A 55,721-nucleotide genomic window follows, 5' to 3' on the forward strand; every position below is an offset into this window, starting at 1 on the left:
GAGACAGGGCCTGACCCGCTCGCTCATGGCGTTCCTCGTCGAGTCGTACACCGAGGACGAGGCGCCCAACACCAAGGGCGGCGTCGACACCCGTGTCGTGCTCAAGCTCGACCCGCGCCTCGCGCCCGTCAAGGCCGCCGTGCTACCGCTGTCCCGCAATGAGAACCTCTCGCCCAAGGCCCGCGACCTGGCCGCCGAGCTCCGGCAGAGCTGGAACGTCGACTTCGACGACGCCGGCGCGATCGGCCGCCGCTACCGCCGCCAGGACGAGATCGGCACGCCGTTCTGCATCACGGTCGACTTCGACACGCTCGACGACCAGGCCGTGACGATCCGCCACCGCGACGACATGACGCAGGAGCGGGTGTCGCTCGACCAGGTCACCGGCTACCTCGCGCAGCGCCTCGTCGGCGCCTGAGCCGACCGGCACGCGAACGGCCCGGCCCCTCGTGGGGTCGGGCCGTCCGTGCGTTCACGGAGCGGCCCCGTATGACATCCGTCATGCGCACCTGGTGACGACCGGCGGGGGAACGCGCAGGTCACGGCCGCCAGGCTCTAGCCATGACCTTCACCGAGACGCTCCCGACACCGGCCTCCGCCGGGTCCGGCCCGCTGGCGATCGACCTGCGCGGCCTGCACAAGTCCTTCGGCACCGTGCGTGCCGTCGACGGCATCGACCTGGCCGTGCGGCCGGGCGAGGTCGTGGCCTTCCTCGGCCCCAACGGCGCCGGCAAGACGACGACGATCGACATGCTCCTCGGCCTGGCCCGGCCGGACGCCGGAACGGTGGCCCTGCACGGCATGGACCCGGCCCGCGCGATCGCCGAGGGTCGAGTGTCGGCCGTCATGCAGAGCGGCGGGCTCCTCAAGGACCTCACGGTCCTCGAGACGGTGCAGCTCACGGCCTCGTTCTTCCGTGCGACGCGTTCGGTGGCCGAGGTCATGGAGCGCGCCGGCATCGCCGACATCGGCTCGCGTCAGGTCGCGAAGTGCTCGGGTGGCCAGCAGCAACGGCTGCGGTTCGCCCTTGCGCTGCTGCCCGACCCGGACGTGCTGGTGCTCGACGAGCCGACCACGGGCATGGACGTCGAGGGGCGCCGGGACTTCTGGAACGCCCTGCGCGCCGACGCGGCCCGCGGCCGCACGATCCTGTTCGCGACGCACTACCTCGAGGAGGCGGACGCGTACGCGGACCGCATCGTCCTCGTGAGCCACGGCCGCGTGGTCGCGGACGGCTCGGCCGCACAGGTGAAGAACCTCGCGTCCGGCCGGCTGGTCTCAGCCCGGTTGGCGGGGCTCGACGAGCGCGGCGCCGACGCGCTGCGCGCGCTGCCCGGCGTCCAGTCGGTCGAGCTGCGCGGCGACCGCGTGCTCGTGCGGACCCAGGACTCCGACGGCGTCGCCCGTCACCTGCTCACGACGACCGCCGCAAGCGACGTCGAGATCACCGCCCGCGGGCTCGAGGACGCGTTCCTCGCCCTGACCGGCGACGCCACCCGCACCGACGACACCCTCGGGAGCCTGTGATGAGCACCGTCAGCACCTCGACCCGCACGTCCGCCCCGGCCGTCCCGGACGCCTCGCGCGCGCCGCGCACCGGGCTGGTGAACCTGCCGTTCCTCGCGATCGAGCTGCGTCGCCTGCTGCGCAACCGCCGCACGCTCATCTTCACGCTCATCATGCCGCCGGCGTTCTTCCTCATCTTCGGCACCGCGAAGGAGTACAAGACGACGTCGGTGGGCCACGCGAACGTGACCGCCTGGATCATGGTCTCGATGGCCCTGTACGGCGCGATGCTCGCGACGACCGGTGGCGGTGCGAGCGTGTCCGTCGAGCGCGCGCAGGGGTGGACCCGGCAGCTGCGGCTCACGCCGCTGCGGCCCGCCACGTACGTCACGACGAAGGTCGTCGTCGCGATGGTGCTCGGCCTCATCTCCGCCCTCGTCGTCACGGCTGTCGGCCTCGCGTCCGGTGCCGACGGCGAGGCCGGCCGGATCGCGCTGTCGGTCGCGCTCGCGTGGGCAGGGTCGGCGGTGTTCGCCGCGTTCGGCCTGTTCATGGGCTACCTGCTGCCGGCCGAGAACGTCATGCAGATCCTCGGCCCGATCCTCGCGCTCATGGCGTTCGCGGGCGGCCTGTTCGTCCCGCTCGGCGACGGCCTGTTCGCGGACATCGCCAAGGTCGTCCCGACGTACGGGCTCGCGGAGATCGTGCGGGCGCCGCTCACGGGCGACGGCGTCTCGGTGTGGGCCGTCGTCAACGTCGTCGGCTGGGCCGCGGTGTTCGTCTCCGGTGCGGCCTGGCGGTTCAAGCGCGACACGGCCCGCGTGTGACGCACGAGCACGACGTCGGGGCGGGTCGTCGCCCGGTTACGGTGGGCGCCGTGAGGCGCGAACCCGGGACCGGCGGCGGCCGCTCCGGCATGTCCGGCGTCGGCCGCCGGGTCCGTGGCGACTGGGCGGAGGGTGACTCGTCGATGTGGCCGGCGAGGCGTGACGAGACGCTGCTCGCACCCGAGTGGGGCCCGCCGGGACGCGCACGCCGGGTCATGCGCGTGGTCGGTCCGATCATGGGCGTCGTCTGGGCGGTGTTCCTGCTGCAGCCGTGGCAGTCCGCGTGGGCCAGCCCGCCCGGCTGGGAGCGCACCGTCTCGCTGCTCGCCGTCGCCGGGCTCGCGGTGAGCTTCGCGTGGGTCGTGCTCACGCACGCGGGCCCGCACGGCACGCGTATGGAGACGCGGCGGGCGGCGCTGTTCCTCAGTGGCCAGTGCGTGCTCGTCGCGCTGGCGTGCCTGGCCGCCGACCAGGACGGGCTCGTCGGGCTGGTGTTCGTGTGTGTCTCCGCCGTCTTCCTGCTGCGCGACCCGCGTGCGCTGCTGCTCGCCATCGTCGCGTCGGTCGCCGTCGTCGTCGTCCCGCGGCTCGTGGCCGGGTGGGACACGATCGACGACCTCGTCGTCTCCGTGTTCCTCGCGACGTTCGCGGTGTTCGGGTTCACGCAGCTCGTGCTGCGCAACCGGCAGCTGCAGCTCGCGCGCGACGAGGTCGCCGTGCTGGCCGTCGAGCGTGAGCGCGAGCGGATCGCCCGCGACATGCACGACATCCTCGGCCACTCGCTCACCGTGATCTCGGTGAAGGCCGAGCTCGCCAGCCGCATGTTCGAGGTGGACGCCGACCGCGCCCGCGCCGAGATCCTCGAGGTCCAGGCGCTGGCCCGGTCGGCGCTCGCGGACGTGCGCGGCATGGTGACCGCGACCCGCGCCGTGACGCTCGCCGGCGAGCTCGCGGGCGCCCGGCAGGCGTTCGACTCGGCGGCCATCGAGGCGGACGTGCCGGGCACCATCGAGGAGGTCCCGGACCGGCTGCGGGAGCTGTTCGCGTGGGCCATCCGCGAGGGCACGACCAACGTGCTGCGGCACTCGGCCGCCTCCCACGTCCGCGTGACGATGACGCCGGACACCCTGACGATCGACGACGACGGCGCCGGCCCCGACGGCGACACCCCCGGCAACGGCCTGCACGGGCTCACCGAGCGGGCCCGGCAGGTCGGCGCGCGCGTCGAGATGTCCCGCGGCCCGCTCGGCGGCTACCGCCTGCTCGTCACCACCGCCCCGGACGGAGCCCGATGACCGACCAGCCCATCCGCCTGCTCCTCGCGGACGACCAGGCGCTCGTCCGCGGCGCCCTCGCCGCGCTGCTCGACCTCGAGCCCGACCTCACGGTCGTCGCCCAGGTGGGCCGCGGCGACGAGGTGCTGCACGCCGCGCGCGAGCACGAGGCGGACGTCGCGCTGCTCGACGTGGAGATGCCGGGCCTCGACGGGATCGCCGTCGCCGCCGAGCTCAAGCAGCGGTACCCGGCGTGCCGGTCGCTCATCGTCACGACGTTCGGCCGGCCCGGCTACCTGCGGCGCGCGCTCGACGCGGGGGCCAGCGGGTTCGTCGTCAAGGACACGCCCGCCGAGCAGCTCGCCGACGCCGTGCGGCGCGTGCACCGGGGGCTGCGCGTCGTCGACCCCGACCTGGCCGTCGAGTCGCTCGCCGTCGGGACGAGCCCGCTGACCGACCGGGAGCGCGACGTGCTCGTGTGCGCGGCCGCCGGGGGCACGGTCGCGGACATCGCGCGGGACACGTTCCTGTCCGAGGGGACCGTGCGGAACTACCTGTCGTCCGCGATGGGCAAGACGGGTGGCCGGACGCGTGCCGAGGCGGTGCGGATCGCGCAGGAGAACGGCTGGCTGCTCGCCTGACGAGCGCCTGACGCCCTGCCGCTTCGTCGCCGGGCGACCCCGGATGGGACACTGGTCCGATGACCACGACGACTCCGACCGCTGAGGCGCGCCCGGGCGATGCCCCCGCGACCGGCGCCGTGCTGCCGCCGCTGCACATCGGCCCGCTGACGATCGACACGCCCGTGGTGCTCGCGCCCATGGCCGGCGTCACGAACGCGGCCTTCCGCCGCCTGTGCCGCGAGTCTGGCGCGGGCCTGTACGTGGCCGAGATGGTGACGAGCCGGGCCCTCGTGGAGCGCGGCGAGGAGTCGATGCGGATCATCTCCCACGAGCCCGACGAGCGTCCCCGCTCGGTGCAGGTCTACGGCGTGGACCCGGTGACCGTCGCGGCGGCCGTCCGGCTCATCGCGAGCGAGGACCGCGCCGACCACGTCGACCTCAACTTCGGCTGCCCCGTCCCCAAGGTGACCCGTCGCGGCGGGGGAGCGGTGCTGCCCTGGAAGCGAGACCTGTTCCGGTCCATCGTGTCCGCCGCCGTCGATGCCGCCGCACCGTACGGGGTCCCGGTGACGGTGAAGATGCGCAAGGGCATCGACGAGGACCACCTCACGTACCTCGAGGCGGGGCTCGTCGCGCAGGAGGTCGGCGTCGCCGCCGTCGCGCTGCACGCCCGCACCGCGGCCGACTACTACTCCGGCACCGCCGACTGGGAGTCCATCGCGCGGCTCAAGGAGACCGTCACCGACATCCCGGTGCTCGGCAACGGCGACATCTGGTCCGCCGAGGACGCCCTCGAGATGGTCGAGCAGACCGGCTGCGACGGCGTCGTCGTCGGGCGTGGCTGCCAGGGCCGGCCGTGGCTGTTCGCCGACCTCGCCGCCGCGTTCGCCGGCTCGTCCGAGCGGGTCCGCCCCGGGCTGGCTCACGTCGCGCGCGTGGTCCGGCGGCACGCCGAGCTCATGGTCGAGCACTTCGGCGACGAGTCGAAGGCGCTGCGCGAGATGCGCAAGCACATGGCCTGGTACTTCAAGGGCTACGTGGTCGGCGGCGAGACGCGCGCGTCGCTCGGGCTCGTCTCGTCGATGGCGGAGCTCGACGACCGGCTCGCCGGGCTCGACCTCGACCAGCCGTACCCGGGCGCGCCCGCCGAGGGCCAGCGCGGACGGGCCGGCTCGCCGAAGCGGCCGATCCTGCCGTACGGATGGCTCGACTCCCGGGAGCTGTCGGAGGACTTCCGCCGCGAGCTGCACGAGGCCGAGCTGAGCGTCTCCGGCGGCTGAGCGGACCGGGCTGCGCCGGTCGGGCGACCCGTGCTTGAGGTTGCCCCGCGGCAACCCCGTAGGTTCGCCGTGTGGACGAGCTCCTGACGGTCGGGCAGGTGGCGCGGCTCTGCGGTCTGACGACCAAGGCGCTGCGGCACTACGACCGCATCGGGCTGCTCGTCCCCGCCCAGGTCGACCCGGTCAACGGGTACCGGCTGTACGCGCCCGACCAGGTCGCGCTCGCGCGGCTCGTCGGCGTGCTGCGGTCGGTCGACGTGCCGCTCGACGACGTCCGGACCGCCATCGCGGCGCCGCACGACGAGGACGCGCTGCGGGCGCTGCTCGTCGCGCACCGGCGGCGCATGCGCGCGCGGCTCGACCGGGTGCGGGGCGACGTCCACCGGCTCGACCACCTCATCGACGACGGCACGGGAGCGCTCATGACCAGCACGGACACCGCACGGACGACCGCGACGCCGGACGACGAGCGGCGCCTCGCCGTCGACCTGTTCAACGGCGTGTGGCGCCTCCTGGAGAAGGAGGGGCGCTCGGTCGAGGACGACGACCGCATGGTCCACATGGCGCACGCGTCGCGGTACCACTGGGGGCAGGTCGGCAAGCCGGAGAACCTCAGCCGCGGCGAGTGGCAGTGCGCGCGCGTGTACGCGGTGCTCGACCGGGCCGAGCCCGCGCTGCACCACGCTCGACGCGGGCTGGAGATCTGCCGGGAGCACCGGATCGGCGACTGGGACCTCGCGTACGCGTACGAGTCGCTCGCGCGGGCGAGCGCGGTCGCGGGGGACGCCGCGGCGGCGCGGCAGTGGACCGAGCAGGCGCTCGCGGCCGCCGACGACATCGCGGAGGACGACGACCGTGAGCTGCTGCTCACCGACCTTGAGACGATCCCGGGGCAGCCGCGCTTCTGGTGACGGTCACCGCGGCTCAGACCCGGCGGACCTCGACGCGGGCGGCCAGGACATCCGCCGCCGCGGTCGTCGCCGAAGGCGCTCCCAGGCGCGGGTCCGAGACAGCGAGCGCCCCGCACGCCGACGCGCGGGCGAGGGCCGCCGCGGTGGGCAGTCCGTCGAGGACGCCGGAGAGCAGCCCGGCGAGGAACGCGTCCCCGGCGCCGTTGGTGTCGACGACCTCGTCGACCGGGGCCACGGGGACCTCCCACCACCCGCCGGCGTCGCGGGCGATCGCCCCGGCGGCGCCGCGCGTGCACACGACGAGGGTCGCGCCGGCGGCCACGCGCGCGTCGAGGTAGGCCCGGGGGTCGGCGAGCCGGACGTGGCTGACGAGCAGCACGTCGGCGGCGTCGGCGAACTCGCGAGCGTAGGTCGCGTCGCCGTCGTCGTCGTGCACGTCGCACCACACGGGCACGCCCGCAGCCCGCGACCGTGCGAGCAGGGGCCGACTGTGGTCGGCGAGGTCGAGGACGGCGGCATCGATCCCGGCGAGGAGCTCTGGCGAGGCGTCCGCGACTGCCGAGGGGAGCTCGAGGTAGACGGACACGCGGCCGCCGTCGTCGGCCATGAGGTTGACGTGCCGCTCGGTGCGTCCGTCGCGGGCGGGCTCACCGCGCACGTCGATCCGGGGGTGGGTCAGGGCCGCGCGGACGAGTCCGGCCTCGCGGTCGTCGCCCAGGAGGGTCCGCAGCGTGACGTCGACGCCGAGCGCGGCGAGCGTCACGGCCTTGCCGGCGGACGTGCCGCCGAGCCCGTCGGTGTGGCCGCTCGCGAACAGCGTGTGGCTGCGGGGCTCGGGCAGGGCGGGCAGCTGGACCAGCGTGTTCCAGGCGGCGGGACCGTTGACGACGACGCGTGGCATGCGCGCCACCGTACGGCCGTGGTGGCGCTAGTGTCAGGCAGTTCCTGAAAGTTGCTGCAATCGATTGCAGCACCACGCCCGATTGGTGACGATGACGCACCTGTTCCGCACGTCCGCCCGTACCGCCCTCGCGGTGGCCCTGCTGGCCGGCTCGCTCGCCGCGTGCACGCCCGCCGACCCGGGCGCCGAGCCCGCGACCGACGGCTCCGGCCACGACGTCGGTGTGGAGCTGTTCCAGTGGACGTGGGACGCGATCGCGGCCGAGTGCACCGACCACCTCGGCCCGGACGGCTACGCGTGGGTGCTCACGTCGCCGCCCCAGGAGCACATCCTCGGCGACGCGTGGTGGACCGCGTACCAGCCGGTGAGCTACCGCGTGGAGTCGCGGCTCGGCACCCGCGAGCAGTACGCGGCGATGGTCGAGACCTGCCACGACGCGGGAGTCGAGGTCTGGGCCGACGCCGTGGTCAACCACATGACCGGCGAGGACGTGCCTGGCACCGGCTGGGCGGGCTCGGCGTACGAGCACTACGCCCACGCGGGGCTGTATGACGACGCCGACTTCCACCACTGCGCCCTCACGCCTGACGACGACATCCACGACTACGCCGACGCCGCACAGGTGCAGACGTGCGAGCTCGTGAACCTCGCCGACCTCGCGACCGAGACGCCGCACGTCCGCGAGACGGTCACCGCGTACCTCAGCGATCTGCTGACGCTCGGCGTCGACGGCTTCCGTATCGACGCGGCCAAGCACATGCCTCCGGCCGACGTCGCCGCCATCGTCGCGGGCCTCCCGGAGCGCACCGGCATCGTGCAGGAGGTCATCCGGGGTGCCGGGGAGCCGGTCACGCCCGAGCAGTACACCGCGAACGGCAAGGTCTTCGAGTTCGCGTGGGGGCGAGACGTGCAGGGCGTGCTCGCCGGGTCACCCGACCTCGCCCTCGACCTGGGCTCGGGCGGCGGCTACCTCCCGTCCGACGACGCCGTCGTCTTCGTCGACAACCACGACACCGAGCGCAACGGCTCGACGCTGAGCTACCGCGACGGCGCCACGTACGTGCTCGCGAACGTCCTCATGCTCGCCGGCACGTACGGCACGCCCACGGTCTACTCCGGGTACGCGTTCGACGACTCCGACCTCGGACCGGCGCAGGACGCCGACGGCCGGGTGCTCGACGCGACGTGCGCCGACGCTCCCGGCCCCGACGCCGACCTCGCCGACGACGACTGGGTGTGCCAGCACCGCTGGTCCGCGATCGCCGGCATGGTCGGCTGGCGCGGTGTGGTCGGCGACGCGCCGCTCGTCGACCGGTGGTCGGACGGCGACGCGCTCGCGCTCGGGCGAGGGGAGCGCGGGCTCGTCGTCGTGAACGCCGGGGACGACGAGCTCTCGACGACCCTCACGACGCGCCTGCCGGACGGGCGGTACTGCGACGTCCTCGCGTCCGGGTGCGAGGAGGTCACCGTGCGGGACGGCGCCGTCGAGGTGCGGGTCGCGCCGCACAGCGCTCGGGCGTGGGACGTCGCGACCCGTCCCTGACGTGCCGGGTCAGCACGTGCCGCCCTCAGCTCGGCGCGGGCACCCCGAGCAGTGACGGCGACGCGATCCCGGCCGACGGGTGCGCCGCGCGGGCCAGCACGAGCAGCGCGCCCGCGAGCCCGAGGAACAGGCTCGTCCCGCCCGTCACCGGCAGGCCCGCGGGCCAGGTGAGCGGCTCGTCGCCGAGCACGGCGAGCAGCCCGCCGGCGAGCTCCTGCGCCGCCGCGACGTGCTCGGGGACGCTCCACGTCTCGCCGGCGAGGAGCAGCACGTCGAGCGGCCCGCCGAGCCCGTGGCACAGGGTGAGCCCACCGGCGATCGCCGCAGGCCCGTGCTGCTCCGCAAGACGGACCGACGCGGCGAGCTCCTGCCCGCACGCCTGCACGGCGACCTCGGCCTCCGCGGTCAGCGTCTCGACCGGCACCCCGAGGTCGAGCCCCTGACCGGCGAGGCCGAGCAGCCGCAGCCGGACGGTGCCGATGCCCGCCGCGCCGTGGCACCACAGCGCCGGGTGGGTCGGCGGGTCGGCCCGCAGGTCGGGCCAGCGTCCTCGCGCGGTGTCGAACCAGGCGCCCTCCCACCGCAGCGCACCGCGCACGAGCGCGGACGCGGGCTCGACGAGCGACGGGTACCGGGCTGCGACCTCGGCCGCAGCCCAGGCGATCCCCGACGCACCGTGCGCGAGCCCGCACAGCGCGCGACCCGCGCGATCGGCGTCCCGCTCGGGCCAGCTCCACCCCGATGCGTCCCGGTGAGCCAGCCGTTCCAGGTGCGTCAGTGCGTCACGGGCGAGCTGCTCGTCGCCGGCCCGTCCGGCGAGCGCGGCGCCGGCCCACCCCGACGTCACGTCGGCTCCGTGCGAGGCGCCGACTGCGAGAGCCTCGAGGCCGGGGAGACGCTCGCCGGTGCGTGCCTCGATCCGCCGCCCCGCGAGCACGATGCCGCCCGCACCCGCCAGGAGGCCGCCCCCGAGCGCCCGGGCCCGGTCGACCGCGTCGCGCGCGACCCTGAGCGCGAGGTCGGTGAGGTCCGGGCGGTCGAGGGCGGCGCCGAGCTCCCCGCACGCCCACGCGACACCGACGTCGCCGTCGTACAGCGCAGGGTTGCCGGCCCGCATGCCCGCCGGTGTGCCGTCGCCCGACAGCTCCCAGTGCATCCATCCGGCACGGTGCCCGGACCGGAACGCGGTCGAGGTGAGGGCATCGATCCCCCGGTCGAGAGCCGCTCGCAGGCGGGTGATCGTGTCGCTGGTCGCGTCCGCGGCGGGGTCGAGCACGTCGGTCGTCATGGCCGGTCCTGCGGTCGTGCGGCACGGAGGTACGGCTGCGCCGGGTCGATCTCGGCAGCCGCGAACGTGTGAGCGACCCGAGCGATGGGGTCGTCGCCCGCCGGGTCGTGCACGAGGGCGTCGGCCACGAGCGCGCAGCACTGCTCACCGAAGCTGCGGCCGTCGCCCGGGTCCTCCGCGGCGGCGAGCCCGGGTGCGAGCGCGAACGTCAGCGCCGGCGACGCGGCGCGGAGCCGACCCGCCGTGGCGGCGACGACGCGCGCGGCCAGGGCGTCGAGGACCGTCGCGAGGTCCTGGGCCAGGTAGAGCACCATCGCGTCCGGACGGGCGAGCGCCGCGCGGTGCTCCGCGACCTTGAGCATCCACGGCACCGTGAGCGACCGGGTCGCCGTCGTCACCTCGCGGACGAGCGCGGCGACGTGCTCGGGTTCGGGCGCCAGGTAGAGCCGGGTCAGGCCGGTCGGCGGCGTCAGCAGGTTCCAGCCGGGTCCCCAGGTCCGCCACCAGCCCTCGGTCGGGGGCGCGTCGCGCCGCTCCCGCACGCGCACGGCCTCGCCCGGTACGGGTGGCAGGCCACGGCGGTCGGACGTTGGCGGGTGCGTGTGGTCGCCGCGGACCACGGCACGCGGCGGTTCACCCGGTCGCGCGACGAGCAGCAGCCCGGCCGGCCCGGTCCGCAGCACCGTCGCGTCGAGCCACGACTCCGCGCCGACGTGGGCCTGCCGGAGCGCGCCGGCGAGCGGCGGCAGCAAGGGGTCCGGGGCGGGGAGCACGGCGGCGGGCGCGTACCACCGCTCGTACAGCACCGTCGCCAGCGCGGCGGGGTCGGGCGCGAGGCCGGGACGGCTCGCACGCCACTCGTCGGCCACGCGGACCGCGTCCTCGAGCTGCGCCGCGTGCTCGGCGCGCCACGCGCTGCCGGACGAGACGTGCCGGGCGGCGCCGGTGCGCTGCCCGTCGGCTGCCGACGTCGGTGCGTCGGCGGAAGGCGCGGGGACCAGGTCGGCGATCGTCATGCCGGCACCGCCTCTCGATCGAGCTCGGCCGCGTACCTCTGCGCGGCGTCGAGCAGCCGGGTGATCCGCGGGTCCGGGGCGCCGACGGTCCCTCGCGCCCCGCCGCGCTCGCGGTGCACCTGGCCCGCGACCTGCCACGCGGTCATGACCGCGCGGACGGCCTGCAGCGCCGCGTGCGCCCGACCCGGGCCGTCGCCGTCGCGGTAGCCGTCGAGGAAGTGCTCGACGAGCGGCTCGGGCGGCGCCGACCAGCTGGGTGCGAGCCAGCCGATGCTGTCGATCGCGGTCGCGACGTCCCACCCGGGGTCGCCGAGACCTGCGGCCTCGAGGTCGAGCAGCACGACGTGCGGGTCGGGCGACGAGCGTGCGACCAGCACGTTCGACGCGGTGAGGTCGCCGTGCACCCACGCGCCCGCCGTCCAGAGGCGTCGTGCCTCGGCCGCGGCGCGACGCAGCGCGGGGTCGCCGAGGAACGTGTCGAGCACGGCGGCGAACGGCGTGCCCTCGGAGCCTGACATCGACGGCGGGATCGCGTCGGGGTCGAGCGCCCACGGCAGGGGAGCTCGCAGGGTCGGACCCGGGTGCTCCCCGGCGGTCGGTGCGGGCCAGCGGTGCAGCGCCGCCGTCGCCGAGCCCCATGCCCGGCACAGGCGAGCCAGGTCCGGCACCGCGCCGCGGTGCCCCGTGAGCACCGCCCCGTCCACGGCCTGGACCCAGAGGGAGTCGACGTCGAGCGCGAGCGACGCGACGAGCGCCGGCACCAGCGGCCGGCCCGCCGACCCGGTGAGCCCGCGCAGCGCCAGGAGTGCGCGCCGCTCGTCGCCCACCGGGTCGGTGCCGTCCATCTGTGCGGCGACACCGCGCTGCTTGACGTAGGCGGCCGGCCGGCCGGCCACGTCGAGCCGCGCGACGGTGTTGCTCCGGGACTCGTCGACCACCGTGACGGCGCCCGACAGGACGTCGTCGGCCGTCACCAGGCCGGCACGCACGGCTCGGCCGACGAGCTCCGGAGCGGTGAGCATCCCTCAGCCCTCGGACTGCACGGCGTCGTCGACGGCCTCCAGCGCGGCGAGGTAGCCGGCGACGAAGATGCTCTGCACCGCGTCGTCGGGGTCGCCGTACTGGCCGCCGAGACCCCGTCCGCCGGGCTGCTGGATCGGCTGGCCGGGGTCGAAGCCGCCCGGCCCGCACGTGAGTGTGGTCGGACAGGTCTTCGTGATGACGCAGATCGCGCTGGAGGTCTGCAGGTCGAGGCAGAGCTTCGGCTTGGTGATCTGGCTGCAGATGACGGTCTTCGTGATGAAGTTGCAGACCGTCGTGAGGCTGACCAGGTTGCAGACCACGGGCTTGGTCAGGAACGTGTCGCAGATCGGCGGCCTGGTGAACAGCGTGCCGGTGTCGACGAGCAGGTTGACGCCGAGCTCGTCGAGCGCCACCTGGATCGGGTTGGCGAACGTCATGACGCCGTCGTCCGAGCCGGCGAACAGCAGGCCGACCACGTTGCGGCTCATGTCCATGACGACCGACCCGGAGTCGCCGTGGTCCGAGAACCGCGTCGACTGCGTGGTGTCCGTGTCGATGCGGATCTGGTGCCGCAGCGTGCGCGGGCCGACGTCGCTGCCGTAGTCGACCGACAGCGTGAAGTCGGTGGACACCACGTTGCCGAACGTGTGCTCGGTGGTGCGCCCGCGCTTCTGGACGGCCATGCCGACGCTCGCGACACCCTGACCGGCGACGGCCCCGATGCCCTCGACCGAGATGCCGGTCGCGCGGCCGGTGTCGATCGTGATGACCGAGCCGTCCGTGTTCTCGGTGAGCACCGCGCGGGTGAGCGTGCCGAAGTGGCCCGTGGCCGGACCGCCGTCGACGCGCGACGGCTGGACCATGACGTCCCCGACCGACCACGTGTTGTTCACGGCGCCGACGTGGAAGTTCGTGAGCGCCATCCGCGCGTGCGTGGTGCGGTCCTCGACGATCGCACCGAGCGTGCCGACGAACACGTAGTTGCCGGGGGACGGGACGTCGGGCGGCGACAGGAACACCGTCCGTGCCGGTCCGATGCCGATACCGCCGGTGATCGTGGTGTAGGCGCCGGTGTCGACCTGCGCCTTGACCTCGGCGTAGCGGACCGCGTGCTGCAGGACGATCTTCAGCTCCTGCACGTCGGTCTTGACGCCGTCGATCTCCTGCGGGATGACGTCGGCGTCACGCAGCGCGTCCTCGGGCTTCTTCTCCTCGACGAACACGACGATGCTGAGCTCGCCCGTGGGCTCGCCCTGCGACACCTTCTCTGCGATGTCGACGGCGACCACGCCCGGGCGGGCGATGAGGTCGTCCTCGACCCTCTCCTTGACCGGGCGGATCGCCGCCCGGGCCTCGTGCTGTGACTGGGCGGACATGTGCTTCCCTTTCGCCGGCCCCGGAGGTCGGGGCTGTCACCTGACAACGAGGCGGGCGAGGGCAGCGAAGATACGCATAAGGGACAAATCGGAAAGGACGAAGGGTGGGCCCGGACCGGGCCCGCCCTGGACCGTGAGTGCAGAGGTGACTACGCGCGCAGCCAGACGGTCGCGTCGCCGGGCAGCGTGACCGACCCGTCCGCGGCCACAGGCGCGTCGACCGAGGCGTGCAGCACGACGGCCCCGGCCGGCAGCGCGACGGGCGTGCCGCCGAGGTTCGCGACGACCAGCACGTCCCGGTTGACGAACGCGATGACGTCGTCGCCGTACCCGTCGACCCAGGTCAGGCCGCCCGAGCCGAGCACCTCGGCCCGGCGCACCGCGAGCGCGGTCCGGTACGTCTCGTACGTCGATTCCTCGACCCCGCGCTGGGCGTCGAGCGCGTAGGCGGACCAGGCGGACGGCTGGGGGAGCCACGTCACGCCGGTCGGCGAGAACCCGAACCCGGGCTCGGCGGCCGCCCACGGCAGCGGCACGCGGCAGCCGTCGCGACCGCGCTCGGCGCCGCCGGTCCGGAAGAACGCGGGGTCCTGCCGCAGGTCGTCGGGCAGTGCGGTGTGGTCGGGCAGCCCGAGCTCCTCGCCCTGGTAGAGGTAGGCCGAGCCGGGCAGGCCGAGCATGAGCAGCGTGGCCGCGCGGGCGCGGCGCAGGCCGAGCTCCTCGTCGGGCTGCTCGTCGCCGTGCCCGATGCCGTTGGGGCGCGAACCGGGCACGGACAGGCCGAGCCGGGACGCGTGCCGCACGACGTCGTGGTTCGACAGCACCCACGTGGTCGGGGCGCCGACGCCGTCGGCGGTCGCGTACGAGGCCTCGATCACGTCGCGCAGGGCGGGCGCGTCCCAGTGGGTCGCGAGGAAGGCGAAGTTGAATGCCTGCTGCATCTCGTCGGGGCGCACGTAGCGGGCGAGGCGGGACAGCGGCTCGACCCAGGCCTCGGCCACCAGCGCGCGGTCGCCCGGGTACGCCGCGAGGACCCGGTTCCAGGCACGGTAGATCTCGTGCACGCCGTCCTGGTCGAACATCGGGCCCTGGTTTCCGGACCCGGTGACCTCGTCCGCGCGACCGGTCGGCTCGGCGTCGTCGGAGCCCTCGATCATCGAGACGTGGCCGTCCCAGTCCGGCAGCCCCGCCTCCTTGACCATGCCGTGCGCGACGTCGATGCGGAAGCCGTCGACCCCGCGGTCGAGCCAGAACCGCAGCACGTCCTCGAACTCGGCGCGGACCTCGGGGTGCTCCCAGTCGAGGTCGGGCTGCCGCGAGTCGAACAGGTGCAGGTACCACTGGCCGTCGGCGACGCGGGTCCACGCGGGCCCGCCGAAGATCGACTCCCAGTTGTTGGGCGGCAGCTCGCCGTGCTCACCGCGGCCCTCGCGGAACAGGTACCGCGCCCGTTCGGGTGAACCCGGGCCGGCGGCCAGGGCGGCCTGGAACCAGACGTGCTCGTCGGACGTGTGGTTCGGCACGAGGTCGACGATCACGCGCAGGCCGAGCGCGTGGGCGCGGGCGAGCAGCGCGTCGAAGTCGTCGAGCGTGCCGAACAGCGGGTCGACGTCGCGGTAGTCGGACACGTCGTACCCGGCGTCGGCCTGCGGCGAGCGGTAGAACGGCGACAGCCAGACGGCGTCGACACCGAGCTCGGCGAGGTGGTCGAGACGCGAGGTGATGCCGGGCAGGTCGCCGATGCCGTCGCCCGAGGCGTCCGCGAACGAGCGCGGGTACACCTGGTAGATCACGGCGTCCCGCCACCACTCGCCGTCGGGGGAGCCGGGGGCGTGCACGAGGGTGCCCGTGGGCAGGGTGTCGAGGGTCGTCATGCGGGCATGCCTCTTTCGGGGGTACGAGCAGGGGAGGCGGCGTCGCCGAGTCGGAGCGGTGCGGCGGCGGGGGCTCGCGGTGCTCCAGGTCGGTCAGAGTACGGCGGACGCCTGGGTGGTGGTCGAGGGCACCGGTGCGGCACCGGTGGAGCCGCGCACGATGAGCTCCGGGTGGAACTTGAGCTCGGTGCGCGACGCGGGTGTCCCGTTGATCTCGGAGACCAGGGCGGACACGGCCGCGTGGCCCATCGCAGCGACGGGCTGGCGCACGGTCGTGAGCGGCGGGTCGGTGAACGCGATGAGCGGCGAGTCGTCGAACCCGACGATCGACACGTCCTCGGGCACGGACAGCCCGCGCGAGCGGGCGGCCCGGACGGCGCCGAGGGCCATCAGGTCGGACCCGCAGATGATCGCGGTGTGCCCGCTGTCGATGAGCTCGAGCGCGGCGGCCTGCCCGCCCTCGACGGTGAACAGCGTCGAGACGACGTGCCCGTCGAGGTCGGTGATGCCGAGGTGCCGCTCGAGGTTGACCGCGAACTCCTCCTGCTTGCGCAGGGCGGGCACGAACCGGGTGGGGCCGATCGCGAGGCCGATGCTGCGGTGGCCGAGCGAGACGAGGTGCCGAAACGCCTGGTCGAGCGCGGCGGCGTCGTCCGTCGACAGGCTCGGCGCGTCGACGCCCTCGGCGTGGCCGTTGACGAGCACGACGGGCATCCCGCGGCTCCGCAGCCGGTGGTACCGCTCCTTGCTCGCGGTCGTGTCGGCGTGCAGGCCGGAGACGAACACGATGCCGTCGACGGCGTGCTCGAGCAGCATCTCGACGTACTGGTCCTCGGTGGTGCCGCCCGGGGACTGCGTGCACAGCAAGGGCGTGTAGCCGCGTTCGGTGAGCATCGACTCGATGACCTGCGCGAACGCGGGGAACACGGGGTTGGAGAGCTCGGGGACGACGAGCCCCACGAGGCCGGCCGACCGGGTGCGCAGCTTCTCGGGCCGCTCGTAGCCGAGCACGTCGAGGGCCGCCAGCACGGCCTGTCGCGCCTGGGCCGACACGCCGTGCTTGCCGTTGAGGACCCGCGAGACCGTGGCCGTGCTGACGCCGGCCTGCTCGGCCAGGTCGGTCAGACGGGTGCGCACGGTTGGCAGCGTAAAGGACACGGGACCTCCTCGTCCTAAGTCGTCCAGTGGGTCGTGCAGTGGTGGCTGGGGCGGACCGCTGACGAGCCGCTGAAACCGTTGCCTGAAAGTTACCGTAACGACTTGCAAGGCGCGTTGCAACGACGTTACGTTCCTCGCCATCAGGCCAGGGTCGGCGGGGATCGCCGGCACCCGGCAACCCTCGTACCACTGGGAGACACACGATGCGACGGAGCATCCCTGTCGTTGCGGCGACGGTCGGCCTCGCGCTGACGCTCGCCGCGTGCGCCGGCTCGAACGACGAGGCGTCGTCCGACGCGAGCTCGTCCGCCCCCGCCAGCAAGGCCACGCTCACCGTCTGGGTCGACGACACGCGGTCCGGGCCGGTCAAGGAGGTGGCGAAGGTCTTCGAGAAGGAGAAGGGCGTCACCGTCAAGTTCGTCCAGAAGGACTTCGGCGACATCCGCGACGACTTCATCTCGCAGGTCCCCGCCGGTCAGGGCCCCGACGTGATCGTCGGCGCGCACGACTGGCTCGGCAAGCTCGTGCAGAACGGCGTCGTCGCGCCCATCGAGCTCGGCGACAAGGCGTCGGACTTCCTGCCCGTCGCCACGCAGGCGATGAGCTACGACGGCACGCTGTACGGCCTGCCGTACTCGGTCGAGAACATCGCGCTCGTCAAGAACAACGCGCTCGTCAAGGACGCGACCCCCGCCACGTTCGACGACCTCGTCGCGCAGGCGAAGGCGGCCGGCACGGACTACTCGGTGCTCATCCAGCAGGACGAGAAGACCGGCGACCCGTACCACATGTACCCGCTGCAGACGTCGTTCGGCTCGCCCGTCTTCGGCACCGACGCGTCCGGCGCGTACGACGCCAACAAGCTCACGCTCGACTCCGACCAGGGCCGCGCGTTCGCCGCGTACCTGGCGAAGCTCGGCGCCGAGGGCGTCGTGAACACGTCGATCTCGGGCGACGTCGCCAAGGAGGCGTTCCTCGCCGGCAAGGCCCCGTACATGATCACGGGCCCCTGGAACACGGGTGACTTCGTCAAGGCCGGCCTCGACATCTCGATCGAGAAGGTGCCGTCCGCCGGTGGCCAGCCGTCGCAGCCGTTCGTCGGCGTGCAGGGCTTCTTCATCTCGTCGAAGTCGAAGAACGCGCTCCTCGCGAACGAGTTCGTCGTCAACTACCTCGGCACGCCCGACGTGCAGCTCGCGCTGTACAAGGCCGGCGGCCGTGCCCCGGCGCTGATCGACGCCGTCAACGAGATCTCGTCCGACCCGATCGTCGCCGGCTTCGCCGCCGTCGGCCAGGAGGGCGTCCCGATGCCGTCGATCCCCGCCATGGACACGGTGTGGGCTGACTGGGGCGCCACCGAGGTCGCGATCGTCAACCAGCAGGGCGACCCCGCCGCCCTGTGGAACCAGATGACGGCCTCGATCGCGGGCAAGATCGCCGCGGCCTGATCCCTCCGACCGGTGGCCCGGCCGAGCAGCCCTGCGTGGTTGCGAGGCCGGGCCGCCGGGCGCACCGCACGCACGACTGCGTGAGCACCCCCTGATCAGCGTCGATCCCCGCACGGAGTGACCCCCCATGACGGACACGTCAACCCGCCCCACCACCCGAACCCCGTCGGGGTCCGCCCCACCCGCCCGCGCGGCCCGCACGTCGTGGTGGGGCCGGCAGGACATCACCCGCGGCTTCTGGGTGAAGCTCGCCCTCGTCGCCCTTGTCGACGCGCTCGGCGTCTACGGCGTCCTCGCGGCCGGCGCACAGAAGCAGTGGGGCATCGTCGCCTTCCTCGTGGTCGCGCTCGTCGCCGTCAACGTCGTCTACTTCTCGAAGCGGATGCTGCCGGCCAAGTACCTCGTGCCCGGCCTGCTGTTCCTGCTCGTCTACCAGGTGTTCGTGGTGCTCTACACGGGCTACACCGCGTTCACGAACTACGGCGACGGCCACAACTCGACGCAGGCCGACGCGGTCGAGGCGATCCTCGTGCAGAACGAGGCGCGCCTCCCGGACTCGCCCGCGTACCCGCTCACGGTGATCAGTGACGGCGACCAGCTCGGGTTCGCAGTCGTGGACGGCGACGGCGCCGCGCAGATGGGCACCGCCGAGGAGCCGCTGCACCCCGTGGACGCGCCGATCGAGAACGGTCACGTCGCGTCCGTGAACGGCTGGATCACGCTGTCGTTCAACGACATCCTCGAGCAGCAGGCCGAGGTCTTCGCGCTGCGCGTCCCGATCTCGCAGGACCCGAACGACGGCAGCCTGCGCACGCCCGACGGCTCCACCGCCTACGTCTACGGCTCCACGATGGTGTGGGACGAGGAGGCGCAGACGATCACCGACACGTCGCGTGACATCGTCTACACCGCCGACCAGGACAAGGGTGCGTTCGTGTCGCCCATCGGTGCCCAGCTCGGCACCGGGTGGAAGGTCCGCGTCGGGCTCGACAACTTCACGACCGTGTTCACGGACTCCTCGCTGCGCGGCCCGTTCGTCGGCGTGCTCATCTGGACGTTCGCGTTCGCGATCCTGTCCGTGGCCACGACGTTCGCGTTCGGCCTGTTCATGGCGATCGTGCTCAACCACCCGAAGGTGCGCGGCCGCAAGATCTACCGCTCGCTGCTCATCGTGCCGTACGCCTTCCCGGCGTTCCTCACGGCCCTCGTGTGGCAGGGCATGCTCAACCGCGACTTCGGGTTCGTGAACCAGACGCTGCTCGGCGGCGCGCACATCCCGTGGCTGACCGACCCGTGGCTCGCGAAGATCTCCGTGCTCGTGGTCAACCTGTGGCTCGGGTTCCCGTACATGTTCCTCATCTGCACGGGTGCCCTGCAGTCCATCCCGTCCGAGCTCTACGAGGCGGGCAAGATCGACGGCGCCAAGCCGTGGCGGCTGTTCCGGTCGCTGACGATGCCGCTGCTGCTCGTGTCGACCGCGCCGCTGCTCATCGCGTCGTTCGCGTTCAACTTCAACAACTTCAACGTGATCTACCTGCTCACCGAGGGCGGGCCCGACGACCTGTCGGCGCCGGTCGACGTCGGCGCGACGGACATCCTCATCACGTTCGTCTACCGCCTCGCGTTCGGCGGCGTGAACCGGCAGTACGGCCTCGCCTGCGCCGTGTCGATCCTCATCTTCGCCATCGTCGCCTCGATCTCGGCGGCCACCTTCCGCAAGACGCGTGCACTGGAGGACCTGATCTGATGGCTGCCGTCGACACCGCCCTTCCCACGCGGCGGGGCAAGAAGGCCACGGTCGGTCTCCCCGGCCAGAACGACGTCAACCCGCACGGCCTGCGCTGGTGGCGCGAGCTCGGCTGGCGTCACGTCGTCACCTGGGGCGCGCTCGCGTTCGCGTTCATCCCGATCCTGTACGTCGTCTCGTCGTCGCTGAACCCGACCGGGTCGCTCACCGGGTCGAACACGCTGTTCAGCTCGATCTCGTTCGACAACTACGTCGACCTGCTCACCGACCCCGTGCACCCCTACGCGCGGTGGTTCTGGAACACCCTGATGATCGCGAGCGTCACCGCGCTCGGCACGGTCATGATCGGCGCCGCGGCCGCGTACGCGTTCTCGCGGTTCCGGTTCCGTGGCCGGCGCGGTGGGCTCCTGTCGCTCCTGCTCGTGCAGATGTTCCCGCAGATGCTCGCGTACGTCGCGATCTTCCTGCTGCTCGTCACGCTCAAGGACGTGTTCCCGGCGATCGGTCTCGGTACGCGCCTCGGCCTCATCCTCGTGTACCTCGGCGGCGCGCTCGGCGTGAACACGTACCTCATGTACGGGTTCTTCAACACGGTGCCGCGCGAGCTCGACGAGGCCGCCAAGATCGACGGCGCGAGTCACGCGCAGATCTTCTTCACGATCATCCTGCGGCTCGTCGCGCCGATCCTCGCGGTCGTCGGCCTGCTGTCGTTCGTCGGGGTGTTCTCCGACTTCCTCATCGCGTCCGTCGTGCTCGTGGACCCGAACAGCCAGACGCTGCCTGTCGGCCTCTACCAGTTCGTCAGCCAGCGGTTCTCCGAGTACTGGGGCGTGTTCGCGGCCGGTGCCGTGCTCGCGGCGATCCCCGTCGTGCTGCTGTTCCAGTTCCTGCAGCGCTACATCGTGTCGGGCCTCACCGCCGGGTCGGTGAAGGGATGAGTCTGCTGGAGCAGCCGCACCACGACGGCTCCGAGCTCTACGTCCCGGCCGGCACCCCCGCGCTCGGCGACGTGGTCCCGGTCCGGTTCCGGGTCCCCGCGTCCGGCACCGAGCGGGCCGTGTGGGTCCGCACCGTGCGGGACGCCGAGCCGCGCATGGTCGAGGCGCGCCTCGACCGGTCCGACGAGCACGAGCGCTGGTACGTCGCGGAGATCCCGGTGCACAACCCGGTGACGCAGTACCGCGCGCTGCTCGACGAGCCGGGCGGGTACCGCTGGCTCAACGGGCGCGGCACGCACAGCCGGGACGTGGGCGACGCCGCGGACTTCCGGCTCACGGTGCATCCGCCGGCGCCGGAGTGGACGTCGAACGCGGTCGTCTACCAGATCTTCCCGGACCGGTTCGCGCGGTCCGGGGCGTCGGTCGACTTCCCGGACTGGGCCGAGCCGGCGCAGTGGGACGACGAGCCGATCGGCCGTGGCCCGTCGACGCCGGTGCAGCTCTACGGCGGCGACCTGCCCGGCATCGAGCAGCACCTCGACCACCTCGAGCGGCTCGGCGTCGACACCGTGTACCTCACGCCCGTGTTCCCGTCGCGGTCCAACCACCGCTACGACGCGACGAGCTTCGCGCACGTCGACCCGCTGCTCGGCGGCGACAAGGCCCTGGTGTCGCTGAGCGCCGCGCTGCACGCGCGCGGCATGCGGCTCGTCGGCGACTTCACCACGAACCACACGGGCGTCACGCACGAGTGGTTCCAGCACGCGCTGCGCGACCAGAGCTCCGAGGAGGCCGGCTTCTACTACTGGGACAAGGAGACGGACCTCGGCTACGCGGCCTGGCTCGACGTCCCGTCGCTGCCGAAGCTCAACTACGGCGGCGGGTCGCTGGCGAGGCGCATGGTCGACGGGCCGGACTCCGTGATCGGCCGCTGGCTCGAGCCGCCGTTCTCGCTCGACGGGTGGCGCATCGACGTCGCCAACATGACGGGACGGTACGGGCCGGACGACTTCACGCACGAGGTCGCCCGGATGGTGCGCCGGACGATGACGGTCGCGAACCCCGATGCCGTGCTGGTCAGCGAGCACTTCCACGACGCTGGCCCCGACCTGTCCGGCGACGGCTGGCAGGCCAACATGAACTACTCGGCGTTCACCAAGCCGCTGTGGACGTGGCTCGTGGACCCGGCCACGACGCTCGACTTCCTCGGCATCCCGACGACGATCCCGCGCCGCGGAGGGCGCTCGGTCGTCGAGACCATGCGGGAGTTCGACTCGACGGTGCCGTGGAAGGTCACCGCGCGGCAGTGGAACATGCTCGGCTCGCACGACACGCCGCGCCTGCGGACCGTCGTCGGCGACGGGGCGCTCGTCGGCGTGGCCGCCGGGCTGCTGTTCACCTACCCGGGCACGCCCGCGTTGTTCGCGGGCGACGAGGGCGGCGCGACCGGCACCAACGGCGAGCACGGCCGAGTGCCGATGCCGTGGGACCAGATCGCCGCGGGCGGCGGCGACCGGTGGGACGCGTCGACGTTCGAGCTGTACCGCGGGCTCATCGCGCTGCGCCGGTCGAGCCGTGCGCTGCGCGAGGGCGGTCTGCGGTGGGCGGTCGTGGAGGACGACGCGCTCGCGTTCCTGCGCGAGACGGCCGACGAACGCGTGCTCGTCGTCGCAGCCCGGGCACCGTGGGCCGGTGCGCGCCTGCCGCGGCACCTGCTCTCTGGCGAGGTCGCCGAGCGGCTGTACGGCGACGGAGTCCTCGACATCCGCCCCGACGGGCTGCAGGTCGGCGGCGACGGTCCGGGCGTGCAGGTGTGGCGTCTGGCATGACCGAGCTCGTCACGCAGGCGGACCTGGTCCGCGACCTGCGGGCCCTCGGTCTGGCAGCCGGGTCGGTGGTGCTCGTGCACGCGAGCCTGTCTCGGCTCGGGGCCGTCGCCGGGGGCGAGCAGGCCGTGGTGCTGGCCCTCGAGGAGGTGCTCGGCCCGAACGGCACGATCGTCGTGCCCACCCAGTCGTGGCACCTGTGCGACCCCGCGTACCTGGGGGACCCGAGCGTGCCGCCGGACCGGTGGGACGCCGTGCGCGCGGCCCTGCCCGCGTACGACCCGGCCTGGACGCCGACCCGCACGATGGGCGCGGTCGCCGACGCGGTCCGCACCAGGGTGGGCGCGATCCGCTCGGCGCACCCGCACCGGTCGTTCGCCGCCGTCGGGCCGCTCGCGGGCCGGGCCGTGGAGCGGCACGACCTCGCCGACCCGGTCGGGGAGGGCTCGCCGCTCGCGGCGCTGTACGCGCTCGACGCACGCGTGCTGCTGCTCGGCGTCGGGCACGACAAGAACACGTCGCTGCACCTCGCGGAGGCCCGCTCGGGCCTGCCCGTCACGACCGTGCCCAACGGCGCGCCCGTGCTGGTGGACGGGGTGCGCCGCTGGGTCGCCTTCGACGAGCCCGTCGTCGACGACGCGGACTTCGTCGAGGCCGGGGCGGCGTTCGCCGCGGCCCGCCTGGGGGAGCGGCACGGGGTGGTCGGGCACGCCGACGCGCGGCTCATGCCGGTGCGTGCGCTCGTCGACTTCGCCGGCGACTGGTTCCGGCGCACGCGACCGCGGCGGCCGGCACCGGTCGGCTGACCCGTCAGCGCCCCAGAACGCCTCCTCCTGCTCGGGGGTGTACCCGTCCGGCATCCCGGACCGGTCGACACCGATCGCACCGTGCACGGCCGCGCCCACCGACGAGGTCGGGGCGGCGGGGGCCAGCCGCTGCACGGCGGCGGTCTCGTTACGCTGGACCCCGTGACCGCCCTCGAGACCCTCGACATCGACGGCTACGTCGACGCCGACCGGGCACGGTGGGCGCCCGAGGCCCCCAAGTCGCGCGAGCGGACCGCGTTCGAACGCGACCGCGCCCGCCTGGTGCACTCCTCGGCCCTGCGCCGGCTCGGTGCGAAGACGCAGGTGCTCGGCCCGTCGTCCGACGACTTCGTCCGCACGCGCCTCACGCACACGCTCGAGGTCGCCCAGGTGGGCCGTGAGATCGGCAAGGTGCTCGGCTGCGACCCCGACGTCGTCGACACCGCGTGCCTCGCGCACGACCTGGGCCACCCGCCGTTCGGCCACAACGGCGAGCGCGCGCTCGCGGAGCTGTCCAAGGGGATCGGCGGGTTCGAGGGCAACGCGCAGACGTTGCGGCTGCTGACCCGCCTGGAGCCGAAGGTCGTCGGGCCGGACGGCCGGGCCGTGGGGCTCAACCTCACGCGCGCGTCGCTCGACGCGTCGGTCAAGTACCCGTGGCGGCACGGCCAGGGCCCGGTGTCCGCGGCGAGCGGCCGGCCGACGCACAAGTTCGGTGTCTACGAGGACGACCTGCCGGTGTTCACGTGGCTGCGCGAGCAGGCGCCCGACGGCCGCAAGTGCCTCGAGGCGCAGGTCATGGACCTCGCCGACGACATCTCGTACTCGGTGCACGACGTCGAGGACGCCGTGGTCGGCGGCCGTCTCGACCTGTCCGTGCTCGGGCGGCCGGACGAGCGTGCGCGCGTGGTCGACGCGGTGCAGACCTGGTACGGCGACACGGTCGACGACGCGGGACTCCACGCGGCGATGGACCGGCTCGTCGCCGCGCAGCTGTGGAGCACCGGGTTCGACGGGTCGCGCGGCGCGCTCGCGATGCTCAAGGACGCGACGAGCCAGCTCATCGGCCGGTTCGCCAAGGCCGCGCAGCAGGCGACCCGCGCGCAGTACGGACCGGGTCCGCTCACGCGGTACGCCGCGAACCTGGTGGTCCCGCTCGACACGACCGCCGAGATCCTGGTCCTCAAGGGGCTCGCGGTCGCGTACGTCATGGCGCCGCGCGAGCTCGAGCCGCTCTACCACCGGCAGCGTGAGGTCCTCACCGACCTGGTGCGCGTGATGTCCGAGCGAGCCCCGATCGCGCTCGAGCCGCCGTTCGCGGCCGACTGGCGCGAGGCGGCGGACGACGCCGCCCGGCTGCGCGTCGTCATCGACCAGGTGGCCTCGCTCACGGACGTGTCCGCGGCGGACCTGCACGCGCGCCTGGTTCACCCGCCCCGGCACTGACCCGCCTCCGGACCGGTCCGGTCGGCCCCCTGCGGACGCCTAGACTCACGGCGTGGCGGGACGCATCGTGCGCGAAGACGTGGAGGCGGTGCGGGAACGCGTCCGCATCGAGGACGTCGTCGGCCAGCACGTCACGCTGAAGACGGCGGGCGTCGGCTCGCTCAAGGGCCTGTGCCCGTTCCACGACGAGCGCTCCCCGTCGTTCCACGTCCGGCCGCAGGTCGGGCGCTACCACTGCTTCGGCTGTGGCGAGGGCGGCGACGTCATCTCGTTCGTCCAGAAGGTCGACGGGCTCGGCTTCGCGGAGGCCGTCGAGTACCTCGCCGGCCGGGTCGGCATCCAGCTGCGCTACGAGGACGGCGCGGCGCCGCGCACGGGCGAGGAGCCGGGCCGTCGTCGCCGGCTCCTCGACGCGCACCGGGTCGCCGAGGAGTTCTACCGCGAGCAGCTCAGCAGCCCCGGTGCGGCCGCAGGCCGGGCCTTCCTCGCTGAGCGCGGGTTCGACCGCAGCGCCGCCGAGCAGTTCGGCGTCGGGTTCGCGCCGCAGGGCTGGGACGGGCTGCTGCGGCACCTGCGCGGGCGCGGTTTCACCGAGGCGGAGCTCACCGCGTCCGGGCTGGTCAGCCAGGGACAGCGGGGCATCTACGACCGGTTCCGCGGCCGGCTCGTCTGGCCCATCCGCGAGGTGACCGGCGAGACGCTCGGGTTCGGCGCGCGTCGCCTGTTCGACGAGGACCAGGGCCCCAAGTACCTGAACACGCCCGAGACCCCGCTGTACCGCAAGTCGCAGGTGCTCTACGGCATCGACCTCGCGAAGCGGGACATGCAGCGCGACAAGCGCGTGGTGGTCGTCGAGGGCTACACCGACGTCATGGCGATGCACCTGTCGGGTATCGGGACGGCCGTCGCGACGTGCGGCACCGCGTTCGGCTCCGACCACGCACGCATCGTGCGCCGGCTGCTCGGCGACTCCGGCTCGACGAGCGGCGTGCAGCTCGCGTCCGGCACGTCGGTCGGCGGCGAGATCATCTTCACGTTCGACGGGGACGCGGCGGGCCAGAAGGCCGCGCTGCGGGCGTTCGGCGAGGACCAGTCGTTCTCCGCGCAGACGTTCGTCGCGGTCGAGCGGTCCGGCATGGACCCGTGCGAGCTGCGCCAGGCCAAGGGGCCCGACGCGGTGGTCGCACTCGTGAGCTCGCGCACCCCGCTGTTCGAGTTCGTCATCAGGTCCACGCTCGCCGCGCACGACCTGTCGACGGTCGAGGGGCGGATCGGAGCGCTGCGTGCGGCCGCCCCGGTCGTGGCAGGCATCCGGGACGCCGCGCTGCGGCCCGAGTACACGCGCCTGCTCGCGGGGTGGCTCGGCATCGACGACCTCGACACCGTGCGGCGCGCGGTCGCTGGGGCGTCCAGGGCGCCGTCGCGGCCCACTGACCAGCGTCCCACCCGCCGCGACGGCGGACCAGGACGCACCGACGGTCCGCCCGGACGCGGCGACGGACCGCGCCGGGACGGCTCCCCGGGACGCGACGAGCCCGTGCGGGTCCCCGTCTCGCGCATGCCGGTGCCCGACCGCCGGGACCCCGTCGCGCAGATCGAGCGGACCGCCCTCGAGGTCGTCCTGCAGCAGCCCGCGCTCGTCCCTCTCGAGTTCGACGCGCTCGCCGCCGACGCGTTCGCCGCGCTCGCGTACCGCACCGTGCACGAGGCCGTGAGGGCCGCCGGTGGCGTGGCCGCCGCCCGCGAGGTCCAGGCGGCGGCCGGGGGAGCGGCGACCGGGTGGGTCGGGTTCGTCACCGAGCAGGCTGCCGAGCCCGTGAAGGCGCTCGTCACCGAGCTCGCCGTCGCGCCGCTGCCCGAGGACCGCCCCGAGAGCCTGCCGAACTACGTGCGCGGCGTGGTCATGAGCCTCATCGAGATCGGGTACACGCGGCACATCGCCGAGCTGCGCGGCCGCCTGCAGCGCATGGACCCGGCCGCCGACGGGTACCGCGCCGCGTACGCGGAGCTCGTCGAGGTCGAGGGCCGCCGCCGGATGCTGCGCGAGAGCGCCTGAGCCGACCGCGCGACGTCGTCGCCTACCGCAGCCGCGCGCCTCCCTCGACGTGGATCGTCTCCCCGCTGACGAAGCCGGCGCCGAGCAGCCAGACGACGGCGTCCGTGACGTCGTCGTTCGTGCCGGTGCGCCCGACGAGCGTGCCGTCCGCCGCGCCCGCGAGGAAGGCGCCCTTGCCGTCGCCGAGGCGGTCCCAGCTGCCGGAGTCGACGATCCCGGGGGACACGGCGTTGACCCGCACGGGCGCGAGTTCGGCCGCGAGGTGCTGCACCGCGAACGCGACGGCGCCGTTGGTGATCCCCATGACCGTGTAGCCCGGGGCGGGGTTCCACGCCGCCACGCCGGAGAACAGCACGATCGAGCCGTGCGCGGGCAGGCGCGGCGCGGCGTGCTTGGCGACGAGCAGCGGCCCGACGACCTTGGCCTCGAACGCGGCGACCGTCCGTGCGTGGTCGAGCTCGGTCACCGGCACGTTGTGGTGGGCCGACGCCGTCACGACCACGTGGTCCACGGCGCCGACCTGGTCGAGGGCCGCTGCGATGGTCGCCTCGTCGCCGACGTCGATCCGCACGGCTTCGGCCCCGGCGAGCCCGTCGGCCGCGGCGGTGGCACGGGCGGCGTCGCGGGCCCCGATGATCGCGGTGGCCCCGGCCTGCGTCACCGCTCGCGCGATCGCGAGACCGAGGTCGCGCGCGCCTCCGACGACGAGCACGCGCTGACCGTGCAGGTGCTGGTACATGGTGGTCTCCTCTCGGCGGCGCGAGGGGTCGGACATCGGCGGCGGGTGCCGCCGGCGGCGCCGCCACCAGCGACGGTATGGTTTCGATACCGGTTACTTCAACGAAACCGGGACCGCGCGACGAAGGGAGGGGCCGGCATGGGCAAGGCCTACGACGTCATGGCCGCGACGTGCCCCAGCCGGACGGTGCTGCACCGCATCGGCGCACGGTGGACCGTCTTCGTCGTCACCGCGCTCGCCGACGGGCCGATGCGCTTCACCGAGCTCAAGGCCCGGATCGAGGGCATCACGCCGAAGGTCCTCACCGAGACGCTGCGGGCCCTGGAGACCGACGGGCTCGTGCACCGGGCAGCGCTCGGCGGGAGCCCGCCGCGCGTCGAGTACTCGCTCACCCCGTTGGGCCGGTCGCTGTGGGTGCCCCTGCAGGCCGTGCGCGACTGGGCCGAGACGCACGTGCCGGAGATCCTCGACGCGCAGGCCCGCTCGGAGGCGGCCGTCGGCGGCTGAGCGACCTGCCGGTGCGCGTCGTCCCCGTCGGGCCCGGCGTCAGCGCAGCGCGACGGCCCCCGTGCCGTCGTCGACCGGCAGCGTGTGGTGGTACGCCGCGGTGACCGTCATGGCCCGGATCGACAGCGACCCGCCGTAGTAGGACAGGAACGCCGTGTCCGTCGCGTCCCGGCCGGTCGCGATGCGCAGGAACGTCGGCCGCGGCGCGAGCCGGGTCGCGTCGACCACCTGCCACGCACCGTCGACGTACGCCTCGGCGACCGCGTGGAAGTCCATGGGCTTGAGGCCCGGCGCGTACACGGCCGCGAGACGTGCCGACACGTCCTTCGCGCGCAGCAGCGCGACGACGAGGTGCGCGAAGTCCCGGCACACGCCGCGGCGCTTGAGCAGCGTGTCCGTCGCGCCGTCCGTCGGCAGGCTCGAGCCCGACAGGTACGTCACGTGCCCGCTGACCCACGCGACGACCGCGTCGAGCAGCTCGGCGCCGGACAGCCCGCCGAACTGGTCGCGCGCGAACGCGAGCAGCCGGTCGGAGTCGGCGTACCGGCTGGGTCGGCGGTACTCGACGAGGTCGACGTCCTCGATCGCCGGAAGGTCCGCCTGCCCGGTCACGGTCGCCTGGTAGTCGACGACCACCCGACCCGCCGGGGAGAGCACGCGATGGGTGCGGCCGCCGTGCGGGCCCTTGATCTCGACGACGTCGAGCGGGCCGTCCTCGTGACGCACCGACAGCAGCTCGGTGCGGTCGTAGGACCCGTCGGCGACGGCGATCTGCAGGAGCATCTCGAGCGGGGCGCGCACGTCGAGCGAGAGGTGGGAGGTCACGGTGCGCAGCACGGCCGCGGGGTCCTTTCCCGGCCGTCGGTGGCCGGACCATCAGGGGGAGCAGCGCAAGTGTGAGGCCCACCCGGTCATCCGTCCAGTCCGTGGACGGGTCTCACCCTCGACCGGTCCCGCGAGGCGCACGACGGGGCCTCGACGGCTCACCGTCGAGGCCCCGCGCGCATGCTCGTCGCCCCCTTCCGGACGTCTCCGACGACGGGTGGGGCGCTCCGTCCGGCACGGGGTGGAGCCCGTGCCGGACGGCCTCACGTCAGCTGTGCAGCGTCCACCTCTGGGCGCCGGTGCCGTTGCAGTCCCAGATCTGCACCTGGGTGCCCTTGGTCGTCGACGCGCTCGGGTTGTCGAGGCAGCGGCCGGACTGCGGGTTCTTGTACGACCCGTTCGCCTGCGGGAGCCAGACCTGCGCGCCCGTGCCGTTGCAGTCGTACAGCTGGACCTTCGTGCCGTTGCCGGTGCCGCCGCCCGCGATGTCGAGGCACTTGCCCTGGACCCGCAGCGTCGAGCCCGCCTCCTTGAACGTCCACTTCTGCGCGACGGTGCCGTTGCAGTCCCAGATCTGGATCTTGTTGCCGTTGGCCGTGCTCTGCGCGTCGTTGTCGAGGCACATCCCGTTGGCGTTGGTGATGGACCCCGCGGTCCCGCCGCCCGTGTCGCCACCGCCCGTGTCGCCACCGCCTCCACTGCTGCCGGTGAACGGCTGGATCACGAGGCCCGCGGCGGACGGCGAGCCGTCGTTGACGAGGGACTCGAAGTTGCCGACGTCGTCGAACGCGAACGCGTACGCCTTCCCGTCCTTCATGTTCTGGTGCACGATCCGCGCGTACTGGTTGGCGGGGTTGCTCTTGTAGAACTGCGACGCGTCCGTGCTGGGCTGGGTGTCGACCGTGCCGAGCGTGCCGCGGTTGAGCGCGGCGCACAGCGTGCGCGCGATCGGTCCGACCACGGTGTCGTTGGGTGCGAGCAGGGCACCGTCGCAGCCCCACACGTCGGCGCTGCTGGGCCGGTTGAACTGGGCGACCTGCCCACCGGACCCGTTCGTGAACGTCATGACGGTGCCCGACGTCCGGCCGTAGTACCTGGTGCCCGGCTGGTCGGCGAACGGCACGACCGTGAGCGTCTTGCCCGTGTACGCGCTCCACGCGGACGCGATGTACGAGTCGAGGTACGTGGTGCTGAGCAGACCCGCGCCGGCCGCCTTGCCGGGCGCGAGCACACGGAGCACGGTGCCGTCCGACCGGCGCACGACGGTGTTCGCCCAGCCGCTCTGCGCGGCGATCCCGTTGATCGTGCTGTCCCGCCCGTTCGCGACCAGCTCACCGGACTTCCGCGTGCCCGACGCGCCGGTGACGGTGACGGTGTGCGGGACCGCGAACATGTCCACCTGCGAGCTGTTCAGCCACAGGCCGGCGTCGTTGTAGGTGAGCTCGCTCCAGTCGAACAGGATGTTCTTGTTCGCGTCGCCCGACGACCACGGCGCGGGCTGCACGAGCCCGTCGGGCGTCAGGAAGAACTTGAGCTTCTCGCCAAGCGAGAAGTACACGCGGCCAGAGATGCCGCGCGGCAGCTGGATCGTCGTGCTGGCACCGTTCGCGGGCCCCGCGATCGCGACGTCGGGTGCGGCGGTCGGCGGGTTGCCGCCCGCGGGCCACGGCGTGAACGTGCCGCCCGCGGTGACGTAGCCGAGGCGACCCGTGCTCAGGTTCGTGCCGAGCACGTACACGTAGACGGCGTCGGTGCGGCCGCTCGAGTTCGTGATGACGAACGGCAGCCGGTCGGGGCCGACCGCCTCTGCTGCGGGTGCCACGGCGACCGCCGTGGACGCCGCGACGACGAGCGCACCCAGCGCTCCGAGCAACCTGCTCCTCATAGGCCTTGCTCCTTCTTCTCTGCCGGCGGAACCACGCGGCGCCGGGGGACGCCGCGCGCGGGCCGGCGCCGGGGAGCGGACGGTCACGCTCCCCGGCACCGGGTCGGGCGGGTCAGCTGTGCAGCGTCCACTTCTGGGCGCCGGAGCCGTTGCAGTCCCAGATCTGGACCTGGGTGCCCGCGGTCGTCGAGCCGCTCGGGTTGTCGAGGCATCGGTTCGACTGCGGGTTGTAGTAGCCGCCGTTGCGCGGGATCCACACCTGCGCGGCGGTGTTGTTGCAGTCGTAGAGCTGCACCTTGGTGCCGTTGGCGGTGCCGCCGCCGGCGATGTCGAGGCACTTGCCCTGGACGTGCAGGGTCGTGCCGGCCTCGACGAACGTCCACTTCTGGGCGACGGTGCCGTTGCAGCCCCAGATCTGGATCTTGTTGCCGTTCGCGGTGCTCGCCGCGTCGTTGTCGAGGCACAGGCCGTTCGCGTTGGTGATCGAGCCGCCCGTGACGGTCCCGCCGCCACCGCCACCGCCGCCGCCACCACCGCCGCCGCCCGAGCCGCCCGCGGTGTACGCGGCGACGTAGTCGACGACCATGGGCACGCCCGACTGGGTCGCACTCGTCGGGCCGCCGCCGAACGCGGCCGGGAAGCCGCCGCCGATCGCGACGTTGAGGATCATGAAGAACCCGTGGTGCGTCGCGTTGTTCCAGGTGGTCGCGTCGACCTGGTTGGCGTTGATCGTGAAGTAGTTCGCGCCGTCGAGGTAGAACCGCAGCTGCTCGGGCGAGACGCTGCGGTCCTGCTCCACGGCGTACGTGTGGAAGCCGGTCTGGCAGCCGCTGCACGCGCGCTCACCGCTCGTGATGCCGGTGGTCTCGTTGCACGGTCCGCCCGGGTTGGTGCCGCAGTGCAGCGCGGCGAACACCGAGCTGCGGCCGTTGATGTCCTCCATGACGTCGATCTCGCCGATGGACGGCCAACCGGTCGCACCCGTGCCGCGGGCGGCCGCGCCCAGCGCCCAGAACGCGGGCCAGTACCCGGCGGCCCCGGCGCCGCTGACGTTGGGCTGCTGCAGGCGGGCCTCGAGACGCAGCTTGCCGCCGGCGGGGGCGGCGAGGTCGGTGCGCTGGGTCTCGATGCGGCCGCTCGTCCACTGACCGGAGGCGTTGCGGATCGGCTTGATGACGAGGTTGCCGGCGCCGTCCTGGTAGACGTTCGCGGTGCTGCTCGTCATCGTCTCGATCTCGCCGGTGCCCCAGTTCGACGCGCCGCCCGGATAGCCGGTGCCGGTCGCGTACTGCCAGCTCGAGGTGTTCACCCCGGTGTTGGCGGCGCCGTTGAAGTCGTCGAGGAACTGCTGGGTCCAGCCGGACGGCGTGGGCGGCGCGGCGGCCGAGGCGTCGCCCGCGCCCGCGAGGGCCGCGACGGTGAGGCCGACCGCGACGAGCGCGGCGCGGGGCACCAGGCGGCGTGCGCGGGTGCGGAGGGCGGAGGAGGGGACTGGTGTCATGGAGGTGCACCACTTTCTCGGTGGGCTGCATGAACGGTCGGGCGTCGGTCGGCGACGGGCGCGCGGAACCGGCCGGGGGCGCGGGTGCGCTCCGGCGGCGGCACGATGCAGTCAGTCGTCGGTCGACGCGTCGAGAGCGCTCCGGGGGAACGGTCTCAGTCGGCGCTCGTCGGTGAGCGCGGGCGGGGGAGCCGTGTCGACGCACGGGCGAACGCGCTGATCAGGTCGCTTTCGCCGGATGCCACCGTATTGGTCCTGGTGACACGAGTCAACATGGGGTCTGTCGGGTGGGGCGGACTGGGGTCTACTGTCGCGGGGGTGGACGACGCACCCATCACGGTCGACGGCTACCGGATCGCACCCCTCGGTCCGTCGACGTGGGACGCGTACGCGGCCCTGGCCGAGCGGCACAACGGCGTCTGGGGCGGGTGCTGGTGCACCTACTTCCACCTCTACCCCGACCCGAAGGAGGAGCGCCGGGCGATCGGGAACCGCGAGTTCAAGCGCCGGCTCGTCGAGGCGGGCCGCACGCACGCGGCCGTGGTCTTCGACGGCGACGAGGCGGTCGCGTGGGCCCAGTTCGGGCCCGTCGACGAGCTGCCGAACATCCACCACCGCAAGGAGTGGGAGCAGACCGCCACCCGCCGGCCGGACTACCGGATCACGTGCCTGTTCGTCGACCGTCGCTACCGGCGGCAGGGGATGGCCTCCGTCGCGGTCCGTGGGGCGCTCGCGATGATCGCCGCCGCGGGCGGCGGGCTCGTCGAGTCGTACCCGCACGACCTCGAGCCGGGCAAGCGCGTCTCGGCGTCGTTCCTCTACAACGCCACACGCACGATGTACGAGGAGCTGGGCTTCACCTACGACAGACCCAAGGGCCAGGGCAACTGCGTGATGACGGCCGAGGTCGCGGCCGGCTGAGCCCCCGGGCGTCGCCGAGCGCACCCGGCCCGTGGGCGCGTGCGCCGTCCGTCCGGTCGCTGGTTCGGCCGAGCGCGACCACGATGGGTCGCGTCGGCACCGAGCGAGGGGAGCTCAGCATGAGCGTGTACCGCGTGATCGACGTCATCGGCACCAGCGCCACCTCCTGGGAGGAGGCAGCGGCGGAGGCCATCGGCACCGCTGCGGGATCGCTGCACGACCTCCGGGTCGCGGAGGTCACCAAGCAGGACGTCGTCGTCGGCGAGGACGGCGCGCTGCTCTACCGCACCCGGATCCAGCTCTCGTTCAAGTACCAGCCCGAGTAGTCGGGCCGGTCGGTCAGCGGTGCGGCGCGGGCCGCCCCGCAGGTCGCGCGTGCCCGTCCGGCTCAGCGCGCCGGCGGCTGGATCAGGTCCCAGGCGCCGCCGTAGAGGTCCTCGAACACCGCGACGGTTCCGTAGGTCTCGTGCCGCGGCTCCTCCCGGAACCGCACGCCGTGCGCGAGCATGCGCGTGTGCTGGGCGGCGAAGTCGTCCGTCTCGAGGAAGAACGCGACGTCCGGGCCTGCCTGCGCGCCGACCGGCGCGTTCTCGTCGGCGAGGGCCAGCACGAGCCCGGTGCCGCCGTCGGGCGGTCCGACGACGACCCGGCGCCACCCGCCGTCGAACGTCTCGTCCTGCCGGACGGCGAACCCGAGGGCGTCGACGAAGAACGCGAGCGCCTCGTCGCGGTCCCGGACGAGGTAGGTGACGTCGCGCAGCCGGATCATGCTGCGAGCCTAGGCGCGTGGCCGTCGCGCCTGTGGTCGGCCGACCCGGTCGCGGGACGGCCTGTGTCAGGATCTCCCGAGCGCGACGCGCGCGTGACGTGAGGGAGAACTCTGATGGCAGGCGGTCTCGCCGCGCTTCTCGACGACATCGCCGCCCTGGCGAAGCTCGCCGCCGCGTCCGTGGACGACGTGTCCGCGGCCGCCGGCCGTGCGAGCGCGAAGGCCGCGGGCGTCGTCATCGACGACACCGCCGTGACCCCGCGGTACGTGCACGGGTTCACGCCGGACCGCGAGCTGCCGATCATCCGGCGCATCGCGGTCGGCTCGCTGCGCAACAAGCTGCTGTTCATCCTCCCGGCGGCCCTGCTGCTCAGCCAGTTCGTGCCATGGCTGCTCACCCCGATCCTCATGGTCGGTGGCGCGTACCTGTCGTACGAGGGCGCCGAGAAGATCTGGGAGCTCGTCAGCGGGCACGCGAAGGAGCACACCACGACCCCGGTGGCGACGCAGGGGGCCGACACCGAGAAGACGATGGTCGGCGGCGCGATCCGCACCGACTTCATCCTGTCGGCCGAGATCATGGTGATCGCCCTCAACGAGGTCGCCGACGAGCCGTTCGTGTCCCGCGCGCTCATCCTCGCGATCGTCGCGCTCGCGATCACCGCACTCGTCTACGGCGTCGTCGGGCTCATCGTGAAGCTCGACGACATCGGGCTGCACCTCGCGGGTCGCAGCAACGCGGCGGTCGCCGCGACGGGGCGGGTCCTCGTCCGCGCGATGCCGAAGATCCTGTCGGTCCTGTCGTCCGTCGGGATCGTCGCGATGCTGTGGGTCGGCGGGCACATCCTGCTGTCGGGCGTCGACGAGCTCGGCTGGCACGCGCCGTTCGAGGTGCTGCACCACCTCGAGGAGGCCGTGCACGGTGTGCCGGGCGTCGGCGGGCTGCTCGCGTGGCTCGTCGACACGCTCGGGTCCGCGCTCGTCGGTCTCGTGGTGGGTGCCCTGATCGTGGCCGTGATGCACGTGGTCCCGCGTCGGCGGAAGGCCGAGCCGGCGCACTGACGGGAGTCCTCACGCGCCGGCCGCGCGTCCTGCAGGTCGGATGGCTGCCGGGTGCGGGGCGGCCTCGACAAGATCGCAGGTGCCCGGTTTGCGCCGACTGGGCGAAATCGTCCCGGAAAGTTGGTGTTCGGACCGCAGGGCGTCCACCATCGTGCCTCGACAGCGGGGACCGAGCGCCGCGCAGGGCTGCGCCACCTGTCCCGCCCGTGCAGGGGGCTCACATGCGTACGCACATCCGCACCGTCGCCGTCGCCGTCGGACTCGTGGCAGGCCTGGTCGGCGTCGCCGCACCGAGCCAGGCCCGGTCCGACGCGGGCGCCGTCCTGGACCTCGGCATCGACGAGTGCGCGAACGACGTGAACGGGCTCGGCGCCGTCGTCACGACCACACACCTGTACCGGCAGGGGCGCACGTACGCGCTGCCGGGCGGCCTCGACGCCGCCGCGCGGATCAACGACCGTGGCCAGGTCGCCGGCACCGACGGCGACCTCGCCGCGCTGTGGGACGGCCGTCGCCTCGTGCGCATCGGCGTCGCGGACCCCGCGGACACCTACTCGTACGCGACGGGGCTCAACACCCGCGGCGACGTCGTCGGCACGTCGGGCAGCTACGGGGGCCGCACCCGTGCGTTCGTCTGGAGCGGCGGCACCGTGCGCGTCCTGCCTGACCTCGGCGGCAACGCCGGCGCGACCGGCATCAACGCGGCCGGCCAGGTCGTCGGCTACGTGCGCTCCGCCACCGGGCCGCAGCGCGCCGCCCTGTGGGAGCCCGACGGCACCCTCGTCCAGCTGGGTGCGCTCGGCGACGGCGGCGGTCACAGCCTCGCGGCGGCCATCAACGACCGCGGCGACGTCGTCGGCTACAGCTACACCCAGACCGGTGCCGGACCCGTGCGGGCCGTCCGCTGGGGCGCGACGCGTGCCGTCGAGCCGATCGACGGCGGCGGCACCGTGTTCGCCCAGGCCGCCGACGTCAACGGACGCGGCCGGGTCGTCGGGAACCTCCAGCTCGCGGACGGCTACCAGCAGGGCTTCGTGCGCGACGCGCAGGGCGAGGTGCGACCGCTGGCGCCGCAGGCCGACGGTGACACGAGCGTGCTCAACGCGGTCAACGAGTCCGGGACCGCCGTCGGGTGCGTGGTCGCCGCGGACGGCACCGAGCGCGCGGTCATGGTCTACGGGACCCGCTGAGACCTCAGCGACGCCGACCCACGAGCGTCGCGACGCCCGGACCGTCGGCGCGGCGTCCGGGCCTCTCAGAGCACGGCGCGACGTCGCAGCGCCGCGACGCTGGACGCCGCGCGCACCAGCCGACGGCCGCGGTACGGCACGCCCCCGGTGAGCCGCATCGCGAGTGCCACCCACGTGCACACGGCGCGCTCCAGCAGCCACACCGGTGCCAGCGCCACGGCGGACGCAGGGAAGACGCCGGCCCCACCCGCGCGGTGCCGGCCATGCCATGCGACCAGGGTCACGGCCCCGAGGACGCTCACGACGGGTGCGGGTCTGCGCCGGACGAGAGCCGCGAGCAGGACGGGGAGCACGGCTGCCTCGGCGGCGAGCCGGGCGGGCTGGGCGAAGCTGTCGTACGCCTGGCGCACCCGTTGCGACCAGAACGTCCGCGACGACGGAGGCCGGCGCGCCACGCACAGGCCAGGTGCCCGGACCTCCCGCCCACCGGCGGCCACGACTGTCCGGATGAGCTCCAGGTTCTCGAACAGCACGTCCCCGTCGTAGCCCCCCGCATGCAGCAGCCGGGACCGCCGGACGACGAGGGTGCCGGGGAAGTCGTCGCCGAGCCCACGGTTGACGAGGGTGCGGGCGGTGTCCCACCGCGCGTGCCACGGGAGCGGGCGGAAGACGTTTTGCACACGCACGACGTCCGCCCCGTCGAGCAGCGCCAGGGCGGTACGCAGCTCGGCCACGGTCCAGCGGACGTCGTCGTCCGCGATCACCGCCGCCTCGGCCCGCGCCAGGTGCACGCCGGTCATGACACCCGCCACCTTCCCGTTCCGCCCGGGCCACGGTGCGGGCGGCACGTGCCGGACGTTCGGCGGCCAGGCAGCCCGGTGCGCGGCGAACAGGGGCTCGGGTGAGCCGTCGACCACCGTGACCGGCACGTGCGTCACGAGGTCCGTGAGGTAGTCGGTCAGCTCGTCGAGCGCGTCGTCCCGCTGCCAGCGCAGGGGCAGGACGTACTCGGCAGGCAGCAGGTCACCGTCCATCGGCCACCCGGTCAGGTCGACGCGGCGGCCGGTCGGCGGCGAGCGCCTGGCGCGCTGGGCCCTCGTCGTCTCGGCCCGCGTCGGCTGGTCCATCGTCGCTCCCGTGCCCTCGTCGGGGCCGGTGCTGGACCTCCTCCGAGCGTAGGGCGCGTGCGCGACCTCGCACCCGGCCGTCACGCCGGCGGCTCGGCGTCCCCCTTGTCGGCCGGCTGCTCGGTTGTCTCGTCGTTCGGGTCCCAGTCGGCAGCCTCAGCAGCCGACCACGTGTCCGGCGTGGGGGCGGGAGGCAGGTCGCTGCCGGTGCTCTCGGTCATGCCACGGACCTCCTGCGCGCGCCGCTCCCGGCGTCCGCCGTCCCGCGAGGCCGTGCGCTCGCTGTCAGCGCCCGCTCGCGCTGGTGCAGGCGCTCGCACGCGCGGGCAAGTGACGGCACCGGGTGCTCCTTGCCGCACTCGGCGCACACCCACGGGTCGGGACTCTGGTTGCTCATGCGCGTCTCCTCACCGGCCCGCGCGGACCGTGCGAGGCCCCGGCAGGCTGCACGGCCTCTCGCTCGATGGTGTGCCCGCACGGCCGGGCCGGCCACCCGAGGCGGCCCGCGTTCCTCGGGTGGCGCCGCGAGCCGAGCTCGCGGCGGGTCGTCGCCGACCCGGGGCCGTTCACCCCAGCGGCGGGAGCACCTGGTCCGCCGCAAGCACGGTCCGGAAGGGGTCGCCCCGTTCGGCGACCCGCTCCAGGATCGTGCGCACCGTGAACGCGTCGGGCCTGAGCCACGGCTCGTCGAGCTCGTCCCACGTGATCGGTGCCGACACGGGCGCCCCGGCCGCCGCCCGCGGGCTGTACGGGGCGACGAGCGTCTTGTTGATCGCGTTCTGCGTGTAGTCGAGCCTGGCCTGGCCGCCGCGCTCGCGGACCTCCCAGCGCCAGCTCACCAGGTCCGGCACGACCTTGCCGACGGTGCGGGAGACCCGTTCGACCCACGCGCGGGTCTCGTCGAAGGACGGACCGGTCGCGATCGGGACCCACACCTGGATCCCACGGCGACCCGTCAGCTTGGGCTGCGCCCGGACGCCCAGGTGCTCGAACGCGTCGCGGTGCAGCCGGGCCAGCAGCAGCACGTCCTCCCACGACGTCGAGGTGCCCGGGTCGAGGTCGATCAGGGCGTACGTCGGCAGGTGCGGGTGGCTCGTCCGGGACGTCCACGCGTGCCACTCCAGCGCGCCGAAGTTGGCGGCCCAGACGAGCGCCGCGGGCTCGTCCACGACGAGGTAGGTCGTGGTCTCGCCGGGGTCGGCCTCGGGGTTGTCCCACCGGCCGATCCACTCGGGCGCGTGGTCGGGCAGCTGCTTGTGCCAGAACCCCTTGCTCCCGGCGCCCTGCGGGTACCGGTGCATGTTGAGCGCCCGCCCTCGCAGGTAGGGCAGCACGACCGGCCCGATCTGCGCGGCGTACCGGACGAGCTCGCGCTTCGTCACCGGGTCCTCGCCCTCGCGCGCAGGAAACAGCACCTTGTCGAGGTTCGTCAGCTTCAGACGTCGGCCGTGCACCTCCCACGTGCCTGCCGGCCCGAGGTCGTCGAGGGCGGCCAGATCGTCGGCGGTGGGCGCGGGCCAGGTCTCGGGGTGCAGGTCGACCGACGCCTGCGCAGCCGGCAGGTCCGAGCGCCAGAGCCGGTCGGGGTCGGCCTTGACCTCGTCGTTCGTCCTCCCGGACAGGACGGAGCGAGGGTGGTCCTCGGCGTCCCAGCCGGCCACGGCGTGCTCGTCCTTCTTGTGCAGCAGCAGCCACTGCTCCTTGCCGCTGCGCTCGTCCGCCTCGCCGCGCCGCACGAGCACGAAGTGGCCCCGGAGCTTGGACCCGTGCACCTCGGCGTGCAGCTCGCCCGCGGCGATCTCCGCCCGCGGGTCGCCGGTCTTGTACGGCACCCACGTGCCGGTGTCCCACACGATGACGTCCCCGCCGCCGTACTCGCCGGCCGGGATGACGCCCTCGAAGTCGATGTACTCGAGCGGGTGGTCCTCGACGTGCACCGCCATCCGGCGGGCGGCCGGGTCCAGGGTCGGACCCCGAGGCACGGCCCAGCTGACGAGCACGCCGTCGACCTCGAACCGCAGGTCGTAGTGCAGCCGGCGGGCGCGGTGCCGCTGGACGACGAACCGCCGCGCCTGCGGCTCGTCGTCCGTGCGCGGCCGTGCACCGGAGGGCTCCGGCGTGCGGCTGAAGTCCCGCATCGACCGGTACCTCTCGAGGTCGGCGTCCTTCTTCGGCACCATCCGCGTCCGTCCGTCGGGCCTGCGGTCAGCCGTCGAGCCGCGCCGCGACGTCGGCCGGGAAGCCACCGGTCGCGACCGGCCCCCACCGGGTCGGCGTGATCCGGATGAGCGACTTGCCCTGCACCCGCATCGCGGCGCGGTACTCGTCCCAGTCGGGGTGCTCGCCCGCGATGCACCGGTAGTAGTCCACGAGCGCGTCCTCCGCGTCGGGCATGTGCAGCACCTCCGCCGTGCCGTCGACCTGCACCCACGCGCCCCCGAAGTCGTCGGACAGGACGCACACGCTGACCTGCGGGTCGCGCTCGGCGTTGACCGCCTTGGCGCGCCCGGGGTAGGTCGAGACGACGAGGCGGCCCTCCTGGTCGACACCGCCGGTGACGGGGGAGACCTGCGGCCGGCCGTCCTTGCGGGTCGTGACGAGCACGAAGCTGTGCCGGTCGCGGACGAAGTCCAGCAGGCCGGTGCGGTCGACGGTCGTGGTGGTGGCGATGGTGCGCGGCATGGCTCCACCGTAGGAGCGATCGGCACCGGCCGTCCGGTCGGCGTGCGTGGTCAGCGTTCGACGCCCCGCCGCGGCCGTCACCGGGCGAGGTCGTCCAACCATGCGCGTCCCGCGTCGCTGAGCCGGGCCCGCTCGTGAGCGCGCAGACCGGGAACCGCGCTCAGCCTCGCCGACACGGCCGCCGCGTTCGACCGGAGCGCCGCTGCATCGGTCGCCCCGACGTCGACGAGGACCTTCGCGACCTCGACGAGGTGCGAACCCAGCTCCCGCTCGGGGATCGTGAGGACGGCCGCGAAGTCGACCTGCCGGCGTGCCTCTGCGCGTGACACGTGGACCAGGTCGGCCAGCACCCCGGGCGCCGTGGCCGCGACGGTCGCCGCCGAGGTCAGCCCCGCCGCCTTCAACGCGGTCGCGGACGCGGCGAACGGCGGCACCGAGAGCAGGCCCTCGGAGACGGCCGCCTCCCACATCTCGTCGCGCCGGCGCAACGGCTCGAGCGCCGGGTCGTCCAGGCTCCACTCCCGGTTCGGCTTGTCCACGGACACCACGCCGTACAGCGCGAGCGCGCGGTCGATCTCGCGGTCCGCGACGAGCACGCACATCGCGTTGTACGCACGCGGACCGAGGTCGTGCAGGGCGACGGCGCCGATCCGGTTGTGCTCCTCGACCGTCCACGACGCACCGGACGACCCGGCCCCGGTTCCCGTGGTGTGCTTCTCGACGGCCGCTGCCAGCACCACGACCTGCGCGTCGAGCTCGTCGAGGAACATGACCAGCTGCGGCGACGGCCGAGCTGCCCGTGCTGCGGCGATCGCGGACCTCAGCTCCCGCCAGGCCGCGTCGAGCCGGCGCACCGCGACCGTCTCCCGGGGCTTCGTCGCCAGGACGTTGAGCGTCACCGCGACGCACGCGTTGAGCAGGCGCAGCCGGGTCGCCTCGCTCGCGCCGGGCTCGGGCGGGTCGGAGTCCTGCAGACCGCGCCTGGACGGGTCGCCGATCCACGGCAGGTCGGCGGGCGGCTGCGGCAGCACCGAGGCGGCCGCTCGCGCGGCGGCGGTCGCCCCGCGCGCGGCCCGTTCCGCGTCGGTCCGGCTGCGCTCGGCGAGGTCGGCCGCGACGACCGCCCGGGCCGTCATCGTGCTCGCCACGGACGCCTGCGCGTCGCGGGCGGACCCGGCGGACCTGGCACGCGCCGCCCAGGCCGCGGCGGCCCGGGCCAGCACGTCGGTGAGGTCGGCCCAACAGACCGACTCGGCGTCGGACCGCGATGCGGCGTCCCGCTCACCCACCGCGCGTCGCAGAGCCGCCCGGGCCGTGAGCACCTGCGCGCTCGTGGCCGCCCCCGCGGCCTCCGCCTCCACCACGACGTCGAGGGCGGACCGGGCGGCGAGCACCGCCGTCGCGGCAGTGCGGGCAGCCACGGCCGACGCGACCGCGCTGCGTGCCGAGCCCGCCGCCGCCCGGGCTGCCGCCGTCGACGACGGTCCGGGCCCGTACCGCGTCGACTCCTCGTACAGCCACTGCGCGTACCCCTCGGCCACCGCGGCGTCGTCGCGGTCGCGGTAGAGGCTCTCGTGCAGGGCGATCCGGGTGAACGGGTTGTCCTCGAGCAGCGCCGCCGCCGAGAGCATGCGCCGCACCTCGGCCTTGTCCGTCGTGGCCGGCGGTGCGACCTGCGGCTGGGTCGACGCGACCATGCCGATGCTCTTCCAGCTGCGGCTCCCGAGCAGCCCCTCGAAGCCGACCCGTTCCCGGTAGCCGTCGGCCAGGGTCAGGAGCACGAACGACGCGACGAGCACGTCGGACGTGGCCGACGGCATGCCCGTCCCCAGGACGTCCGCGCGCACGATCGTCGAGTCCATCGTGCGCCCGTTGCGCGTCACCACGACGGCGGTCCCGTCCGCCGTCTTGTCGAGGACGACCTTCCACGGCGTGAACCCGAGCACCGCCGACAGGGCGGTGACGATCGACGACAGCCAGCTCGCCTGCGGCACCTTGGTGACCGCGTCGGACAGGACGGACACGTCGGTCCCGACGGGCACCTCCAGTCCTCGCGGTGGGTCGGCGCCGAGCTTGCGCAGGATCGCGAGGATCCGCGACGCCGACGGCGCGTCCTGGTCGTCCGACGACGTGGCGTCGATCGTGATCCGCAGCCGGCTCGCGAGCCCGTACGACAGCGCGAACGCCCCGCACCCGCCGACGACGGCGGCACCGGCGACGACGGCGACCAGCGGCCACCGCTGCAGTGCGGGGGCCCACAGCGTGAACATCAGCCCGGACACCACGGCGGCGACGGCCCCCGCGGCGACCCGCCGGCTCGCCTTCCTGCCGTCGCGGAACGCGAGGCTCGCCGGGTACGCCTGGACGAGCACACGGCCGACCACGAGCCAGCCGAACGTGATCGCGAGCGCCACGGCCGCGGGTGCCCCGAGAGGCTCCAGGCGTGCCTTCGAGAACGCGGTCCACTGCGTGCCGCGGTCCTGCGCCCAGGTGGTGTCGGTCGTCAGCCGCACGACGTCGGGGTCCTTGGCGTCGAGCTTCTTGGCGGCCGCGAGCAGCTCGGGTGCGTTCGCCGGGCGCGGGGAGGCCTCGGCGGCCTTGACGAGCTTGTCGGCCTCCGCCTGGTTGCGTCGCGCGGCGCGGGTCTCGGCGGGGCACAACGTGCCGGTATCGCGGCGCGCGAGGGCGTCGAGCTCCTGCTCGCGCTCGTCCAGCAGCGTCAGTGCCGCGCCGGGGTCGGCCGCGCGCACCAGCTCGGCCGCTCGCGCGCACAGCACGTCCGACGCACCCTGCGAGGCGGCCGGGAGAAGCAGGACCATCGCGGCGGCCGCCGCGACCACGGCCGACCACCTGATGAGCCCCCGCGCTGACACCCGGGCCGCCTCCTTGAGCGCTGATGCCTGCTCGCGGGACCCAGGTTCCTCTTCCGGCCCGTCGCGCGCACGTGGACGGTCGACGGGCCGTTCGACTCCGGGCCGACGTGCGGCGCCTGACCCGTCCAGGCGTCGGACGAGACGGCAGCGCCGTTCGGCCGCGTCGACGTCACGGAGCAGCCGCACGCAGCACGAAGGCCCCTGACTCCCGTCGCCGCGGGTCAGAGGCCTCTGGTGTGGCTCCCTCGACTGGACTCGAACCAGTAACCGTCCGATTAACAGTCGGATGCTCTGCCAATTGAGCTACGAGGGATCGTGCGGGAAGAAACTCTAGCAGCCGTTCAGGGGTGCCTCTGACCATGCCGGAGCCGTCGCGAGCGGCCCCGGAACGGTCACCGGGGGAGCCCGACGGTGTCCCGGACCTCGGCCTCAGCAGCGTCGACGGCGGCCGTGACGGCGGGGTCGGCGAGGTCGACGACCCCGTCGGGGATCACCTGGGTGAAGAGCTCGCCGTCCTCGTCGCGACGCAGCGCGACCCGCACGCGTCGCCCGTCGGGCACGGCCGCGGTGACGACGTGCACCACGGACTGCTGGACCCGTTCGCGGAACGTCTGGCTGAACGTCCGCGCACCGGGCTCCTCGGGGAACACGATCTGGCTGGTCGCCCCCCACACCCACCGCACGCTCAGGGTGCGCGTGGCTGGGTCGAGCGTCCCGCCGTCCACGTCGCACCACGGCGACCGGGCGACCTCGTCGCTGTTGAGCACGTGGAGGGCGCGTCGGGTCGCGACGACCCACTGGCCGTCGGCGAGCTCGGTGCTCGCGAGGACGGTGTCGCCGGACCGCAGGTCGAGCCGGGCGCGTTCGGCGGCGGGGAGGCGGCGCCGTCGGGAGAACAGTGGCACCGCATCACGGTACCGGCGCTCGACGGCGGTCCCGCGCACCCCGCCGCGACCAGATGCCCGTACGGCGACGTCGCGTCACGCTGGGTGGGGCAGGTGGGGCTTGAACCCACGACCCACGGATTATGAGTCCGCTGCTCTGACCGGCTGAGCTACTGCCCCCGAGGACGCCGCTCAGGTTACGGCACCACCCCCAGGTGCCTCCGGTCGCCGACACGCCTCGGGTCTGCCAGCATCGGCGCGTCCGCCGCGGACCCACGAGGACGGAGACGGTCATGACGACGCAGCAGGCGACCGCGCACGCGGCGCGTTCCTGGGAGGTGGCGGCCCGGCTCGGGTACGTCGTGAGCGGTGTGCTGCACGCGCTGATCGGCCTGCTCGCGCTGAGGCTCGCGCTCGGTGACACGTCGCAGGAGGCGGACCAGTCGGGTGCGCTGCAGACGGTCGCACAGACGCCGTTCGGTGCCGTGGTGCTGTGGTTCGCCGTCGTGGCCTTCGCCGCGCTGGGCGCCTGGCAGGCCGCGATCGCGCTCCGGGGCCGGCCCGGCGGGTCGCCAGGGCTGGGCGAACGGTCGACGGGCGACCGGGCCAAGGCGGGCGGGAAGGCCGTCGTCTACCTGGCACTGGCGGCGACGTCGTACGCGTTCGCGACGGGCGGCGGGAAGTCGAGCGACCAGCAGACGACGGACACGACGACGCGGCTGATGCAGGCGCCCGGCGGCCGGGTGCTGGTCGGTGCGGTGGGCGTGGCGGTGGTCGTCGTCGGCGTCTACCACGTGGTCAAGGGTGCGCGGCAGAAGTTCCTCGAGGACCTGCGCGGGCTGCCGGGCGGGCGCGCCGGCACGGCCGTGCGGTGGTCGGGGATGGTCGGGTACGTGGCGAAGGGCGTCGCGCTGGCGATCGTCGGTGTGCTGTTCGTGCTGGCCGCCTGGCATGCGAACCCGCAGGAGGCGGGGGGCATCGACACGGCGTTGCGGACGCTGCAGCGGCAGCCTGCGGGTGATCTCCTGCTGGCGCTCGTGGCGGTGGGCCTCATGGCGTTCGGGGTCTACTCGTTCGTCCGCGCGAGGTTCGGGAAGGTGTGACGGGCCGCTGACCTGCGGCGACACCTGGACGGGCGTCCAGGAGGCGCGCGCACTCATCCGGACCGTCCGGATGCGTCCGATCTGAAATCACCCGTTTGCCGACGAAACAGGTGCTGGACGTACTTGCACAAGTGTCCAGATTCGGTCATAGTTCCTTTGTCAGCGACAACGGCAAACCCGCTGCAAGGCGGGGACGCAAAGCCACGGGGCCCACGAGGCCAGCCGAGCTACCGAACGACAAGGAGAACGACATGGCTCTGTCCACCCCCACCACGGACGCCCCCCTCTCGCAGGGTGCCCTGCTCACGCCCGGTGAGGTGGCTGTGCTGTTCCGCGTGGACCCCAAGACGGTCACCCGCTGGGCCCAGGCCGGCAAGCTGTCGGCCGTCCGCACCCTCGGCGGCCACCGCCGGTTCCACGAGGCCGAGGTGCGCCAGCTCCTCACGGGCGTCCCCACGCAGCGCGCGGGCGAGTGACCGCTTCACAGCTCTGAGTCCCGGCAGCTCCGGGGCACGACGACGCCGGTGGTGACGACGAGTCACCACCGGCGTCGTGCTGTGCGGGGGAGATGCACCAGCGCTCAGTGCACCGCGTCGAGCACCGCGCGGCACACGTCGTCGAGCGAGCGCTCCGGCTGGAACGCCAGCCACTCGAGGCCCGCGAGCAACGTGCCCCCGAAGATGGTGGCCGCGGTGATCGACGGGTCGCGCTCGGGCCACGCGTCGGCGACCACGGCCGCGAACGTGCCGATCGAGTCGTCGCGCAGCTGCCGGATCGAGTCCTGCCAGGACCGTCCGGTGCGGAACGCCTCGGCGACCATCACCTTCGCGAAGTCCGGGTGCTGGTGCACCTGCCGCAGCAGCTCCGCGACGAGCGCCTCGACGGCCTCGCGGCCGTGCAGCCCGTCGGCCGCCGTCCGCAGCGCCGCCGTCAACCGGCTGACGCCTTCGGCGATGATCGCCTCGAAGAGCCCGGTCTTCGACCCGAAGTTGTAGAACACGCTGCCCTTGGCCACGTGCGCGGCGGCGGCGATCTCGTCGACGGAGGTCGCGCTGAACCCTCGTTCGGCGACCAGCGCGAGCGCCGCCTCGACGATGTGCTGCCGGGTGTCCGTCGACCTCATGGCGGTCAGCCTCCCAGACGGTTCAGATCGACAGTGCCGGGTGCAGCCGGCTCAGGGTCCACGTGCGCATCCGGCCCGCACGCCACGACGTCACGGCCAGCGAACCCAGCAGCAGCACGACCATGTAGGCGACGGCGGACCAGAGCCGTGCGTCGGGGTCGCCGGTGAGCAGCGACCGTAGCCCGTCGACGCCGTAGCTCAGCGGCAGCAGCGGGTGGATGGCCCGGAAGAACGCGGGGGAGGTCTCGACCGGGTACGTGCCGCCGGCCGACGCGAGCTGGAGGACGAGCAGCGCGAGCGTCGTCACGCGACCCGCGGCGGTCCCGAGCAGGGACAGGATGGTCTGCTGCAGGGCCAGGAACGCGGCGACCACGAGCAGCAGGAACGCGAGCGCTCCGACGGGGTGGGTGGGGTCGAGCCCGACGAGCCGCATCACGCCGAGCAGCGCCGCGACCTGCACCACGCCGACGAGGGCCGCGGGGAGGTAGCCGGCGAGGGCCGTGCGCCACCCGGGCAGGGGTGTCGCGAGCGCGCGCGGCGGCACGGGCCGCAGGATCATCCACGTGACGACCCCGCCGAGGAACAGGGCGAGCGGCAGGAAGAACGGCGCGATGCCCTCGCCGAACCCCTCGGCGGTCGCGACGTCGTCGGTCGACAGCGTGACCGGTGTGGCCAGGGTCGCGGCGCGGGCCGCGCGCTGGTCGGCCGTGTCGTCCGGCACCTTGTCGGCACCCTGCGCGAGGGAGTCGGCGAGCGTGCCGGTGCCGTCGGTGAGCTGGTCGGTGCCGTCGGCGAGCGTGCCGGCACCCGCGGCCAGCGACCGCGCACCGTCGGCGACCTGCGCGGTCCCGTCCGCCAGCGACGACGCACCCGACGCCAGGCTCGACGACCCGGCGGCGACCTGCGACGTGCCGTCCCGCAGCGCGGCTGCCCCGTCGGCGGTGGCCCGGGCGCCGTCGTCGAGCGCACCGAGGCTGCTGCGTGCCGAGGCGAGCGCCGCGCCGTCGGGGAGCGCCTTCGAGGTCTGCTGGAGCTTGCCGAGCAACGCCGCGGCCGTCGGGTCGCCCGCCTGTGCCTGGGTCGCGAGGTAAGCGCCGACGTCGGTGAGCGTGCCCGACGCTGCGGGGAGCGCGGCGGCGAGCGCGTCGACCTGGCCGACGGCCGCGTGCACACCGGCGGCGACCTGGGCGCTCCCGTCCGCGACCTGCGCCGCCCCGTCGGCGGTCCGGTCCGCGCCCGTCGCGAGCGTGCGGGCACCCGAGTCGAGACGAGCGGCCCCGTCGGCGGCCTTCCGGGCACCCGACGCTAGCGTGCCCGCGCCGTCGGCGACGCTGTGCGCTCCGCCACCGAGCTGCGATGCCGCATCCCGCAGCCGCAGCGCTCCGTCGGACGCCGAGGCGAGCCCGTCGTGCGCCTGCCCGAGACCGACGAGGACGGCGTCGACGGCCTGCTCGCCCGCGGTGGCGGACACCGCGGCGCGGATCCGCTCCATCGCGGACCGGCCGAGCGAGCTCACGAGGAACGAGTTGGCGTCGTCGTACGTGACGTCGATCTGGGCGGCCGTCGGGGTGTCGCCGCCCGCTGAGACCAGGTCGGCCGAGAAGTCGGCCGGCACGGTCACGGCGAAGTAGTACCGCCCGTCGTGCACGCCGTCGGTGGCCTCGGCGGCGTCGGTGACGACCCAGTCGAGGTCCTTCGACGACGTCAGCTGCTCGACGAGGTCGTCGCCCGCGTGCACCGCGGTGCCGTCGCGCTGCGCACCGGTGTCGCTGTTCACGAGCGCGACGGGCAGCCGGTCGAGGTGTCCAGTCGGGTTCCAGAAGGCCCAGAGGTACAGCACGCCGTACAGGAGCGGCACGGCGATCATCGCGACGACGGCGAGGCGCGGCAGGGTGCCGCGGCCGAAGCGGCGCAGCTCGTTGCCTGAGGTGAACGGGAGCACGAGGGGTCCTTCGTGTCGGAGGGTCAGTCGAGGTGGGGGCCGGTCGCGAGCGCGACGACGGTCGGTCTGCGGGTCCACCGCATGCGGTCGACCTCGTCGGACGACGCGCATGACGCGACGACCGTGAGCCCGTCGGCGGCGAGCGCCTCGAGCCGCGACCAGACGAGCTGGCGACGTGCGTCGTCGTGCACCTGGTCGACGTCGTCGACGACGAGCAGGTCGGGCTGCTGGACGAGCGCGAGCCCGATCCGCAGCAGCAGGAGGTCGACCTCGTCGAGGTCCCAGACGAGCGTCCCGGGTGCGGGTACCGCACGGTCGCCGAACGCCCGGGCGAGCCGTGCGGTGGTGACCGTCGAGGTGACGGCGGGCGTGCGCCGGTACCAGGCGGCGAGCCAGCCGAGCCGTTCGCGCAGCAGCGCCCCGACCGTGACGGACTCGTCGAGCTCGTCGATGCCGGTGAACCCGGCCAGCGCGGCGACGCGCTGCACGGATCGGCGCTCGGCCGGGAGCGGGTGCCCCAGCACGGTCAGCCGGGAGTCGCGGTCCGGCACCATCCGGCCGGCGAGCGTGAGCAGCAGGCTCGTGCGTCCGCCGCCCTGGGGCCCGTGCAGGATCGTGAGCGTGCCGGGGTCGATCGTCATGTCGACCGGGCCGTAGACGACGCCGCGGCGGCCGTGCAGCGCGAGATCGCGGGCGTCGACGGCGGGCGGCGGGGTGGCGAGGTCGGTCATGGTGAGCCTCCTTGAACTGACCGGTCAGTACAAAGTCTAGGACGCGTGCCCCCGTGCGACCACGTGCAGCGGGTGTCTCGGTCGTCACACGCGGCCGCCGCACGCCTGACGCGCCACGACGACCGTGCGGTCCGTGAAAGGATCGCCTCATGGCCATGCGAGAGATCCGGACCGTCGGAGACCCCGTCCTGCGCACGCCGTGCGACCCGATCACGACGATCGACGACCGCGTCCGCGCGCTCGTCGAGGACCTCCTCGAGACCGTGGACCACGACGGCCGCGCCGGGCTGGCCGCGAACCAGATCGGCGTGAGCCTGCGCGCGTTCTCGTGGAACATCGACGACGAGATCGGCTACGTGCTCAACCCGCAGATCGTCGAGCTGTCGGAGGACGAGTACCAGGACGGCGACGAGGGCTGCCTGTCGGTCCCCGGCCTCTGGTACCCGACCCACCGCGCCTGGTACGCACGTGTCGTCGGCACCGACCTGGACGGCAAGGAGGTCGTCGTCGAGGGCACCGAGCTCATGGCCCGCTGCCTCCAGCACGAGGTCGACCACCTCGACGGGCTGCTCTACCTCGACCGTCTCGAGCGCTCGGTCCGCAAGAAGGCGATGCGCGCGATCCGCGAGCAGCTCTGATCTCGGACGTCGTGTCGCTGGCGCAGCGGCACGACGTCCGCCATAGTGTCCACTGCACGTGGTCGTCGACCGCGTGCTGCACGCCGCGAGTCCGTGGAGCACTCCCGGGAACGGGTGCGAGGTCGTTGGGGAAGGCGAACCTCGAGCCGTTCAGGAGGACGACATGGCAGGTGCGATCACCCGCGGTGTTCTTTTCGTGCACTCTGCACCGCGTGCACTGTGCCCACACATCGAGTGGGCGGCAGGCAACGTGCTTTCCGCGCGCGTGATCTTCGACTGGACGCCGCAGCCCGCCGGCCCCGGTTTCTACCGCGCCGAGTACTCGTGGCAGGGGCCCCAGGGCACCGGCGCGCGCCTCGCCTCGGCGCTGCGCGGCTGGGCGCACCTGCGCTACGAGATCACCGAGGAGGCCAGCCACGGCGTCGACGGCTCGCGCTGGAGCCACACGCCCGAGCTCGGGATCTTCCACGCGGCCACCGACGTGCACGGCAACGTCGTCGTCCCCGAGGACCGGATCCGCGCCGCCCTGGAGCACGCCGCGGACCCTGTGCGCCTGCGCGCCGAGCTCGACCTCGCCCTCGGACAGGCGTGGGACGACGAGCTCGAGCCCTTCCGGTACGCGGGCGCCGGTGCGCCGGTGCGGTGGCTGCACCGGGTCGGCTGAGATCCCGCCCGACAGCCCGGGCAGGAGGTGTCGTCGCAGGTCACTGAAGCGATTCGGACATGGACAGCCCATGCACGGTCCCCGCCAAGGTGTGATACCTACCGTCTGGCCCACCACGGACCGGGCGGTCGCCCCGGGGACACGAAGGACTTCACCATGACCAGCTCACGCAGGGCGTCGTTCGCGCTCCTGTCCGGCCTCTCCCTCGCGACGGCCCTCACCGCGTGCTCGACGCAGGCCGACGCCGGGACCGGCGACGCCACGAACGACAGTGGCTACGCCGACGGCACCTACGAGGCCACCGGCAACTACGAGTCGCCGGCCGGCAAGGAGACCATCGACGTCTCCGTCACGCTCGACGGTGGCGTGGTGAGCGCCGTGGACGTCACCCCCGAAGCGACCAACCCCACGTCGAAGACGTGGCAGACGGCCTTCGCCTCCGGGGTCTCGGACGAGGTCGTCGGCAAGGCGATCGACGAGGTGGAGCTCGATGCGGTGTCGGGGGCCTCGCTCACCACCGAGGGCTTCACCGCGGCCCTCGACCAGATCGCCGCGGATGCCCGCGGATAGCACCACGTTCGACGCGATCGGCACCCGGTGGACGATCAGTGCCGACGGGCCGCTCGACGCCTCGACGCTCGCGCGCGTCCACGACCGCATCGCCGCGTACGACGAGACCTGGTCGAGGTTCCGCGACGACTCGCTCGTCGCGCGGATGTCGCGTGAGGCCGGGACGTACCGGCTGCCGCCCGAAGGTCCGGCCCTGCTCGACCTGTACGACCGTCTCGACGAGCGGACTGCAGGCGCGATGTCTCCCCTGGTCGGGCGCAGCCTCGTGCGGCTCGGCTACGACGCCGACCTGACGCTGCGACCGTCGGGCGCTCCCGTGCCCGCGCCGCGCGACGCGCTGGTCCACGACGGCGACCTGCTGCACGTCCTCGAACCGGTGCTGCTCGACGTCGGCGCCGCGGGCAAGGGCCAGCTCGTCGACCTCGTGGGCGCGGAGCTGCGCGCGTGCGGCGTCGAGGCGTTCCTCGTCGACGCGGGCGGCGACCTCCTGCATGCGGGCGACCGGCCCGCGCGCGTGGGGCTGAGCCAGCCCGGCGACCCGTCCCGCGTGATCGGCGTCGTCGAGCTGCGCGACGCCGCACTGTGCGGGTCGGGGGTCGACCTGCGCCGGTGGGGGGACGGGTGGCACCACGTGCTCGACGCACGCACCGGCTGGCCGACGCTCGACGTCGTCGCGACCTGGGCCGTCGCGCGGTCGGCCATGGTCGCCGACGGGCTCGCCACCGCGCTGTTCTTCACGGATCCCGACCGGCTCGAGGTCGCGTTCGACCTCACCTACGTGCGCGTGCACGCCGACGGGACCGTGCGCTACTCGCTCGGGCTGCCGGGGGAGGTGTTCCGATGACCGGGCTCGACGCGTGGCTCGGCCGCGTGACGATGTACCGGACGGTGACCCTCGCGCTCGGCGCGGTCGTCGCCGTGGCGGGAGTGCTCGGGGCGGTCGACGTCGTGCACGTCGACCTCGTCGCGCTGCTCGTGTCCGTGCTCGTCGCGGTCGGCGTCGTCGTCGGGGTGAGTCGGCTGTGCGGCGCGGTCTGGCGCGTGAGGGCGCACACCGAGTCGTCCGTCATCACGGGGCTCATCCTCGTGCTGCTGTTCCGGCCGGGGCTCGACGGCCCGTCGCTCGGTGCGCTTGCGTGCGCCGCGGCCGTCGCGGCGGCGTCGAAGTTCGTCGTCTCGGTGCGGGCGCGGCACGTCGTCAACCCCGCCGCGGCCGGTGCACTCGTCGTCGGGCTCCTCGCGACGCCGCTCGGGGTGCTGCCCGCGCTGTGGTGGGTCGCGACACCGGCGCTCCTGCCCGTCGTCGCGCTCGCCGGCCTCGTCGTCGTGCTGCGGACCCGGCGTGCGGCGCTCGTCGGCACGTACCTCGGCGCGGCCGTCGCGGTGGTGGTCGTGCGGCAGGTCGCCGGCGGTGCCGCGGTCGGGGACGCCCTGTGGAGCAGCGTCGCGTCGTACCCCTTGGTGTTCGCGGCTGCCTTCATGGTGACCGAGCCGCTCACGCTGCCGCCGCGACGCTGGCAGCAGCTCACCGAGGCCGGCCTCGTGGGCCTGCTCACGGTGACACCGTTCACGCTCGGCCCGGTGTGGAGCACGCCCGAGCTCGCCCTCGTGGTCGGCAACGTCCTGGCGTTCAGCGTCGGCCAGCGGCGCGCCGTGCGGCTGCGGGTCGTCGGCCACCGGCAGGTCACCGACGCGGTCCGTGAGGTCGCGTTCACGAGCGAGCGGGCGGTGCGGTTCCGGCCCGGGCAGTGGATCGAGCTGCACCTGCCGCACGACGGCACCGACGGCCGCGGCTCGCGCCGGGTGTTCTCGGTCGCGTCACCGCCCGGCCCGCGCCACGGCGCGTCCGACGGGGTCGCCGTCGCGTTCCGGGTCACGCCCGCGCTGAGCTCGTTCAAGCGGACCCTCGTCGCGCTGCCGCCGGGCGACGTGGTCCGGGCGACGGCCGTCGGGGGCGACTTCCTGCTGCCCCGGCGTCCGGACGTCCCGCTGCTGCTCGTGGCCGGCGGCATCGGCATCACGCCGTTCGTGAGCCAGCTCGGCGCGCTCGCCCGGTCGGGGGAGCGGCGCGACGTGGTGCTCGTGCTGCTGCTGAGCCCGGGCGACGAGCCGCCGTACACCGACGTCGTGCAGGCCGCGGGCGCCTCCGTCGTCGTCGTGGCACCGCACCGGCCCGCGACGCTGCCCGAGGGGTGGCGGTACGTGGCCGGTCCGTTGCTGACCGACGAGGCCGTCCAGCAGGTGCCCGACGCGCACCGCAGGCTCGCGTTCGTCTCCGGGCCGCCGCGCATGGTCGTGCACGCTCGGCGTACGTTGCGCAGGGCCGGGGTCCGGCGGGTGCGGACGGACGCGTTCACGGGGTACTGAGGACGGCCGCACGACGACGGCCCGGCACCCGCGCCACGAGGACGCGACGTGCCGGGCCGTCGGCGGAGGAGAAGGTCAGGCGGACGTGACCACCAGGGCCACGTTGTGCCCGCCGAACCCGAACGAGTTGTTGACCGCCGCGATGTCGCCGTCGCGCAGGGTGCGGGGCTTGTCGCGGACCAGGTCGAGCACCAGCTCGGGGTCGGGGTTCTCGACGTTGATCGTCGGGGGAGCCTGCCGGTCGTGCAGGGCGAGCACCGTGAAGATCGTCTCGAGTGCGCCCGCGCCGCCGAGCAGGTGGCCCGTCATCGACTTCGTGGCCGAGAGGGCCACGTGGTCGGCGTCGTCGCCCAGCAGGCCGCGGATGGACCGCGCCTCGATGAGGTCGCCCACCACGGTGGACGTCGCGTGCGCGTTGACGTGCACGACGTCGGCCTGCGCGACGCCGGACTCCTCGAGCGCCTGCTTCATGGCGCGGATCTGCCCGTCGCCCGAGGGCTCGGGGGACGTGATGTGGTAGCCGTCGGCCGACAGGCCGACACCGGCGACGCGCGCGTACACGCGGGCACCGCGCGCGGCGGCGTGCTCGGCGCTCTCGAGGACGACGACACCGGCGCCCTCACCGATCACGAACCCGTCGCGGTCGACGTCGTAGGGACGCGACGCGCCCTGCGGGTCGTCGTTGCGCAGCGAGAGCGTGCGGGACGCGGCGAACGCCGCGATCGGCATCGGGTGGATCACCGCCTCGGTGCCGCCGGCGATCACGACGTCGGCACGACCCGAGCGGATCATGTCGACCGCGTAGCCGATGGCCTCGGCGCCGGACGCGCACGCCGACACGAGCGCGTGCGCACCGGCCCGGGCACCGAACTCGAGCGACACGTAGGCCGTGGGCGAGTTCGGCATGAGCATGGGCACCGTCATCGGCAGGACGCGGCGTGCGCTCTGCGGCTTGGTGAGCAGGCCCTCCCACGCGTCGAGGATCGTCTGGATGCCGCCGATCCCGGAGGACACGACCGAACCCAGCCGGTCGCCGTCGACCTCGGGGGACCCGGCGTCGGCCCACGCCTCACGCGCCGCGACGACCGCGTACTGCGCGGACGGGTCCATCTTCTTCATCTCGGGCCGCGTGAGGACCTCGGACGGGTCGACCTTGAGGGTCGCCGCGAACTCGACCGGGAGGCCGTGACGCTCGACCCAGTCGTTCTCGAAGCGCCGGGCGCCGGACTCACCGGCGAGGGCGGCGGCCCAGGTGCTGGGGACGTCACCGCCCAGGGGCGTGGTGGCGCCCAGGCCGGTCACGACGACGTCGGGTACGTGGCTCATCGGTGCTCCAGGTCGACGGTGGGACGGTCCGGTCCCGGCGGGCGGGGGCACCGCCGGGACCGACCTGCGAGAGGGATCAGGCTCAGGCCTGGGCGCCCGCGATGAAGGAGACGGCGTCGCCGACGGTCGCGAGGTTCTTGACCTCGTCGTCGGGGATGCGCACGTCGAACTTCTCCTCGGCGAGCGTGACGATCGTCATCATCGACAGCGAGTCGATGTCGAGGTCGTCGGTGAAGGACTTCTCGGGCAGGACGGAGTCGGTGGGCAGGCCCGTCTCCTCGCTGACGATCTCGGCCAGACCGGCCAGGATCTCCTGCTCGCTGTACGCCATGGTGGTTCTCCTCGGGTGTCGGGTGATGCTGGTGGGGTCGGACGAACGGTACAGGGGGCCGGTCAGGGCAGGACGACGACCTGGGCGGCGTAGACGAGCCCGGCCCCGAAGCCGATCTGCAGCGCGAGCGCGCCGCTGGACACCTGGCCCTCGCGGAGCAGGCGCTCGGTGGCCAACGGGATCGACGCGGCCGACGTGTTGCCCGTGTCCGCGATGTCTCGCCCGACGACGACCGTCTCGGGCAGCTTGAGCTGCTTGATCATCTGGTCGATGATCCGCATGTTCGCCTGGTGCGGGATGAACGCATCGATGTCGTCGGCGGTGACACCGGCGGCGTCGAGCGCCTTCTGCGCGACGGGCGCCATCTGCCAGACGGCCCACTTGAAGACCGACTGACCCTCCTGGCGCAGCGTCGGCCAGCCGGCGCCCTCGTCCCGCGTCGCGAGCCACGAGTGCGTCTGCCGGATCGCCTGCGCCTGGCTGCCGTCCGAGCCCCAGATCGTCGGGCCGATGCCGGGCGTGTCGGACGGGCCGACCACGACCGCGCCCGCGCCGTCGCCGAGCAGGAACGAGATCGAGCGGTCCGTCGGGTCGACGAACTCGCTCATCTTCTCCGCGCCGATGACCAGCACGTTGCGGGCCGTGCCGGCGCGGACGAGCGCGTCGGCCTGGCCGATGCCGTAGCAGTAGCCGGCGCACGCGGCCGAGATGTCGAACGCGGCCGCGGGCGTCGCACCGATCCGGTCGGCGATGATCGCGGCGCCCGCGGGCGTCTGGTGGAAGTACGTGACCGTCGACAGGATCACCGCGTCGATGTCCGCGCCGGTGAGTCCGGCGTGCTCGAGCGCCGCCTTGGCCGCCGACTCCGCGAGGTCGAGCACGTCCGTGCCGGCACCCGCGCGACGGCGGGTGACGATCCCGGTGCGCTGACGGATCCACTCGTCGGACGAGTCGATCGGGCCGACCAGGTCGTCGTTCGGCACGGTCAGCTCGCCACGTGCACCGCCGATGCCGAGGATGCGGGTGTGCGCGGGCCCGGTGGCCTGCGTGAGGGTGGGTCGGGTCACGACGACAGCTCCTGGGTGGTCGCGGGG

Annotated in this window: 53 protein-coding genes, 2 tRNA genes and 1 riboswitch (1 of these 56 running past the window's edge); of the genes, 27 read left to right on the forward strand and 28 right to left on the reverse strand. The window is 73.6% G+C overall.

Annotation, left to right across the window (positions count from 1 at the left end; genetic code table 11):
- From J7523_RS04850 to J7523_RS04880, 7 genes are all read left to right on the forward strand, one after another.
- A partial coding sequence (locus J7523_RS04850) for a His/Gly/Thr/Pro-type tRNA ligase C-terminal domain-containing protein (RefSeq protein WP_291882973.1) occupies positions 1–418 on the forward strand: 418 nt, incomplete at its 5' end.
- A gap of 143 nt (positions 419–561) precedes the next feature.
- The gene (locus J7523_RS04855; protein ID WP_291882976.1) at positions 562–1,527 is read left to right on the forward strand and encodes an ABC transporter ATP-binding protein; all 966 of its coding nucleotides are present in this window, start codon (positions 562–564) and stop codon (positions 1,525–1,527) included.
- Positions 1,527–2,333, forward strand: coding sequence for an ABC transporter permease (locus tag J7523_RS04860; RefSeq protein ID WP_291882979.1), 807 nt, complete (start codon positions 1,527–1,529; stop codon positions 2,331–2,333). Before J7523_RS04855 ends, J7523_RS04860 begins: the two co-directional genes overlap by 1 nt.
- Positions 2,334–2,383: 50 nt before the next feature.
- Entirely contained in the window at positions 2,384–3,628 is a 1,245-nt protein-coding gene (locus J7523_RS04865) for a histidine kinase (protein WP_291882981.1), read from the forward strand.
- A complete protein-coding gene (locus J7523_RS04870) occupies positions 3,625–4,248 on the forward strand; it encodes a response regulator transcription factor (RefSeq protein ID WP_291882984.1) in 624 nt (207 codons plus the stop codon). Before J7523_RS04865 ends, J7523_RS04870 begins: the two co-directional genes overlap by 4 nt.
- 59 nt (positions 4,249–4,307) lie before the next feature.
- A complete protein-coding gene (gene dusB, locus J7523_RS04875; protein ID WP_291882987.1) occupies positions 4,308–5,510 on the forward strand; it encodes a tRNA dihydrouridine synthase DusB in 1,203 nt (400 codons plus the stop codon).
- A 71-nt stretch (positions 5,511–5,581) separates the two neighbouring features.
- Positions 5,582–6,421, forward strand: a complete 840-nt coding sequence (locus J7523_RS04880; protein WP_291882990.1) for a MerR family transcriptional regulator — start codon at positions 5,582–5,584, stop codon at positions 6,419–6,421.
- 13 nt (positions 6,422–6,434) lie between these two features.
- Here J7523_RS04880 and J7523_RS04885 read toward each other — a convergent pair whose 3' ends face one another.
- Positions 6,435–7,322 carry a PfkB family carbohydrate kinase gene (locus J7523_RS04885; RefSeq protein ID WP_291882992.1) on the reverse strand — a complete coding sequence of 296 codons (888 nt, stop codon included), beginning with the start codon at positions 7,320–7,322 and terminating at the stop codon, positions 6,435–6,437.
- Between the two features lie 91 nt (positions 7,323–7,413).
- On the opposite strand from J7523_RS04885, the gene J7523_RS04890 reads away from it, so the two are divergent.
- Positions 7,414–8,865 (forward strand): alpha-amylase family protein, encoded by a 1,452-nt coding sequence (locus tag J7523_RS04890; RefSeq protein ID WP_291883356.1) that lies wholly within the window; start codon positions 7,414–7,416, stop codon positions 8,863–8,865.
- Between the two features lie 25 nt (positions 8,866–8,890).
- On the opposite strand, the gene J7523_RS04895 is transcribed toward J7523_RS04890, so the two are convergent.
- The 6 genes from J7523_RS04895 to J7523_RS04920 all read right to left on the reverse strand — a co-directional run bounded on the left by J7523_RS04895 (position 8,891) and on the right by J7523_RS04920 (position 16,579).
- Complete coding sequence (locus J7523_RS04895; RefSeq protein WP_291882995.1) at positions 8,891–10,153, reverse strand: lanthionine synthetase LanC family protein; 1,263 nt, start codon at positions 10,151–10,153, stop codon at positions 8,891–8,893.
- Positions 10,150–11,169 (reverse strand): T3SS effector HopA1 family protein, encoded by a 1,020-nt coding sequence (locus J7523_RS04900; protein ID WP_291882998.1) that lies wholly within the window; start codon positions 11,167–11,169, stop codon positions 10,150–10,152. The genes J7523_RS04895 and J7523_RS04900 overlap by 4 nt, the downstream gene beginning before the upstream one ends.
- Entirely contained in the window at positions 11,166–12,191 is a 1,026-nt protein-coding gene (locus tag J7523_RS04905; protein ID WP_291883001.1) for a phosphotransferase, read from the reverse strand. The genes J7523_RS04900 and J7523_RS04905 overlap by 4 nt, the downstream gene beginning before the upstream one ends.
- A 3-nt stretch (positions 12,192–12,194) precedes the next feature.
- Entirely contained in the window at positions 12,195–13,568 is a 1,374-nt protein-coding gene (locus J7523_RS04910) for a hypothetical protein (protein WP_291883003.1), read from the reverse strand.
- A 149-nt stretch (positions 13,569–13,717) separates the two neighbouring features.
- Positions 13,718–15,442 carry a glycoside hydrolase family 13 protein gene (locus J7523_RS04915; RefSeq protein ID WP_291883005.1) on the reverse strand — a complete coding sequence of 575 codons (1,725 nt, stop codon included), beginning with the start codon at positions 15,440–15,442 and terminating at the stop codon, positions 13,718–13,720.
- A gap of 93 nt (positions 15,443–15,535) precedes the next feature.
- The gene (locus J7523_RS04920) at positions 15,536–16,579 is read right to left on the reverse strand and encodes a LacI family DNA-binding transcriptional regulator (protein ID WP_291883008.1); all 1,044 of its coding nucleotides are present in this window, start codon (positions 16,577–16,579) and stop codon (positions 15,536–15,538) included.
- A 224-nt stretch (positions 16,580–16,803) separates the two neighbouring features.
- On the opposite strand from J7523_RS04920, the gene J7523_RS04925 reads away from it, so the two are divergent.
- The 7 genes from J7523_RS04925 (at position 16,804) to dnaG (ending at position 26,867) form a co-directional block, all read left to right on the forward strand.
- Positions 16,804–18,048, forward strand: a complete 1,245-nt coding sequence (locus J7523_RS04925) for a maltose ABC transporter substrate-binding protein (protein WP_291883011.1) — start codon at positions 16,804–16,806, stop codon at positions 18,046–18,048.
- A gap of 127 nt (positions 18,049–18,175) precedes the next feature.
- Positions 18,176–19,795 (forward strand): ABC transporter permease subunit, encoded by a 1,620-nt coding sequence (locus J7523_RS04930; protein WP_291883014.1) that lies wholly within the window; start codon positions 18,176–18,178, stop codon positions 19,793–19,795.
- Complete coding sequence (locus J7523_RS04935) at positions 19,795–20,733, forward strand: sugar ABC transporter permease (protein WP_291883017.1); 939 nt, start codon at positions 19,795–19,797, stop codon at positions 20,731–20,733. The genes J7523_RS04930 and J7523_RS04935 overlap by 1 nt, the downstream gene beginning before the upstream one ends.
- Positions 20,730–22,562 (forward strand): glycoside hydrolase family 13 protein, encoded by a 1,833-nt coding sequence (locus J7523_RS04940; RefSeq protein ID WP_291883020.1) that lies wholly within the window; start codon positions 20,730–20,732, stop codon positions 22,560–22,562. Before J7523_RS04935 ends, J7523_RS04940 begins: the two co-directional genes overlap by 4 nt.
- On the forward strand, positions 22,559–23,365 hold the full coding sequence (locus J7523_RS04945) for an AAC(3) family N-acetyltransferase (protein WP_291883023.1): 807 nt from the start codon (positions 22,559–22,561) through the stop codon (positions 23,363–23,365). Before J7523_RS04940 ends, J7523_RS04945 begins: the two co-directional genes overlap by 4 nt.
- 162 nt (positions 23,366–23,527) lie before the next feature.
- Positions 23,528–24,811 (forward strand): deoxyguanosinetriphosphate triphosphohydrolase, encoded by a 1,284-nt coding sequence (locus J7523_RS04950; protein ID WP_291883027.1) that lies wholly within the window; start codon positions 23,528–23,530, stop codon positions 24,809–24,811.
- A gap of 52 nt (positions 24,812–24,863) precedes the next feature.
- Positions 24,864–26,867 (forward strand): DNA primase, encoded by a 2,004-nt coding sequence (gene dnaG / locus J7523_RS04955; RefSeq protein ID WP_291883029.1) that lies wholly within the window; start codon positions 24,864–24,866, stop codon positions 26,865–26,867.
- A gap of 22 nt (positions 26,868–26,889) precedes the next feature.
- On the opposite strand, the gene J7523_RS04960 is transcribed toward dnaG, so the two are convergent.
- On the reverse strand, positions 26,890–27,606 hold the full coding sequence (locus tag J7523_RS04960; RefSeq protein ID WP_291883030.1) for an SDR family oxidoreductase: 717 nt from the start codon (positions 27,604–27,606) through the stop codon (positions 26,890–26,892).
- 138 nt (positions 27,607–27,744) lie between these two features.
- On the opposite strand from J7523_RS04960, the gene J7523_RS04965 reads away from it, so the two are divergent.
- Complete coding sequence (locus J7523_RS04965) at positions 27,745–28,113, forward strand: helix-turn-helix domain-containing protein (protein WP_291883032.1); 369 nt, start codon at positions 27,745–27,747, stop codon at positions 28,111–28,113.
- A gap of 39 nt (positions 28,114–28,152) precedes the next feature.
- Here J7523_RS04965 and J7523_RS04970 read toward each other — a convergent pair whose 3' ends face one another.
- The 3 genes from J7523_RS04970 to J7523_RS04980 all read right to left on the reverse strand — a co-directional run bounded on the left by J7523_RS04970 (position 28,153) and on the right by J7523_RS04980 (position 32,324).
- Complete coding sequence (locus J7523_RS04970; RefSeq protein ID WP_291883036.1) at positions 28,153–28,950, reverse strand: transglutaminase-like domain-containing protein; 798 nt, start codon at positions 28,948–28,950, stop codon at positions 28,153–28,155.
- Between the two features lie 256 nt (positions 28,951–29,206).
- Positions 29,207–30,823, reverse strand: a complete 1,617-nt coding sequence (locus tag J7523_RS04975; protein WP_291883039.1) for a beta-1,3-glucanase family protein — start codon at positions 30,821–30,823, stop codon at positions 29,207–29,209.
- 112 nt (positions 30,824–30,935) lie between these two features.
- On the reverse strand, positions 30,936–32,324 hold the full coding sequence (locus J7523_RS04980; RefSeq protein WP_291883043.1) for a ricin-type beta-trefoil lectin domain protein: 1,389 nt from the start codon (positions 32,322–32,324) through the stop codon (positions 30,936–30,938).
- Between the two features lie 318 nt (positions 32,325–32,642).
- Here J7523_RS04980 and J7523_RS04985 point away from each other — a divergent pair, with 318 nt between their 5' ends.
- Complete coding sequence (locus J7523_RS04985; RefSeq protein ID WP_291883045.1) at positions 32,643–33,245, forward strand: GNAT family N-acetyltransferase; 603 nt, start codon at positions 32,643–32,645, stop codon at positions 33,243–33,245.
- A gap of 119 nt (positions 33,246–33,364) precedes the next feature.
- A complete protein-coding gene (locus J7523_RS04990) occupies positions 33,365–33,571 on the forward strand; it encodes a dodecin domain-containing protein (RefSeq protein WP_291883048.1) in 207 nt (68 codons plus the stop codon).
- Positions 33,572–33,633: 62 nt separating this feature from the next.
- Here J7523_RS04990 and J7523_RS04995 read toward each other — a convergent pair whose 3' ends face one another.
- The gene (locus J7523_RS04995; protein WP_291883051.1) at positions 33,634–34,014 is read right to left on the reverse strand and encodes a VOC family protein; all 381 of its coding nucleotides are present in this window, start codon (positions 34,012–34,014) and stop codon (positions 33,634–33,636) included.
- A gap of 114 nt (positions 34,015–34,128) precedes the next feature.
- On the opposite strand from J7523_RS04995, the gene J7523_RS05000 reads away from it, so the two are divergent.
- Together J7523_RS05000 and J7523_RS05005 are read left to right on the forward strand one after the other, a co-directional pair.
- Complete coding sequence (locus tag J7523_RS05000; RefSeq protein ID WP_291883054.1) at positions 34,129–35,076, forward strand: DUF808 domain-containing protein; 948 nt, start codon at positions 34,129–34,131, stop codon at positions 35,074–35,076.
- Between the two features lie 221 nt (positions 35,077–35,297).
- A complete protein-coding gene (locus J7523_RS05005) occupies positions 35,298–36,266 on the forward strand; it encodes a hypothetical protein (RefSeq protein ID WP_291883057.1) in 969 nt (322 codons plus the stop codon).
- Positions 36,267–36,331: 65 nt separating this feature from the next.
- Here J7523_RS05005 and J7523_RS05010 read toward each other — a convergent pair whose 3' ends face one another.
- The 9 genes from J7523_RS05010 to J7523_RS05050 form a co-directional block, all read right to left on the reverse strand.
- A complete protein-coding gene (locus J7523_RS05010; protein ID WP_291883060.1) occupies positions 36,332–37,393 on the reverse strand; it encodes a glycosyltransferase family 2 protein in 1,062 nt (353 codons plus the stop codon).
- Positions 37,394–37,473: 80 nt separating this feature from the next.
- Complete coding sequence (locus J7523_RS05015; protein ID WP_291883062.1) at positions 37,474–37,614, reverse strand: hypothetical protein; 141 nt, start codon at positions 37,612–37,614, stop codon at positions 37,474–37,476.
- Positions 37,611–37,790 (reverse strand): hypothetical protein, encoded by a 180-nt coding sequence (locus J7523_RS05020; protein WP_291883066.1) that lies wholly within the window; start codon positions 37,788–37,790, stop codon positions 37,611–37,613. The genes J7523_RS05015 and J7523_RS05020 overlap by 4 nt, the downstream gene beginning before the upstream one ends.
- 169 nt (positions 37,791–37,959) lie before the next feature.
- The gene (locus J7523_RS05025) at positions 37,960–39,573 is read right to left on the reverse strand and encodes a DNA polymerase ligase N-terminal domain-containing protein (RefSeq protein WP_291883069.1); all 1,614 of its coding nucleotides are present in this window, start codon (positions 39,571–39,573) and stop codon (positions 37,960–37,962) included.
- Between the two features lie 25 nt (positions 39,574–39,598).
- A complete protein-coding gene (locus tag J7523_RS05030; protein WP_291883072.1) occupies positions 39,599–40,075 on the reverse strand; it encodes a PPOX class F420-dependent oxidoreductase in 477 nt (158 codons plus the stop codon).
- 77 nt (positions 40,076–40,152) lie between these two features.
- Complete coding sequence (locus J7523_RS05035; RefSeq protein WP_291883075.1) at positions 40,153–42,948, reverse strand: hypothetical protein; 2,796 nt, start codon at positions 42,946–42,948, stop codon at positions 40,153–40,155.
- A 237-nt stretch (positions 42,949–43,185) separates the two neighbouring features.
- Positions 43,186–43,261 (reverse strand) — tRNA-Asn (locus tag J7523_RS05040).
- A gap of 79 nt (positions 43,262–43,340) precedes the next feature.
- Positions 43,341–43,853, reverse strand: coding sequence for a hypothetical protein (locus tag J7523_RS05045; protein ID WP_291883078.1), 513 nt, complete (start codon positions 43,851–43,853; stop codon positions 43,341–43,343).
- An 85-nt stretch (positions 43,854–43,938) separates the two neighbouring features.
- Positions 43,939–44,012, reverse strand: a tRNA-Ile gene (locus J7523_RS05050).
- A gap of 113 nt (positions 44,013–44,125) precedes the next feature.
- On the opposite strand from J7523_RS05050, the gene J7523_RS05055 reads away from it, so the two are divergent.
- Both J7523_RS05055 and J7523_RS05060 read left to right on the forward strand, forming a co-directional pair.
- Complete coding sequence (locus J7523_RS05055; protein WP_291883080.1) at positions 44,126–44,935, forward strand: DUF1206 domain-containing protein; 810 nt, start codon at positions 44,126–44,128, stop codon at positions 44,933–44,935.
- Between the two features lie 160 nt (positions 44,936–45,095).
- Positions 45,096–45,170: riboswitch (cyclic di-GMP riboswitch) on the forward strand.
- A 16-nt stretch (positions 45,171–45,186) separates the two neighbouring features.
- Positions 45,187–45,411, forward strand: coding sequence for a BldC family transcriptional regulator (locus J7523_RS05060; protein ID WP_291883082.1), 225 nt, complete (start codon positions 45,187–45,189; stop codon positions 45,409–45,411).
- A gap of 104 nt (positions 45,412–45,515) precedes the next feature.
- On the opposite strand, the gene J7523_RS05065 is transcribed toward J7523_RS05060, so the two are convergent.
- Genes J7523_RS05065 through J7523_RS05075 form a run of 3 tightly spaced genes read right to left on the reverse strand, consistent with a single transcriptional unit; the run spans position 45,516 to position 48,731 of the window.
- Positions 45,516–46,058, reverse strand: coding sequence for a TetR/AcrR family transcriptional regulator (locus J7523_RS05065; protein ID WP_291883085.1), 543 nt, complete (start codon positions 46,056–46,058; stop codon positions 45,516–45,518).
- Positions 46,059–46,080: 22 nt separating this feature from the next.
- On the reverse strand, positions 46,081–48,000 hold the full coding sequence (locus J7523_RS05070) for a YhgE/Pip domain-containing protein (protein ID WP_291883088.1): 1,920 nt from the start codon (positions 47,998–48,000) through the stop codon (positions 46,081–46,083).
- A 23-nt stretch (positions 48,001–48,023) separates the two neighbouring features.
- The gene (locus tag J7523_RS05075; protein WP_291883091.1) at positions 48,024–48,731 is read right to left on the reverse strand and encodes an ATP-binding cassette domain-containing protein; all 708 of its coding nucleotides are present in this window, start codon (positions 48,729–48,731) and stop codon (positions 48,024–48,026) included.
- A 149-nt stretch (positions 48,732–48,880) separates the two neighbouring features.
- Here J7523_RS05075 and def point away from each other — a divergent pair, with 149 nt between their 5' ends.
- From def to J7523_RS05100, 5 genes are all read left to right on the forward strand, one after another.
- Positions 48,881–49,369 (forward strand): peptide deformylase, encoded by a 489-nt coding sequence (def, locus tag J7523_RS05080; protein WP_291883094.1) that lies wholly within the window; start codon positions 48,881–48,883, stop codon positions 49,367–49,369.
- Between the two features lie 163 nt (positions 49,370–49,532).
- Positions 49,533–50,033 (forward strand): DUF3145 domain-containing protein, encoded by a 501-nt coding sequence (locus tag J7523_RS05085; RefSeq protein WP_291883097.1) that lies wholly within the window; start codon positions 49,533–49,535, stop codon positions 50,031–50,033.
- 156 nt (positions 50,034–50,189) lie between these two features.
- Complete coding sequence (locus J7523_RS05090; RefSeq protein WP_291883101.1) at positions 50,190–50,603, forward strand: FMN-binding protein; 414 nt, start codon at positions 50,190–50,192, stop codon at positions 50,601–50,603.
- A complete protein-coding gene (locus tag J7523_RS05095; protein WP_291883104.1) occupies positions 50,590–51,447 on the forward strand; it encodes an FAD:protein FMN transferase in 858 nt (285 codons plus the stop codon). Before J7523_RS05090 ends, J7523_RS05095 begins: the two co-directional genes overlap by 14 nt.
- Positions 51,444–52,970 carry a hypothetical protein gene (locus tag J7523_RS05100; RefSeq protein WP_291883108.1) on the forward strand — a complete coding sequence of 509 codons (1,527 nt, stop codon included), beginning with the start codon at positions 51,444–51,446 and terminating at the stop codon, positions 52,968–52,970. Before J7523_RS05095 ends, J7523_RS05100 begins: the two co-directional genes overlap by 4 nt.
- A gap of 75 nt (positions 52,971–53,045) precedes the next feature.
- On the opposite strand, the gene J7523_RS05105 is transcribed toward J7523_RS05100, so the two are convergent.
- The 4 genes from J7523_RS05105 to J7523_RS05120 form a co-directional block, all read right to left on the reverse strand.
- Positions 53,046–54,296 (reverse strand): beta-ketoacyl-[acyl-carrier-protein] synthase family protein, encoded by a 1,251-nt coding sequence (locus J7523_RS05105; protein WP_291883113.1) that lies wholly within the window; start codon positions 54,294–54,296, stop codon positions 53,046–53,048.
- An 82-nt stretch (positions 54,297–54,378) separates the two neighbouring features.
- Positions 54,379–54,627: an acyl carrier protein gene (locus J7523_RS05110; protein ID WP_191786067.1), complete on the reverse strand. Its 249-nt coding sequence runs from the start codon at positions 54,625–54,627 to the stop codon at positions 54,379–54,381.
- A 62-nt stretch (positions 54,628–54,689) separates the two neighbouring features.
- Entirely contained in the window at positions 54,690–55,694 is a 1,005-nt protein-coding gene (locus J7523_RS05115) for a beta-ketoacyl-ACP synthase III (RefSeq protein WP_291883121.1), read from the reverse strand.
- Positions 55,691–55,721 carry the end of an ACP S-malonyltransferase gene (locus tag J7523_RS05120; protein WP_291883124.1) on the reverse strand. It continues 953 nt past the right edge of the window, so 31 of the gene's 984 nt are visible here — the last part of the coding sequence; its start codon lies off the right edge, out of view; it ends in the stop codon at positions 55,691–55,693. Before J7523_RS05120 ends, J7523_RS05115 begins: the two co-directional genes overlap by 4 nt.

It is taken from the genome of Cellulomonas sp., assembly GCF_017744555.1.
Taxonomy (GTDB): Bacteria; Actinomycetota; Actinomycetes; order Actinomycetales; family Cellulomonadaceae; genus Cellulomonas.

What these genes read in the sequence shown, in the direction of transcription:
- J7523_RS04890 (WP_291883356.1), top strand. Translation starts at nt 7,414, where the DNA reads ATGACGCACCTGTTCCGCACGTCCGCCCGTACCGCCCTCGCGGTGGCC.
- J7523_RS04925 (WP_291883011.1), top strand. Translation starts at nt 16,804, where the DNA reads ATGCGACGGAGCATCCCTGTCGTTGCGGCGACGGTCGGCCTCGCGCTG.
- J7523_RS05025 (WP_291883069.1), bottom strand. Translation starts at nt 39,573, where the DNA reads ATGGTGCCGAAGAAGGACGCCGACCTCGAGAGGTACCGGTCGATGCGG.
- J7523_RS04915 (WP_291883005.1), bottom strand. Translation starts at nt 15,442, where the DNA reads ATGACGACCCTCGACACCCTGCCCACGGGCACCCTCGTGCACGCCCCC.
- J7523_RS05020 (WP_291883066.1), bottom strand. Translation starts at nt 37,790, where the DNA reads ATGAGCAACCAGAGTCCCGACCCGTGGGTGTGCGCCGAGTGCGGCAAG.
- J7523_RS04895 (WP_291882995.1), bottom strand. Translation starts at nt 10,153, where the DNA reads ATGACGACCGACGTGCTCGACCCCGCCGCGGACGCGACCAGCGACACG.
- J7523_RS05030 (WP_291883072.1), bottom strand. Translation starts at nt 40,075, where the DNA reads ATGCCGCGCACCATCGCCACCACCACGACCGTCGACCGCACCGGCCTG.
- J7523_RS05090 (WP_291883101.1), top strand. Translation starts at nt 50,190, where the DNA reads ATGACCAGCTCACGCAGGGCGTCGTTCGCGCTCCTGTCCGGCCTCTCC.
- J7523_RS04945 (WP_291883023.1), top strand. Translation starts at nt 22,559, where the DNA reads ATGACCGAGCTCGTCACGCAGGCGGACCTGGTCCGCGACCTGCGGGCC.
- J7523_RS05085 (WP_291883097.1), top strand. Translation starts at nt 49,533, where the DNA reads ATGGCAGGTGCGATCACCCGCGGTGTTCTTTTCGTGCACTCTGCACCG.
- J7523_RS05100 (WP_291883108.1), top strand. Translation starts at nt 51,444, where the DNA reads ATGACCGGGCTCGACGCGTGGCTCGGCCGCGTGACGATGTACCGGACG.
- J7523_RS05010 (WP_291883060.1), bottom strand. Translation starts at nt 37,393, where the DNA reads ATGGACCAGCCGACGCGGGCCGAGACGACGAGGGCCCAGCGCGCCAGG.
- J7523_RS04885 (WP_291882992.1), bottom strand. Translation starts at nt 7,322, where the DNA reads ATGCCACGCGTCGTCGTCAACGGTCCCGCCGCCTGGAACACGCTGGTC.
- J7523_RS05110 (WP_191786067.1), bottom strand. Translation starts at nt 54,627, where the DNA reads ATGGCGTACAGCGAGCAGGAGATCCTGGCCGGTCTGGCCGAGATCGTC.
- def (WP_291883094.1), top strand. Translation starts at nt 48,881, where the DNA reads ATGGCCATGCGAGAGATCCGGACCGTCGGAGACCCCGTCCTGCGCACG.
- J7523_RS04960 (WP_291883030.1), bottom strand. Translation starts at nt 27,606, where the DNA reads ATGTACCAGCACCTGCACGGTCAGCGCGTGCTCGTCGTCGGAGGCGCG.
- J7523_RS04855 (WP_291882976.1), top strand. Translation starts at nt 562, where the DNA reads ATGACCTTCACCGAGACGCTCCCGACACCGGCCTCCGCCGGGTCCGGC.
- J7523_RS04965 (WP_291883032.1), top strand. Translation starts at nt 27,745, where the DNA reads ATGGGCAAGGCCTACGACGTCATGGCCGCGACGTGCCCCAGCCGGACG.
- J7523_RS04870 (WP_291882984.1), top strand. Translation starts at nt 3,625, where the DNA reads ATGACCGACCAGCCCATCCGCCTGCTCCTCGCGGACGACCAGGCGCTC.
- J7523_RS04990 (WP_291883048.1), top strand. Translation starts at nt 33,365, where the DNA reads ATGAGCGTGTACCGCGTGATCGACGTCATCGGCACCAGCGCCACCTCC.
- dusB (WP_291882987.1), top strand. Translation starts at nt 4,308, where the DNA reads ATGACCACGACGACTCCGACCGCTGAGGCGCGCCCGGGCGATGCCCCC.
- J7523_RS04900 (WP_291882998.1), bottom strand. Translation starts at nt 11,169, where the DNA reads ATGACGATCGCCGACCTGGTCCCCGCGCCTTCCGCCGACGCACCGACG.
- J7523_RS04930 (WP_291883014.1), top strand. Translation starts at nt 18,176, where the DNA reads ATGACGGACACGTCAACCCGCCCCACCACCCGAACCCCGTCGGGGTCC.
- J7523_RS05055 (WP_291883080.1), top strand. Translation starts at nt 44,126, where the DNA reads ATGACGACGCAGCAGGCGACCGCGCACGCGGCGCGTTCCTGGGAGGTG.
- J7523_RS05005 (WP_291883057.1), top strand. Translation starts at nt 35,298, where the DNA reads ATGCGTACGCACATCCGCACCGTCGCCGTCGCCGTCGGACTCGTGGCA.
- J7523_RS05060 (WP_291883082.1), top strand. Translation starts at nt 45,187, where the DNA reads ATGGCTCTGTCCACCCCCACCACGGACGCCCCCCTCTCGCAGGGTGCC.
- J7523_RS04995 (WP_291883051.1), bottom strand. Translation starts at nt 34,014, where the DNA reads ATGATCCGGCTGCGCGACGTCACCTACCTCGTCCGGGACCGCGACGAG.
- J7523_RS05065 (WP_291883085.1), bottom strand. Translation starts at nt 46,058, where the DNA reads ATGAGGTCGACGGACACCCGGCAGCACATCGTCGAGGCGGCGCTCGCG.
- J7523_RS04980 (WP_291883043.1), bottom strand. Translation starts at nt 32,324, where the DNA reads ATGACACCAGTCCCCTCCTCCGCCCTCCGCACCCGCGCACGCCGCCTG.
- J7523_RS05075 (WP_291883091.1), bottom strand. Translation starts at nt 48,731, where the DNA reads ATGACCGACCTCGCCACCCCGCCGCCCGCCGTCGACGCCCGCGATCTC.
- J7523_RS05105 (WP_291883113.1), bottom strand. Translation starts at nt 54,296, where the DNA reads ATGAGCCACGTACCCGACGTCGTCGTGACCGGCCTGGGCGCCACCACG.
- J7523_RS05000 (WP_291883054.1), top strand. Translation starts at nt 34,129, where the DNA reads ATGGCAGGCGGTCTCGCCGCGCTTCTCGACGACATCGCCGCCCTGGCG.
- J7523_RS04910 (WP_291883003.1), bottom strand. Translation starts at nt 13,568, where the DNA reads ATGTCCGCCCAGTCACAGCACGAGGCCCGGGCGGCGATCCGCCCGGTC.
- J7523_RS04860 (WP_291882979.1), top strand. Translation starts at nt 1,527, where the DNA reads ATGAGCACCGTCAGCACCTCGACCCGCACGTCCGCCCCGGCCGTCCCG.
- J7523_RS05015 (WP_291883062.1), bottom strand. Translation starts at nt 37,614, where the DNA reads ATGACCGAGAGCACCGGCAGCGACCTGCCTCCCGCCCCCACGCCGGAC.
- J7523_RS05095 (WP_291883104.1), top strand. Translation starts at nt 50,590, where the DNA reads ATGCCCGCGGATAGCACCACGTTCGACGCGATCGGCACCCGGTGGACG.
- J7523_RS04940 (WP_291883020.1), top strand. Translation starts at nt 20,730, where the DNA reads ATGAGTCTGCTGGAGCAGCCGCACCACGACGGCTCCGAGCTCTACGTC.
- J7523_RS04905 (WP_291883001.1), bottom strand. Translation starts at nt 12,191, where the DNA reads ATGCTCACCGCTCCGGAGCTCGTCGGCCGAGCCGTGCGTGCCGGCCTG.
- J7523_RS04935 (WP_291883017.1), top strand. Translation starts at nt 19,795, where the DNA reads ATGGCTGCCGTCGACACCGCCCTTCCCACGCGGCGGGGCAAGAAGGCC.
- J7523_RS04975 (WP_291883039.1), bottom strand. Translation starts at nt 30,823, where the DNA reads ATGAGGAGCAGGTTGCTCGGAGCGCTGGGTGCGCTCGTCGTCGCGGCG.